The following is a 57,671-nucleotide window of genomic DNA, read 5'->3' as shown; positions in this document are numbered from 1 at the left end:
CCATGATGCTTCTGATAAGGAAGATGGAGACGAAAATAAGGATGAAGATAAAAATGCAAAGCCACTCCAGCTGGTCGTACGAAATCTTTTGAATGGAAAAAGTACAGCCTATGATAACGTTATCCGCTATGAATTCAGTAAAAATGGTACGCAGCTCGCTTTTGTGACCAAAAAACCTGATGAAAAAAACAGCAGGGATAAAAAAGAACAAAAAGATTCAACGGATGAAAAATCCGGGGATAAAAAAGATAACGATAAATCAAAGCCAAAGAAATATGCTTTTCAGACGGTACAGATAGTTGATCTGCAAAAAGGAACTGTGACTACAATTTCAGAAATGGAAGGTGATTTTTCACAGCTGTCTTTAGATGAAGAAGGAAATCAGCTGGCTTTTGTGGGAACCTCTTCTGCGCAGAATGATCTGGTGAAGCTCTATCAGCTGTATTACTTTAATTTTAAAGGAAACAAAAAGGAAATGGTAACCAATGAAAATGCTCATATGAAAAAGAATTGGGTGATTTCTGAAAACCGTATGCCTGTATTCAGCAAAAACGGGAAACAGCTGTATTTCGGTGTTGCCCCGAAACCCATAGCGAAAGATACCGCAATGATTGCGAACGATCATGCGGTTGTAGATATATGGAATTATAAGGATGATTATCTGCAGACGGTACAGCTGAAAGAGCTGAAAAATGACCTTAAAAAATCTTATGCCGCAGTAATGCAGACGGAGAATCCTGATTTCTTCACAAATATTGATGGTGTAGATCTGGATACTTTACGATTGGTAAATGAAGGAAATGCCGCCTATACACTGGGAATTACCAGTCTGAATAACCGTGTTGCCTCACAATGGGAAGGCTCAACAAAGAAAACCTATTTCGTGATCGATAACAAAACAGGAGACAGAACGGAAATTGTCCGGAATCTGGACGGGGCGGTTGCCGTATCTCCACTTGGAAAATTTATTGTAATTTTTGACAGCGAAAAAGGGAACTGGTTCAGTTATAATGTTAAAACAAAACAGACCCTGCCCCTCACCACCGGATTACCGGTTTCTTTTGTAGATGAAGAATTTGATATGCCGGATTTCCCGAGCTCTTACGGAATTGCTTCCTGGACGGATCATGATGAATCTGTAATTATCAGGGACCGTTACGATCTTTGGGAGTTCTTCCTTGACAGTTCAAAAAAGCCAAGAAATATCACCAATGGTTTTGGACGTAAAAATAAAATAACATTCGATACTTATAGTTTTGATAAAGATATTAAAAGCTTAAACAGGAAATCGCTTATCTATTTGTCGGCATTTGATAACTCATCCAAAGCCAATGGTATTTTTAAAACATCCGTTCATTCGAATGCTGATCCCGTAAAAATTCAAATGGAAGATGTCTGGGGATACAGGAGTATTCAGAAAGCAAAAAATGCGGAAGAATATATTCTCGTAAAAGAATCATATACTGATTCTCCGGATATTTTTTCCACCTCGGATTTCTTACAACAGCATAAGCTAAGTGATACGAATCCACAGCAGAATCTTTATAACTGGGGAACCGATGAGCTGGTACACTGGACAACTCCAAAAGGAAATACCTCCACAGGAATTTTATACAAACCGGAAGATTTCAACCCTGCTAAAAAATATCCTGTGATCGTTTATTTCTATGAAAAACTTTCTGATAATCTGAACCGCTATGTAGCACCGGCTCCCACACCTTCAAGATTAAATATCTCTTATTTTGTAAGCAACGGCTATCTGGTTTTTACTCCTGATATTTCATATACAGACGGTTTTCCGGGAGAATCTGCGATGGAATACATTAATTCCGGAGTTGAAAAGCTAAAGCAGAATTCATGGGTAGATGGCAGCAAAATCGGAATCCAGGGGCAAAGCTGGGGCGGTTACCAGGTCGCCTACCTGATTGCACATACCGATATGTATGCAGCAGCGTGGAGTGGTGCCCCCGTTGTAAATATGACTTCCGCATACGGGGGAATCCGCTGGACTTCAGGGATGAACAGACAGTTTCAGTATGAAAAATCACAAAGCAGATTAGGAAAGAATCTTTGGGAAGCACCGGAACTTTATATTAAAAATTCACCGCTTTTTACTATTGATAGAGTAAAAACTCCGGTAGTTATTATGAGCAACGATCAGGATGGAGCCGTTCCGTGGTATCAGGGAATTGAAATGTTTACCGCTTTACGCCGCCTCGGAAAACCGGTATGGCTTCTGAATTATAACGGTGACGATCATAATCTGATAAAGCGCCAGAACAGAAAAGATATCCAGATCCGCGAACAGCAGTTTTTTGATTATTATCTTAAAGGGGCCAAAGCTCCGGTATGGATGACGAAAGGTATCCCGGCCACCCAGAAAGGAAGAGACTGGGGATTTGAGCTGACTGATGATAAGCCTTGATTAATAAAAATATTCTTAATAAAAAACTTCGGCGGAGCCCAAAGGGCTCCGCCGAAGTTTTTATACGTATAAAAACAACTATTTTTTAGCTGTTATTTCTTCTTTCACTTTATTTTCCAGTTCCTCGGCAAGTTCAGGATTATCTCTTAAAACATCCTTCACTGCATCACGTCCCTGTCCTAATTTGGTCTCTTCATAGCTGAACCATGAACCGCTCTTCTTCACGATTCCCAGATCTACTGCGGTATCAAGAATTTCTCCTGCTTTGGAAACCCCCTCTCCGTACATAATGTCAAATTCAGCCTGTTTGAAAGGAGGAGCTACTTTGTTTTTCACGATCTTCACCTTCACACGGCTTCCGATAGCTTCGTCTCCCTGTTTGATCGGTGCACTTGCCTTTCTGATGTCAATTCTTACAGAAGCGTAGAATTTAAGGGCGTTACCTCCGGTTGTTGTTTCAGGATTTCCGAACATGACACCGATTTTTTCTCTCAGCTGGTTGATGAAGATAACGGTACATTTTGTTCTTGAAATAGTAGCTGTTAATTTTCTTAATGCCTGAGACATCAGCCTTGCGTGAAGACCCATCTTGGAATCTCCCATTTCACCTTCAATTTCCGCTTTTGGGGTAAGCGCAGCTACGGAGTCGATAACAACAATGTCAATCGCTCCTGAACGGATCAGGTTATCAGCAATTTCTAAAGCCTGTTCTCCGTTGTCCGGTTGGGAAATAATCAGGTTTTCAAGATCGATACCCAGTTTGGCAGCATAGGTTCTGTCGAACGCGTGCTCCGCATCAATAAATGCGGCAATACCTCCTGCTTTCTGAGCTTCGGCAATAGCGTGAAGGGTTAAAGTAGTCTTACCTGAAGATTCAGGACCGTAAATTTCAATAATTCTTCCTCTCGGATAACCGCCAACGCCTAAAGCGATGTCCAGCCCTAAAGATCCTGAAGGAATTACCTCTATGGTATTATCTACGGAATCATCCCCAAGTGTCATTACTGTTCCTTTTCCGTATGTTTTATCTAGCTTGTCAAGCACTAATGCGAGTGCTTTTTTCTTATCATCAATGTTACTCATCGTCTTTAAAATAATTTCTCAAAAATACATAATTTAAATATCAAATGCTAATATTATTTAGGTGGAAAAACAGTTTTTAAAGTTAAAAATTATAAAATGAATGAGTGGATATGATGAACAGCAGAACAGCTTCAGCATATTTTTTCTGAATTTTGAATTATTGTTATGTGTTTGATTTTTAAATGCTTCTAATGGAAATTTGAATTCTTTGTAATCGCCAGATAATCCTCCAGTACCTTCATCTGATCTTTATTTCCTTTGGCTATTCTGGCTTTCCGGCTTATAAGTCTGTCATAGATTGTATTCACGAATATCTTCGACCAGGGAAATAATTTCTTTCCCCAGACTTCAGGAATTTTTAGCCTTCTGCATACTTCATCATCCAGAAGGAACCATGTGCAGCAGATGTGAAGATATCTCAGATTTTTACGTTCGAATTGATATTTCAGTATGGGATTTTCCAGTGATTCATTTAGTAAGGAGTGAGCCAGGAGAACCGAATCCTTATCAGAAGGCGGCTGCACAGAAGTCCACAGATAAAAATATTCAGTGGCCTGCTTTTTATCATCGGGAAGAAGATGCTCCGGAATTCCCAAAAGGTAACCTACATATTTCCAGAGGTGAAAAATACCCTGCTCTTCCTGTACGGAGAAGGTATTTCCCAACTTCTTAAGGCTGTGTAAAAAGACAAGACTGAACCCTATATAAGTAGCCATCATATCCCAGGAATTGATCGGCTCTCCCCAGTTTTCCGTATCCCAGCCCTTGTAATGTTTCTTTATTGAAAGCCTGGCATACGAATGAATCAGACGTGTTTTAACCGCAAACTCATATCCTTTCGCATGAATTTCCAGGGCGTTATAACGTGTAACGTTTACCCAGAAATCCAGTGTTTCCGAAAGGCGTTTTACCGCTCCTTTTTTCAGGGCTTCTGTAACGATCAGCGGCTTATTCAGGTAAGCGTAATCATAGCCGCCTATTAAGCAGTAATCTCTCAGGGAGATCAGAGAATCCAGGTTGCTTCTCATGCAGAGCTCCGCACCTGCTTTCAGGAGATCATGATTCAGCCATTCCGGAACGCGCTGTGTTTGGCTGAATAGTTTTTTTACGCTTTCAGGAACATCATCCGTTTCAGAAACTCCTTTGCGGATGTAGTGTTCTATTTCTCCGGAAGCTTCGTGAAATTTTTTGGTAAAATAGACTTCTTTCACCACTTCATCACCCATTATATCGATATGATAAAAGCTGGGTGAAAAAGTATCGAAATCTTTAAAGCTTACTTCTGCTCCGGAAAATTCAATAAGCTGTCTTCCGTTGCCTCTTTCCCAGAAATCTTTGAAATGAGGAGCGTCTTTAAAACGGGGCTGTATTATCGTTGGTTCCATTACAGATAAAAATACAGGTTTTATACCAAAATTTCTCAGTGAGATTTGTCAGTTTCTGAGACCGTTTTTTTAACAGGCTAAATAAGTCCCTTCTGAAAAGCTTTTTTTACCAGTTCCTTACAGTTTCTGGAGTCTGTCTTTCTTAAAATATTTTTACGGTGAGTGCGAACCGTGTGTTCAGACAGGACAAGCATTTGGGCAATTTCGGGCCCGGAATACCCTTTGGCAATAAGCGAAAGAACCTCAGTTTCTCTCCGGGTAAGGTGCTCTGTGGAAGAAGAACATGAAGAATGATCCAGTCTGATCTGCTGGAAATCAGTTCTTGGCCCTACTCCGGAAATAAGAACCGTGTAGGGATTTTCTTTGGTGATATGGTGAATGTTGGTATGAATATTTATAGACTGTACCGGCTGTCTGGATTCGTCTTCCATCGTAATAATGGCCTGATGGTGAAACAGCTCGTAATTTCCTTCCGCTGTCTTCATGCGGAAGCAGTAGCTTGATTTCAGATACAGCTGGTGTTCAAAACCAATTTCCAGTATTTTTTCAATAACAGTTTGTTCCGCTTTTAAAACAAATCCGAGATCATCAGGATGGGTAAGATCAATAATATCTTTTAAATTTTCTGGGAAAGAGTCCAGTCCGTGAAGTTTCAGAATATTTTTATGATGATGGGAGAGGGTACTGTTGGTTAGGTTCAGAACATAATAATAGAATTCACCAATGGCAAACATTTCACCGATAATGCGTTCCACAGGAGGGATATTAAGGATCTCCCGGTCCTTCCTGACGCCGGGATAGGTGTTCCAGACCTCTACCAGGGGATGATTTTGCTCTGAATTTTTCATGGCCATTTGTTTTTCAGGCTAAAATAACTAAAATACCGACAAAATACCACAAAAGGGGGATTTTTTTAGTCTGATAAAATTGCAAACTTTGCATTGGACAATCATCAGGAAAACTCAAATTTATTCAGCTCCGTCTTATCCCAGCTTTTCTTTTTATTGAAACTCATCATTTCAATTACCGGATGAACGGAAGCCTGTCTCATCTGTTATCATGTAAGCTATTAATGGATAAATAAAACAGTTTACTCTTTTCTTTTTTAGTTGTTTGAAAATGATAAACTAATGGCCTCTCGTTGCTGGAGAGGCCTTTTATTCTTTTAATCCCTGTACTCAGATAAGCTTCTACAAATATCCCCATTCAAAGGACTTTTTAATGAGTTCTGAGCTATTCTTACAGCCGGCCTTTTTTAAAATATTCTTTCTGTGCGTACGTACTGTTTCTTCGGAAATACACAGAATACCGGAAACTTTTGCTGCGGAATATCCTTTAGCAATACAGGTAATAACTTCAACCTCCCTTTTGGTAAATACAACAGAAGGTTCGGATATCTTATCATTGCTGATCCATTGCATCTGATGAAAGTCTTTGCGCCCGTTGATGCCTGAAAGTAAAACAGTGTAGGAGTTCTGGCGGGTAATATGCTCAATATTTGTATGAATATTGATCGTCTGCAGAAGCTTGCCGTTTTCATCTTTATAGGTATGAAGCGCCTGATGATGAAACAGTTCGTAATTACCTTTGGCTGTTCTCATCCGGAAACAGTAGCTGGATTTCAGTTCCTGCTGGTAATCGAATCCGTTAATTTCCATCATTTTTTCTATACACATTCTTTCAGCATCCATTACAAATTCAAGGTCATCGGGATGGATCAGGTCTATGATTTCTTTAAGATGTGTGGGGTATTTGTGGAAACCATGCATAGACAGGATGTTTTCATGGTGACTGCACAAAGTGCTGTCGGCAAAGTTGATCACGTAATAATAAAACTGACCCGGAGCAAATATTTCTCCGATAATGCGTTCAATGGAGGGAGCCGGCAATATACCGGCATCATTATTCTGGAAAAAATCAGGATAACTGTTCCATACTTTTGCGAGGGGATGCTGCTTTTTGGGATGAGCCAGGTATTTTTTATCCATACTTAATGTTTTCATAAAAATATAAAAAAAACGATTTCAAAAAATCACCTTTTTGCGGTATTGTAAAAGACTTGCAGTTTAAGGAATTTTGTAGAAATAAAGCTATGACCGGCACAGGATTACTGGCTTTAGATTGACAGTATTATCTTGTAAAATAAAGAATATACAGATCGTAAACAATAAAACTGAGATTATGAAAAAATTACTCATCCTTTTCGCTGTATTCCTGGGATTGGGAATCGCGGATGCACAGGCCAGAAAAGCAAAAGATCCGGATGCAGGGTTCGGGAAATGGCTTTTTGTAAAAAGTGATAAACCTGTACAGGTACGCTATAAACAGGTAAAAGTAGAGAATAATATCGGCTACTTTCAGCTGCAGTTCCGCATCAACTTTGAAGACGAGATATATTGCGGTAAACCGCAGTGTCTGGGATACTTAATGAATTTCAGCTACCCGCAGGGAGACCTCAGTAAGCAAACTCATAAAAATTATAAACTGATGAACAGTTTTAAAGGAGCTTACACTTTACCTGATCTGATAAGTTTTCCTATGAGCTTTTCCGATGGATCGAAATTCATCTTTGAGGACGGACAGCTGTTTGCCGTAAACAGTCCCGGCGGATCACCGCAACAGGCTTACGTGACAACAGCCTGCGTAGATAATATTTTATCCAATTACACCCGGCATAATTGCCGTGATTTTGATGAAGCGTCAGCTATTGAGCTGAAATAATAGCCGGAAATACTTTAAACAGCTTAATATGAAAACCATATTTACTCTTTTTGTTTTATTCCTTGGATTAGGAATAGGGAAAGCCCAAACAGCAGACGCAAAAAAAACGATTAACGAAGCTATACAAAAACTGAATGGTAAAAAGTTTGGAGATTTAAGGGTTGAAAAAGCCTCTTATGAAAATGATATTTTGAAATATACGGTCAATGTAACTGTGTTTAGCTTTGGCGGCAATGATGAGGAATCTTATACTGAATATTATTCTAATATAGAATGGCCGGAAATCAAAGAAGCCGGTATAACAAAAAAAGATAGAAATATTGATTATATCCACTTTTCTATTAATTCTAGCGGGTATACAAAAAAAGTAGGATTTTATGTGTTGGATAAAGAAACAAAAAGTGTAATGAAAGCCATTGAAATATTAAAAAACAGTAAATAAAACTTGCGGCTCAATTAAGTAAGAGAAATTCATAAAGACTGTCCTGCATGTGTATCCTGTAAAAAATAAACTTTATTACTATGAAATCCCTGTTTGCGATTCTCATCATATTTTTCGGATTAGGAATTGTAAGTGCACAATCCGATACAAAAATTCTAAGTCAGCCTGTCAATGTTCTTACAAAACCTGGTGGCTGGTATAATATTCATTTTCCAACACCTATTCATTTTGAAGAGCATAATCAGTTTAAGGAAGGAATGAAGATGCTGGGATTTGATAAAAATCTGTGTTATGCCTATAAGGCAATGACTGATAATCATGATGATGACGATGATACAACAAATTATGAATATGAAGCCATAATTTTTAAAGCGGCAGGTATTGTCAATGGAGATCCGGAGAAGATAATAGGTGAAAAACTTCGCAGCTTTTGGGAAAAAAATGGAGATAAGATTGGCTGCCATGATGGGGTACATACCGTTTCTTTTTATAAATCGGGTCTGCGGAACTTCCGGAATCACTTTTTAGGAGAGGCATTGTATTTTAAGCTTCCCCGGTTTAATGATGTCGGTTTTGAAGATGGCGGCCGTACATTGCTGGATGCTGTGGCAGATGAATATCAGAAATATGATTATGATAAAGTCAATTTTTATCGTAAAGAGCTGGTTTCCCTATATGATAGGCTACGGTCTCAGGGAGCTAAACATCGGTTCGAGCTGGAAAAAGAGAAGATTGTTCCTACGGATAAAGAATTATATAAACAATTTATTCCGGCCTATTATGAAGCGGCTGAGAAGGGAGATGCCTGGGCAATGTTTTATATAGCCCATACTTATATCGTAGGGATGTATGTTCCGAAGGATTTGGCAAAAGCAAAAAAATGGCTGGACAAAGCCACTAAGAAAGCTTTAGATAAGAAAGATTACTGGGCATTAGGCTTTTTTGGCGTAACCTATGATGAAAAATTGAATGACCCGAAAACAACTTTTTCTATCTATAAAAAAATGGCTGATGGGGGAAATAATAGCGGAAGGGTCCGGACAGCCAATTTTCTATTTTCCGGTTATGGTACTGAACGGAATGTGGATGAAGCTTTTAAATATTATATGCTTGCCAAAAATGAATCAACTGCACAGGCGATGATAGGCAGAATATTAGTAGAAAGAGGTCATAAGGAAGAAGGAGCAAAATGGCTCAGATGGGTTTCCCAGACCGGAGGTATGCAGATGCCAATCGGTGACGGATATACGGTGACCGAGTTTTGCAAAAAACATAATATCAAAGAAAGTGAACCGCGGATAGAGCCCAAAGATCTGGGGTTGTAGTTATTTTTCATTCCGCTAATGTTACAGTACTCAGGAGAGTATTATTTGAAACAGTTGCGAAATAAAATACCGAAGGGAAAAAATAGACAGACCTCATTAAGCAAAACAATAACAACTAAGATTATGAAAAAATCACTTCTCCTTTTCGTTGTATTCCTGGGACTGGGAATCGCGAACGCACAGAATAAAGAATACAAAGAATATTACGATAACGGAAAGCTCAAAAAGGAAGGCTATAAAAATGCGGATGGCGGGAGAGAAGGAGAAAATAAAGAATATTATGATACGGGAGAACTGAAATATCTCATGAGTTATAAAAACGGCCGGCTTGACGGTGAATCCAAAATGTATTATAAATCCGGGAAGCTGATGGGAGTTGAAAACTATAAAAATGGTAAGCCCGCAGATGGTGAACTGAAAAAATATTATGAAAACGGGCAGCTGGCATCCTTTATTAATGTCGTGGATGGAAAACCCAAAGGAGAATATGTTCAGTATTTCGATAACGGGCAGGTGGCCGTTAAAGGAAATTTCGTTAACGGACAGGTTGAAAATGAAGTTAAATATTATTACGCAAGCGGTAAACCCAAAAAAACTGAAAACTATAAAAGCGGAAAATTAAACGGCTTATCAAAAGAGTTCTATGAAAATGGGAATACAGAATCCGAATTTCATTACATCAATGGAGAGAAAGACGGTGAAGGTAAGTGGAATTATGATTCAGGAAAGCCCCGCAAAATTATAAATTATAAGAATAAAGAGCTCAACGGAGAATATAAAGAATTTCATGAGAACGGGCAATTAGCTGTAACTAAAAATTTGGTGAATGACAAAGAGGAAGGTATGGTTAAAGAATATCATTCTAATGGAAAACCTAAAAGAACCTGCAATTATACCGGTGGGAATAGGGATGGTGAGTGTAAAGAATATTATGAAGACGGGCAGCTGAAAGTGAAGGCAACTTATAAAAAAGGAAAACTTGAAGATGGATCAGAATACTTTAAGGAAGACGGCTCACCAGATCCGGAGTTAAAAAAGCTTGGTGATTTTCTTGATAACAAAGCTTATGAGGATAACAAAGTTTATGAGCAGAACAAACAAGCAGAAAAGAAATAATACAGTCGGGTACTTAGGTTTTTGCTACTATATTTAATAAATAAAATAAACAAAAAAACCTTCCATCAGGAAGGTTTTATATTACTCATTGCTTATCGCTTATTACCGATTACAAAGAAGCAGCGTGTACAAGCATATCTACTAACTTGTTAGAGTATCCCATTTCATTGTCATACCATGAAACAAGTTTTACGAAGTTAGGAGAAAGCATGATACCGGCATCTTTATCGAAGATAGAAGTTCTCTTATCTCCTACGAAGTCCTGAGATACTACGGCATCTTCAGTGTATCCTAAAATTCCTTTCAATTCACCTTCAGAAGCTTCTTTGATGGCTGCACAGATCTCATCGTAAGAAGTAGCTTTTTCTAATCTTACAGTAAGGTCAACTACGGAAACGTCTACTGTTGGTACTCTGAAAGACATACCCGTTAATTTCCCGTTAAGAGAAGGGATTACCTTTCCTACCGCTTTAGCAGCACCGGTAGAAGAAGGGATAATGTTGTTTAGAGCAGCTCTGCCACCTCTCCAGTCTTTCATTGAAGGACCGTCAACAGTTTTCTGAGTAGCCGTTGTAGCGTGTACAGTAGTCATCAACCCTTCAACAATTCCGAATTTATCGTGAATCACTTTAGCTAAAGGAGCTAAACAGTTGGTGGTACAAGAAGCATTTGATAAGATCTTGATATCGTCAGTCAGTTCCTTGTGGTTTACTCCCATTACGAACATTGGCGTATCATCTTTGGAAGGAGCAGAAAGGATTACTTTTTTTGCACCTGCATTGATGTGAGCCTGAGCTGAATCTTTAGATAAGAAAAGACCGGTAGATTCTACGATATAATCGGCACCGATTTCGTTCCACTTCAGGTTGTTAGGATCTTTTTCTGCAGTTACTCTGATTTTTTTCCCGTTTACCACAAGATCATTTCCTTCTACGGAAACTTCACCTGGGAAAATCCCGTGTACAGAGTCGTATTTTAACATGTAAGCCATGTATTCTGCGTTGATAAGGTCATTGATTCCTACCACTTCAATATTGTCTCTTTCAGTCATTGCTCTGAAAACAAGACGTCCAATTCTACCAAAACCGTTGATACCTACTTTAATTGTTGACATAATAGTTTGTTTTTATTAGATTATAAAAAATAATTAGATTGCTAAAATTTCTGAGATCAACAGAAGATCCTTGTTGATTTCGTTATGTTTTTTAATGGCCTCTTCAATAGGAGTGTATACCAGATCGTTGGAACGCATTCCGGCCATTACATTTGTTTTTCCGTCCATTAATCCTACTACGGCACCGTATCCGAGTCTGCTGGCAAGAACCCTGTCTGCACAGCTTGGAGAACCGCCTCTCTGGATGTGTCCCAAAATGGTTACACGAATGTCATAGTCCGGGAACTCTTCTTTGGTCTGGTTGGCAAGATCGTAAATGCTTCCCAGTTTTTCACCTTCCGCTACCACTACGATACTTGACGCTTTTCCTGTTTTTTCAGCTTTTCTGAAGTTGGCGAAAAGATCGGCCATGCTGTCTTTTTTCTCAGGAATAAGAATATCCAGGGCACCCGTTGCCAGTCCGCTGTTGAGGGCTATAAATCCCGCATCACGCCCCATTACCTCAACAAAGAAAACCCTGTTGTGGGAGGTTGCGGTATCACGGATTTTATCGATAGCTTCCATCGCAGTATTCAGGGCAGTATCATATCCGATGGTATTGTCTGTTCCGAAAATATCGTTGTCAATAGTTCCCGGTACACCAATTACCCGGATTCCGAATTCTTCGCTGAAGATTTTTGCCCCCGTAAAGGTTCCGTCCCCGCCAATGCATACCAGCCCTTCTATGCCAAGCTTTACACAGTTGTCATAAGCTTTCTGGCGGCCTTCTTTTGTCCTGAACTCCATAGATCGGGCAGATTTAAGAATAGTTCCGCCCTGGTTGATGATATTTTTTACGGAACGTGGACCCATTTTCAGGAAATCATCATGAATGAGCCCGTTGTAGCCTTCTCTTACTCCATAGCATTCGATATTATAATAATTGGCGGTTCTTACTACCGCTCTTAATGCCGCATTCATACCCGGAGAGTCACCTCCTGAAGTAAGAACTGCAATTTTTTTTACAGCACTCTCTTTCATCAAGTAAAAAATTTCGAACACAAATTTACAAAAACAAGTTCAGATAATGGCAGTAACTTCATAAGAGTTTTGAATATAAATAATTAAAAGCTTCTGAAATTTGTAGGTTTAAAAAAATACCTCGCCGTTCTTGTTTCCGGAGCATTCACGTCAAGGTCGTACCACGGCGTTGTATACCGATTAAAAGGATTTGAAAGAACATGCACCGATTGTGCCGGAGTGAAGCCTTCACTTAATAAAAATAACCTTTCTCCGTCCCTGTTTTCGCAGACACCGGAAATAAAAACAATATGGCCGGGGCTGCCCGGGGTGATCAGAATATCTCCCGTTTTCAGATCAGAATTTTTTATGACCGGTTTCGTCTCTTTATTTAATGAAATGGTTCCCGCATAATTAAAAATCAGATCCATATAATTCCTGAAGCTCTGATAAGAACCATCAAATGCAGCTGTTTTTCTGAAACTGACCGAGTTTCCTTTAACCAAAGCCCTGGTTCCGTTCTTATAATCATTCCACGAAAGCAGATCTCCGCTGGTAAAATGAAACCTAATCTCGTCAAACCTTTTCCCCCGGTAAAGATATTCGGCTCTCATCCGCATGGCGGCATCGGCACACTGCTGAAGATCCTTATCTCCGGTATCAATATCAAAAACAGCTTCATGGAGATCCTGGGTAGTAACAGGAACTCCGTCATACCGCAGAATCTGGGTACCATAGGGTTTAAGCTTGAAATGCTCAATAAAATATCCGAATGAATCTGGTTTTTCCTCTACCCATACATAGCCTTCAGGCGGAGAAAACCTTTCCCGGATCGTATTTTTATCTTTATTGATCTTTAAAGCATTTTTTGCAGCCGGCTGTTCATTTTTATCAGGATCATCCGGAAGGCGGTCTGAAGATTTTTCCTGTATACAGGCAGCAAAAAGGAGAGAAACAGTGATTCCCGTAATAATTTTTTTCATGCGCTTTTCGATTCGGTACAAAGATCAATTTTTTTTGCTTATCTGCCAAGATAAGAATTTGAAAATCTGTATGATCCGATTGGTTTTTTGAAATCCTCTCAGGTTTCCGGCTATCATTTATGGTGAGACTGAAGAAATTTTTACGTCTCAGTATTTATGTAGGGAGAACTCCGTTCCAAGTTGAAAAAAGATCAGGAATTTTTTTGGACAGAAAAATAAATTATGCTTTAACTGTTACTTGAAATACAGGCTCTTGTGCGGCTGCCAGAGAAGAATTCCGGAGAAGGAACGGCTCCTGAAATTTTCTTATGCCTGATTTGTACAAAATATACATTTTTCGCATATTTGTATAAAATGTCGGTCATGCAAAAAGAAAAATTACGTCTTATCAGAAAACAGAAAGGCTACACACAGCAGCAGGTAGCTGATTTTATTGCAACAGATGTATCCAATTACAGCAGGAAAGAAAGCGGTGATGTAAGGATTATTCCTGATGAGTGGGAAAAACTTGCCCGTTTTCTTGAGGTGCCTATGGACGAAATTTACGAAGAAGAGGAGACAAAATTAGTCGTAAATAATGATCACCCTGTTTATAACGACAATTCAGGAACTTCTGCCGGCTCAATTAATAATCAAAATAATTATAGCAATATCCCCGGATCTATTATTGAAAACCTTCAGGGTTATATCGCCTTGCTGAAAGAGGAAAATGAAAGACTGAAGGAAGAACTGAAAAATACTCCGAAAGGTAGAAAATAATACGGTTTTTAAACGGTAAAAATATCATGTCACTTCAATAGGGAGTGACATTTTTTATTTAAGATATCATAAAATAAATTTATTTGCTGAAACCTGCTTAAAACCTTTGATGTTCCGGTATCTTAAAAACCTGGTAATAATTAAAATACCAGCGACTAGCCTTAGCGTACTCCAACAAAAATCTGCTCAATCTGCCAGATCAGCGGGAGAATAAAAAGAAATCTTTAGGTTGGAAAAACGCAATGACGCAAGGTTTTTTTCATTTTGTGACTGTTTTTTAGGGGGCAAAGGCGTTTCACTCAGCAAAGGCTTGATGGAAAGATACCTTGAAGATTGAAGTGTGCTTAAGATTGTATTAGCAGTGTGAAATTTTATCGGAGATAAAATCTTTGCGCCTTATATCATGAATCAGGTAAAAAAATAGCTTCCTTAGCGTTAAATCCAACAAAAATCTGCTCAATCTGCCAGATCAGCGGGAGAATAAAAAAAAATCTTTAGGTTGGAAAAACGTAATGGTGCAAGGTTTTTTCTCGAAACATAAAGTTGCTTTTTAAGACTCAAAGGCAGGCAACCCTGTCGCCAATGAAGCTGCATAATTATCCATACGCTTCAACGAATCAACGGAGTTGATTCCCGTCTTTGCCCCCTAAAATCAGCAGTATTTTATGTAAATCTTTGCGTTTAATTTTTTTTACATCACGAATAAACGAATGATTCTTATGATGAACAGTTATCCTTCAATTCAGAAAAAGAGAATAAAGAGTTTGCGGCGGCGAAGCCGCCGCAAACTCACTCCTATAATTGATTAATAGCTTTCAGAATTTCCTCTTTGTTATTGATCAATCCTTCCAGGTGATCACCTTTTGATTCTATGAAGATCTTATGGTCTCCCGGAACATTCCCGGAAACCAATTTTCCCTGCTCATAAGGAATGGTTTTATCATCTTTAGCATGAATAATCAGCACAGGCAGCTGCCCCAATCCTTTTACATCTTCTTTGGCTGAATAAGGGGAAACCATTGAATTCAGGATAAAATCTCTATACTGAGGTGTGAAATGGGCAGCAATATCGGTAAAGGAAGACATAGGGCAGTCCAGGATAAGTCCCGAGATTCTGGAAACATTATCTTTGGCAAGATGGGCGGCAATCTGTGTTCCCAGGGAGGCTCCGTAGATAAAGACTTTTGTGTTTTTTATGCCGGGCCTTTTCATGAGTGCATCAAAAAATTTCTGTCCGTCTTCTGCCACGTTCTTATGGGATGGTTTTCCGGTAGATAATCCATATCCTCTGAAATCGATCATTACAAGCTGATATCCTGCGTCTATTAAAGGTTTGGTCATGAACTGGTATGTTGTTACATTTCCTGCAGCGCCGTGAAAATAGAATATGGTCTTTTTGACTGTTTTTGTCTTTGGCCTGGCAATGAAAGCTGTGATTGTATCGTTGTCTACCGGGAAATTTACCTGTTCAGGGTTACCAAATTCAAAAGGCTTCATGGTTTTGTGTGGCTGATAAAAGTTATCATCAGACTGGGCTTTTGCGAAAACAGTTAAAAAGACGAATAATAATGAGAGAGCTACAATTGGTTTCATAATAGTTTTTGTTTTATTAATGAACCAAAGGTATCCCGATTACCGGCTGTAAGAAAAAATAGATAACTGAACAGTAAATAATCCTGCCTGAATTGTATTTTTTTGTTTCTAAATAATAGTGAAGATGAAGCCGCGGGTAGGAGACTATAAAAAATTAAACGTTTCTTCCTTCAAATCCTATGTTCTGTCTTTAGCCGGAATTATTTTAAGCCATCGAAATAAATAGGATTTTTTAGAATATTAAGATGGATTTTGCTTTAAAACGCTCTGATTTTTCCTGAATTAAAATTAATGCTTCATGTAAAATACTGACTTAAAGTTCTTCCATCGGATTCCAGAAGAGTTTCTTAAAGTTTTTTATCCTGAAATTGTCTACGGTAATGCCTTCAGCTTCCAGTTTTGGCTGAAACTCAGGAACAGATAATATGCCTGAACTTGAAATAACGCGGTGGGCCGGTACATCTTCCGGGCAGCCTCCCATTGCTTTTCCCACATGGCGCGAATGATTGGGATAGCCTACGGCTTTTGCGATGGCTCCGTAGCTCGTTACTCTCCCTTTGGGAACTAATCGGGTGATTTCCCAAACCTGGTTTTTGAAAATTTCATCCATATTTATGAACTGATAAGAATCAAATGTAAGAAATATGTTGGGTTTTATGACTAAAAACTTCACATGATTGTCATATTAAAATAAAGTTATCTGCAGAAATGCAGGCAATTTTATTTTAACCTGAAATTACGGTTGCATAATTTTTGAATACAATATCTCAACCCCTAAAATCGGATATGATGAAAAAGGTATTTTTTAGATTGATAAACAGGATTAATAAAGCGGTTCTGCCCAAATTGAGTGATAAAGATCCTGACAGGTTAACGAAAATTCAGAAGGGAATTCTGGCGTACCGGTATTTTGTGCTGGTTAATTCGCTGGAATAAAATTTTTATCTGATCCTGGCAATTAAATTTCTGCAGCCATTATAAAGCGGTTTTTCAATCAGCAAATAGATGATGATTGAACATATCCATAACAGTACAAAATTTCGGTCGGGAAGGTAAACGTAGGATCTTAATTTCATGTTGAAATAACTTAAATGTACCAGATAAAAAACAAATGAAGCATTTCCCAGGAGAATAAAGAACTTCGTTGAAAGTATTCCGGAAAGCCATGTTTTTTCCGTCATCAGTCCCCACAGAAATACTGCAATGGCAACAGGTAAAAAAAACTCGTGAATCAGTCTTCCCTCCCAACGCTCTACACCGTGCACAAAATTATTTCTTGCAAAAAAAGCAATTGCTATTGTTAAAATTACCATTGAAATTCCTCCGGAAAATGTTGGCTTTTTCAGCTTTTTTAAGAATGAAATCCCTTTTTCCGTTTTCATTAAATAAGCCAGCAACATCCCGAAAAAGAATTCAAGACTCCTTCCGAAAAAAGTGCTGCCTATAAGAAATTTAAACGGATACAAAAAGCCTTCAGGATTACCGTTATACCAATGCAGAGCATAACCTGTTCCCCAGCCTGACAGCAAAAAGCCCAGTAAAAATAAAATACAGTACTTCCAGTTTTTCTTTAACGAAAAAAATAAAAACGGAGCCAGAATGTAAAAGAAAAATTCAACGGTGAGCGACCAGGCCTGTACAATCCCGGAAACCGAATATTTTTCAAATAAAGAATAAAAAAGAGAGTATTGCAGAAAATAAGTATCTACATTTTTAGAATAGGGGGTATCCAGAAAATAAGCGGTCAGCAAAATCCAGTACAGCGGAAAAATCCTTGCTATACGGAGCAGAATGTATTTTAAATAAGATTTTTTTGATGTTAAAGGAGAATCTTCATACCGGTAAGCCAATAGAAAACCACTCAATACAAAAAAAACGGTAACCCCGGTATGCCATTCACTGATGAAACGCATGAACTCAAAAGATAAATCATTGCGCCAGTATTTACGGTTATGATACACAAAAACCATAATAGCTGCAATGGCACGCATTCCAGTAAGAGCATCGAATTTATTTTTGCTGAGCGTATTATCCAAAATCAAAAAAAATAAAAGGCTCATCATGTAAGCCTTTTATTTGAATTTTATAATATTTCTGTTAAGAATTTTCTAAGATGTAAGAGAACATCAGTGGTGCGCAGATCGTAGCATCACTTTCAACGATGAATTTCGGTGTCGTAATATCCAGTTTTCCCCATGTAATTTTCTCGTTCGGAACTGCTCCGGAATAAGAACCGTAAGACGTTGTAGAATCCGAAATCTGACAGAAATAAGACCAGAAAGGAATGTCATGCATTTCCATATCCTGATACAGCATCGGCACAACACAGATCGGGAAATCTCCCGCAATACCTCCCCCAATCTGGAAGAATCCAACTCCTTTTCCACCTGAGTTCTTAGTGTACCAGTCTGCCAGGTATGTCATATATTCGATCCCCGATTTCATTGTTGTAGCCTTCAGCTCACCTTTGATGCAGTAAGAAGCGAAGATATTACCCATTGTAGAATCTTCCCATCCCGGTACTACGATCGGCAGGTTGGCCTCAGCAGCAGCAATCATCCATGAGTTTTCTCTCGGAATCTCATAATACTGCTCCAATACTCCTGAAAGGATCATTTTATACATGAATTCGTGTGGAAAATATCTTTCTCCTTTAGCTTCAGCATCTTTCCAGATCTCCACGATATGCTTCTGAAGTCTTCTGAAAGCTTCTTCTTCAGGAATACACGTATCGGTAACCCTGTTCAGACCTCTTTCCAGAAGATCCCATTCATCCTGAGCAGTCAGATCTCTGTAATGAGGAACTCTTTCGTAATGGGAATGCGCCACCAGATTCATTAAATCTTCTTCAAGGTTGGCACCTGTACAGGAAATGAAATCTACTTTACCCTGACGGATCATTTCAGCAAGGATCTTTCCCAGTTCGGCAGTAGACATTGCCCCTGCCAGAGTGATCATCATTTTTCCGCCATCTTTAAGATGGGCAACATATCCTTTAGAAGCATCCACCAATGCAGCTGCGTTGAAGTGCAGGTAATACTTTTCTATGAATTCAGTTATCGGTTTGCTCATTTTTTTAAATTTTTGCAAAGATAAAATTTAAAAATGGAATGAAGGCCAGGCGCTTTAAGAAAGTCTGACTGAACAGTCTTTTTTTATCATTTGTTAAAAAAAACAGCTTTTTATCATTGCAGTTCATCCACAGATAAAAAACGCTCATAAATTAAAAAGAAATCAGATGAAGAAAAATATCTGTGCCATCTGGATAATCCGTGGGAAACCATGAAATCAAGCTTTATCGGGTTAAAACCAATGTATTCATATAACACAAGGCCTGCTTCATATGAAAGGAAAAACTAAATCTTTTCTTCCCCGGGAATCAGCATCTTTCCCCAGTCATTCAGCTGCCACAGGATTTCAACGAGCTTTTCACCCAGCTCTGTAAGCGTGTATTCCACTCTGGGAGGAAGTTCATTAAAGGATTCTTTCATCAAGACTCCATCAGCAACCATTTCACTAAGCTGTTGGTTCAGTACCCTCCGGTCCACTTTGGCAATACCACGCAGAAACTCACTCGGGCGTCTCTTTCCTTCATTAATCTGCCAGACGATCGGAATCTTCCATTTTCCACTGATCGTATTGACTGCCACCTCTAGCGGACAGATTTTATTTTCCTCCACTTTCTCCTTTGTTTTCATAATATTGACTTTTTTATCCCTATGGGCGGAAAATATGCGGTATTGCCGGTATCATTCTGCTTTTGGACTTTTGTAAAAATAATAAATTTAAAAAGATGGACAGCCTTGCAGAACAGATTGAAAAATTAAACCATACCTTATCCTCTCAGCTTCCTGATGAAGTATTTGAAGCATTTGGAAAATCCATTGAAGAATTAAAAACAAAAAAGATAGAAGAAGGCAGCCTTAAAACAGGACAGAAAATGCCGGAATTTATGCTTCCCAATGTTCACGGGAAGTGGGTGTCTTCCAGAGAACTTCTTCCAAAAGGAAAAATGATACTGGCATTTTACAGAGGAAGCTGGTGCCCTTACTGTAATCTGGAGCTGAAGTTTCTGCAGGATCATCTTTCCGAGATAAAAAATAAAAATGCATTTCTGGTAGCCATATCTCCGCAAAGCCCTGATCATTCCCTGACTATGATTGAAAAAAATAATCTGGAATTTGAAGTTCTTACCGATACCGATAATAGATTGGCCGAAAAACTGGGAATAGCTTTTCAACTGCAGGATTTTGTACTGCCGTATTATAAAGCTCTGGGGATTAACCTGGAAGATTATAATAAAAATAAGAGGAACACATTGCCGGTTCCTGCTGTTTTTGTTATTGATGAGAACGGATATATTATTTTCCGGTTTTTAGATGTAAATTACATGAACAGAATTAATATTGAAGAACTCATCAACGTATTATGACCGAAAAACGAAAAGGAGCCCGCTCCATAAAAGATATTCCGCCTGCCATTCTGGAACAGTTGAACCGGGGAGAAACCGAAACCGTAAATCTTACGGAATGGCTGGCCGTAGATCAGAAGAAATTACTGGAAAATCTGCTGATACAGAATAAACGTTCTGATTACCTGGATCCGGTTCTGAAACAGATTGATGAACTGAAAAAACAGACCGTCAATACCATAAATGAAGCAATAGGAACAGGGATTCTTAATGAAACGTTGAAAAATAATGATAAAGAATTCGTGACTGTTATTTCCGGTCATACTTCTGATCTGGTAAGATGCTGGGCCGCTTATATGACAGGAAGAAATGATGCTCTGAGTCTGAAAGAAAAACTGAACAGAATACAGGATTTTGCGGCAGACAGACATTTTGGAGTCCGGGAGATCTGCTGGATGGCTGTAAGACCTTCTATTACCGCAGAGCTTGAAGAAAGTTTATCTGTTCTTGCGGGCTGGACTGCTCATAAAGATCCCAATATCAGGCGTTTTGCCAGTGAGTCCACCAGGCCCCGCGGTGTGTGGTGTACCCATATTGAAGCATTGAAGCAGAGCCCTACGCCGGGACTTCAGATTTTAGAACCGCTGAGGTCGGATCCTTCCCGCTATGTACAGGACAGTGTAGGAAACTGGCTGAACGATGCAGGTAAATCCCAGCCGGAATTTGTGGTGGAAGTCTGTGATGAATGGCTGCGGGAAAGCCCGACGAAAGAAACCGCATATATTGTGAAAAAGGCAATGAGAACAATAGAGAAAAAGAAAATGTAAAATCCGGCGGATGAGTCTCAAAAATTATATGCTTAGTTTAAAAAGATTCTTTTTTCCCTTAAAGCCTGAAGAAATCTGCTCTATCTGCAGCAGCTGCGAGAGATTTAATAAAAAATTCGTGGATTCGTGGATTCGTGGCAATAAAATATTTTCAACCATAAAAAATCGTAACAATTTTCAAATCTTCAGATTATCTCTTCTCCGTCAGATATTTCCAATACCTTTTCGGGACATGCTGGATATGAAGCTTTAAATTTTTCCTTTCCACAATATTGGTTTTGGTAAAATACCGCTGCCACAGCACCTGGTAATTTTTCTCATCATCATGGAAGTTCTGCTGATACTGATTTAAATGTAACTGTTCCTCAGGGTAAAAGAACTCTGACGTTTCAAGGTCATAAAGAAGACCATAGTTTCTCCGCAGATCGAAGATCATCCACTTCTGATCCTGATAACGGTCTGTGAAATGTTTTCTGATTAATGGCAGTACATTAAAATCAGGATCTGTTTTGGCAAAGAACACTCCGTCCTGCATTTTTTCAAACCGGACAAAGGCAGTCATCCTGTGACTTTCCCGGCCTACGGATTTACTGATCTTTGAGATTTTCAGCATATCCGGATCTCCATAATTCTGAAGAATATTTTCTCCGGGATGCTGCACCGATTGCTTAACGGCAGACAGGATCAGGTTTTCCAGTTCAGGATCTTCGGACAGATAGACTTTTAACAGCTCGTGAATCCCCTGTCTTCCGGTTTGTTTTTCCAGTCTGTTCAGTACCCGTTCTGCTTTTTCCCGCTGAGTGATCACTTCATGGATTTCCGCAAACATATTTTCCTGCCGGAAATTTTCCCGGCTGATGATTTCCACATCCTGGTATCGGTATTCAAAAACTTCAAATACAGCAGTGAAAAGTCCGTCGAAACTTCCGTCGTAGAGTAGGGTTGTCATTTATTTAGTAAATGTTGATGATGAAAAATAATAGGGTTTAAACTAAAACAAACTCAGCTGCTGTGAAAACTGGTTGTGAAATTTGGAAGCACTTCCTCCAATAAGAAGTTTCCTGAAATTTTTATCTGTTAAATATTTTAAATAGGTATTCCCTGCATTAAAGTCAATAAAATATCTGGCCCGGTTGACCGCTGCTCCCAGTTTTTTCAGATGCTCCATCGTTAAAATCTGGAAACGTCTTGCACTAACGATTTTCTGCGCGGTTTTTACTCCAATTCCCGGGATCCTTAAAATCATCTGGTAATCGGCAGTCTGGAGATTGACGGGAAACTGATCCAGATGCCGGAGAGCCCAGCTCAATTTAGGGTCTATTTCCAGATCAAGGAAAGGAACACCCGGATCTAAAATTTCTTCAGCTTTGAAACCGTAGAATCTCATCAGCCAGTCTGACTGGTACAGCCTGTTTTCACGAAGCATAGGGACTTCTGTTGTTAAAGATGGAAGCCTCTTATCTTCCAGAACAGGAACATAACCGGAATAATAAACCCTTTTCAGGTTGAAATTTCTGTAAAAATGATCTGCTACTTTTATAATCTGCAGGTCGTTTTCATTCGTCGCTCCTACAATCATCTGGGTAGACTGTCCGGCCGGAGCGAACTTCGGAACCTTTCTGAAAATCTTCTTTTCATCCTTGTACTGGTCAATACCTTTCTGAATATAGCGCATCGGGCTGATCATATCCTGCCGGTTCTTTTCAGGCGCCAGTAATTTTAATCCGCTTTCTGTGGGAATTTCAAGATTTACCGAAAGGCGGTCTGCATACAGGGCGGCTTCCTGCATCAGTTCGTCACTCGCTCCCGGAATAGATTTCAAATGAATATATCCGTTGAAGTTTTCTTCCAGACGCAGTTTTTTGGCTACCCTTACCAGGCGTTCCATAGTGGTGTCTGCATTTTTGAAAATTCCGGAACTCAGAAATAGTCCTTCAATATAATTTCTGCGGTAAAAGTTGATCGTAAGGTCAACGACTTCTTCCACGGTGAAGGCCGCTCTTTTGATATCATTGGAACTTCGGGATACACAGTAGGCACAATCGTAGATACAGTGATTCGTAAGAAGAATTTTAAGCAGCGAAACACATCGTCCGTCTTCAGTATAGGTATGACAGATCCCGCTTACGGAACTGTCGCCTAAAGCACCTTTTTTGTTTTTTCTCGTTCCTCCGCTGGATGAGCAGGAAACGTCGTATTTCGCGGCATCGGCAAGGATTTCAAGCTTTTCTTTAAGGCGTTCAAAATTCATATTGCTGAAGATGTGTTATAATTTGTATCTGAATTGTGTTCAAAATTAGTTCCAAAATTGATAAATATCAATCTTTTTTCATAGAAGTTATCCACAGAACACTGTCTCAAAATCACTATATTTACGCTTCATTAAAATTAGATTATGAATCATCAACCAATTGAAGGTTTTTCCAAGCTGACCAAGCAGGGGAAGATCGACTGGCTCGTTAATGAATATCTTGAAGGAAACGAGGAATATCAAAATATACTGAAACAATACTGGAACGATAATGCAGAGCTTCAGAAACTTCACGAGGAGTTTTCTGAAAATACGATTTCCAATTTTTATATGCCTTACGGAATTGCTCCGAACTTTCTCATCGATGGCAAGCTGCTGGCTCTGCCAATGGCGGTGGAAGAAAGTTCAGTAGTGGCAGCCGCTTCCAAAGCTGCAAAATTCTGGATCGACAAAGGCGGTTTTAAAACAACCATCATCAACAACGAAAAATTAGGGCATACTCATTTCGTATTCAATGTAGAACCTCATAAGCTGCTTCATTTTTTTAATTTCAGCTTAAAGAAAAAATTATTTGAAACCACAGAAGATATTACCGCAAATATGAGAAAACGCGGCGGTGGTATTTTAGATATTAAACTGGTAGATAAAACCGCAGAAATGCCGAATTATTATCAGCTTAAAGCCAGCTTTGATACAGTTGATTCTATGGGAGCCAACTTTATCAATTCTTGTCTGGAGCAGTTTGGAAAAACCCTGAGACAGGAAGTGGCGGTAAGCGAAGACTTCACCAAAGAAGAAAAAGATTCTCTTCAGATCGTGATGAATATTCTTTCCAATTTCACACCCGACTGCCTGGTAAGAGCTGAGGTTTCATGTAAAATAGAAGATTTAAAAGATGACAGCGGAATTTCTCCGGAAGAATTTGCTTCAAAATTTAAGCAGGCTGTTACCATTGCCGAAATAGAACCTTTCCGTGCAACCACCCATAATAAAGGAGTAATGAATGGGGTAGATGCGGTAGTGATTGCCACAGGAAACGACTTCAGAGCCACAGAAGCCTGCGCTCATGCCTACGCCGCAAGAGACGGACAGTACAGGTCATTGACCCATTGTACAACAGATAACGGGATTTTCAGATTCTGGATTGATCTTCCGATTTCTGTAGGAGTGGTAGGCGGACTGACGAATCTCCACCCATTGGTAAAATTCTCTTTGGCACTTCTGGGAAAACCCTCCGCACAGGAGCTGATGAGTATTCTGGCAGTTTCAGGGCTGGCACAGAACTTCGGAGCGCTCCGCTCTTTAGTAACCACCGGAATTCAGAAAGGACATATGAAAATGCATCTGCTGAATATATTGAACCAACTGGGGGCTACGGAAGAAGAAAAACAGCATTTTGTAACTTATTTTAAAGATAAAACGGTAAGCCACCACGAAGTGATCAATGAGTTTAACCGAATGAGGGCACAATAATGGGGCAGCTCATTATACCCATACTATTAATTATACTCGGAACTGTTCTGAGAAAAATGTCGTGGGAAAGCCTCATCGATCCTAAAAAGGTTTCCAATGTACTGATTATATTGGGAATTTCCAGTCTGGTAAAAGGAATTTTTTTATACTATGTAAAAGCAGAATAATGAAAGGTAAAATATTGTTATTGATGCTGACCTCTGTTTTAAGTTTTTCACAGCAGAAGAATGTAAAAATATCCAATCTTCAGCCCGCCTCGGAAAACCGCTATTTTCCTGTTGTTGCCTATGCTGAAAAGCCTGTTGTAGCCAATAAAATTAATACACTTTTGCAGGTGGATCAGCTGGAATATGTTCCCGGAGCAGGAGGGAATCCTTTTAATATGGTTTCTGGAGGGGAAAATGCCAGCTATATTCATTTTTACAGCTGGGAAAAAATGGATAGCCCGAAAAATATCCTGAGCATCGCCATGGATGGTGAAAGTTCAGGGGCTTACCCGGAAAGTTTTTTTCTCTGGAAAAATTTTGATCTGCGGACAGGGAATCTTATCAATGCCAGGGATCTATTTAAGCCGGAGGCTGTAAAAACAATAGAAAACCTGATTCAGAAAAGAGTAAAAAAGGAAATTAACGACTTTGTTACTCAGTTAAAAGCCGAGCCTAAACAGACTGATGAAATTCTGAGCCAGATTGGCCTGTATGAAGAATGTTATACAGACTATACATTGGCAGGTATCGGATATTATTTTAAAACAGATAAGATCAAATTTATTACAGAAAGGTGCTCCAATCATGCCATGAGAGCATTGGATGAACTGGCGGAGCACGTGGTGGAGTTTTCTTACAAAGAACTGGATAAATACCTGAGCCCTTATGCCAAAAACTTACTGAACGGGTCTGACCTGGTGGAAAAAACAGGTCTGCAGAACAAACTGTATAAAGGAAAAATTGACGGCAAATACCCGATAACCGTTTTGATTAAAGAAGTTTATGGTGATAAGGAAGACAGTTCCGTTGCAGCAGTGTACTGGTATGATAAAAATAAAAAACTGATCGAATGGAACGGGAAGCTGAAAGGTAGCCACCTCTCCCTCACAGAAAGCGATTATTACAGTGAAGAAGCAAGACAGTGGATGCTGAAGGGCTTTGTAGAGGCAGACATAATAGGGAATAAAATCTCCGGAACCTGGCAGGATTATAAAACGAAAAAATATTTAACCCTCGAATTAGAAGAATTATAAAATGAAAACAGTTACTTTAGTTTTTGGAGCAGTCTATGGAATGCTTTCTGTGATACTTGGAGCATTCGGAGCTCATGCCTTAAAGAAAATATTATCCGTGGAAAGGCTGGAAAGTTTTGAAACCGGAGTGAGATACCAGATGTATGCGGCGTTCTTTTTGCTGATCATCGGATACATCCTGAAATTTGAAACCTCTTCCGAAAAATGGACTTCCATTCTGATGATTGCAGGCACTTTCCTGTTTTCAGTAAGTATCTATTTCCTGAGTTTACAGGATTATTTGGGAGCAAACCTGAAATTTTTGGGACCTGTAACTCCGCTTGGCGGGCTCCTTATGATCTTAAGCTGGGGAATGCTTATTCTTTATTTTGCCAAAAATAAAATCTAAAAATGAAAATCAATAGAAGAAGGCGGCTACTACGTACATTCAATCTTCTGGATCAGCCTATAAGATTCAATCCTTTTGTATTCAGCCGTACTTTTTTTATGTGGGCTTTTACCGGTTTGATAGGCGGTATTATTGCCGGAGGTTACTGGATCATTCTGGAACATTTTACCGGATTTTTAGCTGAATTCCAGGGATGGATGGTCATTCCTGTCATGGCAGTCTGCGGACTTCTTGCCGGGCTGGTCATTCATTTTATCGGAGATCCGGGAGAAATCCATCTGATCGTTAATAACATCAGATTCAACAAAGGAAAGCTGGATCCGAAGAATAACCCTTCTATGATTCTTTCTTCTCTTTTTTGCGTAGCATCAGGAGGAAGTCTCGGACCGGAAGCCCCTCTGGTACAGGTTACCGGCTCTACCGGAACATGGTTGGGGAAAATTTTCAGATTAAAAGGGGAAGAGCTGCGCTCATTGAGTATCGCCGGAATGGCTTCAGGATTTACGGCCCTGTTCGGAGCTCCGCTTGGAGGAAGCCTTTTCTCTCTTGAAATCCTGCACCATAAGCATGCGGTGGAATATTACAAAGCCATTATTCCTGCTCTGGTAGCCAGCTGCTTCAGCTATCTGATGTTTGCCCTGATCATTCATCTGGGAATCGGGGCAACCTGGGATCTGAAGGCTTATCACTATACCGGAGTATATGATTTTTTGTATGCTTCTTTATTTGGAATGGTAGCCACAGCCTTTGGATGGATCTTTATTTTTGTAGTAAAGTTTTTCAAAAAAGTTTTTGGGTACAGAAAATTTCCGATTTATATCAAAACACTGACAGGAGGAATTATTTTAGGAATTATTGCCTATTATTTTCCGCTTACAAGATATTTCGGGCATAACGAGATCAATCAGCTGATCAACGGAAATTTTGCCCTGAATTTTCTGATCGTTATTCTGGTTTTTAAAATATTGGCAATTGCTATAACGGTAACCTCAGGATGGAGAGGTGGTTTTATTATTCCGCTGTTCTTTGTAGGAACAACATTAGGATTAATTATTCATAACCTGTTTCCGAATGTAAATACCACTCTGGCAATTGTGAGCTGTATGGCTGCCATCAATGCATGTGTGACCAGAACACCGATGAGCACCACCATTATTCTGGGAACCCTTACCGGATTTACCTATTTTGTACCCATCCTGTTTGCAAGTCTTACCGGATATTTCCTGGCTCCGAAAATTCCTTTTATCGGCTCCCAGTCAGAAAAACTGTCGGAAGAATAATAGTTTTCAGCCGATATGTTAAAAATCAAGTCCGATGTACTTTAATTTTTGAATGAAGAATCTTGAACTTCCGTCTCTTTTTAGTAAATTTGTCAACCTTTAAATTTTAAAATAAAATAATAAAAATAATATGAATCTTCACGAGTATCAATCAAAAGAGATTTTATCAAAGTACGGAGTAGCTATCCAACGTGGTTTCGTTGCAAACAACGTAGAAGAAGCCGTAGCTGCTGCTGAAAAACTAACTGCTGAAACAGGCGCTCAGGGATGGGTAGTAAAAGCACAGATCCACGCAGGGGGTCGTGGTAAAGGTGGTGGTGTAAAGTTCTCTCCTAACATGGATAAACTTAAGGAAAACGCTCAGAACATCATCGGAATGCAGCTGGTAACTCCACAAACTTCTGCTGAGGGTAAAAAAGTAAATTCTGTTTTGGTTGCAGAGGATGTATATTATCCAGGTGAAACGGAAACTAAAGAATTTTACGTTTCTATTCTTTTAGACAGAGCTGAAGGTAAAAATACAGTAGTATATTCTACGGAAGGAGGTATGGATATTGAGCATGTTGCTGAAGTAACTCCTCACCTGATCCACAAAGAAATCATTGATCCTGCTTTAGGGCTTCAGGGATTCCAGGCCAGAAAAATTGCTTTCAACCTTGGCCTTGAAGGAAATGCTTTCAAAGAATTTACTAAATTCATTACTTCTCTATACAATGCTTATACAGGTATCGATGCTTCTCTTTTCGAGATCAACCCTGTATTGAAAACTTCCGATAACAAAATTATCGCGGTTGATGCTAAAGTAACTCTTGACGACAACTCATTGTTCCGTCACAAAGATTTAGCTGAACTTAGAGATACAAGAGAAGAAGATCCAATGGATGTAGAAGCTGGTGAAGCCGGTCTTAACTTCGTAAAACTTGATGGTAACGTTGCCTGTATGGTAAACGGTGCCGGTCTTGCAATGGCTACAATGGATATCATCAAATTATCAGGTGGTAACCCGGCTAACTTCCTTGACGTAGGGGGTACTGCTGATGCTCAGAGAGTACAGACTGCTTTCGGAATCATCCTTAGAGATCCAAACGTAAAAGCAATCCTTATCAACATCTTCGGAGGTATCGTAAGATGCGACAGAGTTGCTCAGGGAGTTGTAGATGCTTACAGAGCAATGGGTAGCCTTCCGGTTCCGTTGATCGTAAGATTACAGGGAACTAATGCAGTAGAAGCTAAGCAGCTGATCGACGAGTCAGGACTTCCTGTACATTCTGCGATTACGTTAGAAGAAGCAGCCAACAAAGTAAAAGAAGTTTTAGCATAATCTAAAATTTTCAGATAAATAAAACCGTTTCACTTGTGGAACGGTTTTTTTGTTGGATAATGAAATACAGAAAATGAAGGGTAATAAAAATCAGAACTGATGACTTTGGCTGATTTTCCAAAAAAACTTTTAGTGTGGCCACAGAATTTATTCAACAGAGGTGGACTTTAATCTCCTGAATAATAAATAATAATCCATCGGCTTTAGCCAAAACCCATACAGTAAATTTTCAAAATCTGCATAATCTGACTAATCAGCGGGATAAAAATATCCATAAAGATCTTTGAAATCAATGAAATCTGTGGGAAATTATTTTTACCACAAAAGGTACAACAGGTTTTGACACTTTAGAAATTTTTAAGTATAAATACGAAGTTCACATAAGATAAAATAGTAGATTTTTATGTATTTCAACGATGCGAAATTTTATCGGAGATAAAATCACCGCGCCTTTTTTATGGAATTGATCAAATTATTTTTGCGACCCTGCATATTCCAGCAAAAATCTGCATGATCTGCAAGAGATTTTAAAAATAAAAAATTATTTATCGTGGCTTTCCTGCTGATTATTTTCTCCGGTAGTAATACTGATGCTTGTAGGGGTTACCAGCTGGATTTTATCCACATCAAATCGTTCTTTAATATTAAGATAGGCTTTACTTCTTACCTGGGCCAGGTTGGCACCTACCTTTATCCAGAATTTTACCTGAAGATTGAATGAACCCTGCTTCAGATCGGTGAAAATAACTTCTGCCGTATCGAGTTTATCTACATCATCAAGATTTTTTACCACATCCAGAATACCTTTCTGGGCTTTGCTGATATCTTCATCGGCAGGAATTTCAAAATTTAAAATAATTCTCCGTTGTGGGGAAGCCGTAATATTGTAGAAAGGAGCATTGAAGACCACCTGATTGGGAATATAAGCCTTCTTCCCGTCATCCGTAAGAATTTTTGTCGTTAAAAAACCAATTTCCTGAACCGTTCCGGAATGAGCCCCGATGGTAATATAATCCCCGACTTTGAAAGCTTTGTCTATGCCGATAAGGGCTCCTGAAAAAATGCTGGAAACAAGATCCTTCAGTGCTACCCCGGCAATTACCCCGGCTACCCCTAAACTTCCGATAAATTTCCACAGAAATCCGCTGAAACCCATAATTTCCAGAGAGATAAAGGTTCCCATCAGCATGATCAGAAACCGGAATACGCTGATAAGTGTGACCAGAGAACTTTCTTTCTGGCTTTTAGGGAAAAATTTATGGAATAACTTTACTGCAATCTGGCTTAAATATTTACTGGTAATAAGAAAGAAGGTAAATACCAGAATTCCGACAATCAGTTTCGGGGTAAGTTCGGCAAATGTTATATACCAGTTTTCCAGTACTTTGTAAACCATTTCTATATAACTGAGCCCTGTTTTCTCCATAAATGAATTATTTTTAATTAAATATATAAATTTTCAGCAAAAGTTTTGCCAGTTTCAAAAAGTCTACTAAATTTGTAGACTAATAAAGCGTAATAATATGTCAATTAAACTAGGAGATACAGCCCCGGACTTTCAGGCAGAGACCTCATCAGGTGATATTAATTTTTATGAATTCTTAGGAAACTCATGGGGAATTCTTTTTTCTCATCCTGCCGATTATACACCCGTTTGCACTACGGAATTAGGATATACATCGAAACTGAAATCCGAATTTGAGAAGCGGGATACAAAAGTAATTGCTTTAAGTGTAGACGGAGTAGAGGACCATCAGAACTGGATCAGAGATATTAATGAAACCCAGAACACCGAAGTGCAGTTCCCCATTATTGCAGATAAAGACAGAAAGATTTCAGAACTTTATGATTTTATTCATCCTAATGCTTCCGCAACAGCTACGGTACGCTCCCTGCTGATTATTGATCCGGAAAAAAAGGTAAGGCTGATTATTACCTATCCCGCTTCCACAGGAAGAAACTTTAATGAAATTATCAGAGTGCTGGATTCTCTTCAGTTGGTTGATTCCCATAAAATAGCAACTCCCGTGAACTGGGAAAATGGCGATGATGTTATTATTCCTCCGGCAATTTCCACAGAAGATGCCCGGAAACTGTTCCCGAAAGGAGTCACTGAAATAAAACCGTATCTGAGATATACGCCCCAACCGAATACATGATTTATTTGATTTTTTATAGTTTAGTTTTAATTTGCACGAAAAGCGGCCCGGAAAATATTTTCGGGCCGCTTTCAATGGATCAGTTGATGTAATTATTTTACATCTCTTGCGATATCTTTAGCTTTTGAAGTAGGCAGATAAATACTGAACCCTACGTTGAAAGTAATATTTGAATTTAAACCTTCGCTACCGAAACCGGCCTGACCCTGATATTTAACAAGACCTTCCAATCCGATATTCGGAGTAATGAAGTAAGAGTACCCGGGACCTACACCGAAATCAAGACCTGTTGTGGAATTACCGTTTTCAACAGATGATCCTCCGATACCTACGTTACCTTCAAAAAACCAACGTCCGTGGTTTAATAAATTGTCCACTCCTTTTTCACCCGGAGACAGATAATAACGTCCCAATCCACCTACTGCATAATCAAATCGGGTTGGGCTTCCGTTTGTAACTTTGCTTATTCCTAAATTAACATATCCTCCGACAGCAACATTATCCTGTATAAAATAAGCGCCTTTTGGCTGAAGAGCAACGCTGTACCCGCCACCTGTATTTAATCCGAAGTTACTTGTTAAAAGGCTGCTTCCTACCAACCAGTTGCCTTTTTGAATCTGAGCGTTAGCAGTTGTTGCCAAACCTGCTGCCAATATCCCTGCAAAAATTAGTTTTTTCATAATTTATTATTTTAATAATTAAATGTTATCATTTGTAGAATACAAGAAAAACAAGAAATGTGCCAAGTTTCTTAATTTTAGATAATTTTTCTGAATAAGTGTTAATTTCAGGGTAGTGAAAAATAAAATTATTTAGTTAAAATTTTGAAGATTTTATAATTTACAGATACAGGAGAATAATGGAAATCACCAGTCCGGCAATGGTAAATTTGATGCCTCTTTTGAAAGCTTTGGTTTTGGGATTAAACATCCAGAAGCTGGAAATGACAAAGAAAAATAAAGAGATTCCAAAGAAAGTATTCAGGGGCGATAGCGGTTCCTTAGACTGGGATTTATGAAGTTTTACCATCTTGTCCAGAACAAAGGGAAGTTCTTTTTTAGCATATTTTGCCTTTCCGGTAGAAGCATCATACGTTCCCTGTTTAAAATAAAGAATATTGCCTTCTGTCTTTTCTACTTCAAGGCCTTTGATCTTCAGTTCTTTTCCCAGTTCTTTTTCTGAAAGGTTGGTGGCTACCGTTTTATCATACTTTTTTTCTTTTTTCAGAAAATCAGTATCCCTGTAAACGAGCAATACACCGCTTACCGCATAAATTGCCATAATCCCGGCCAGGAAATAACCCAGATACCGGTGGGTGATTCTCATAAAAGTTCTCGTGTCTTTAATTTTGTCCATATCGTATTGTTTGTTTTTTAAATTCAAAAAGCGGAAGCTGCAAAAATGCAGTTTCCACTCGATTGATGAAATTACTGTCAGTATTTAATTCCTAAAGCTTGTATGTCAGCGTAAAATAGAAGTTTCTCGGTGTGATAGGATTCACCGAATAGTTTTCGTGAACATTATAGTTTACGACATCAAATAAATTACCCACTTTCCCCTGGATAGAGAATTTTTTCCATTCATAACCTGCGGAAAGAGTGACTGTCATATAATCTTTCAGCTCAAACATTCTGGTAACATTGTTTCTGCTGATATTGGTGGATTTTGAATCATTCCATCCGGCAAGTCTGTCCCCGATATAATAAATTCCGGCTCCTATTTTCAAACCTTTCACATAATTGGTGAATTTATAGAAAACAGATAGATTGGCCGTAGTAGCCGGAGTTCTTACGAGTCTCTGGTTTTCAACATAACCTTTTTCCGGAGTGCTGGTATAAACCGTGTTGTTGTATGAGAACCCACCGATGATGGAAAGGTTTTCATTCGGGTTTCCGGTAATATCCAGTTCCACCCCGCGGCTTCTGGTTTTTCCGGCAAACTCTTTCAGGTTACTGTCCGGAGTCTGAGGACTTCCGGCTGCATCAAGATAGAAATAGTTTTGATAAGTATTGTTGTTGTTGATCTGGTATACTGTTAAATTGACCGCCAAAGCATTCTTCCAGAAGTTTTTCTTGGCTCCGATCTCATACTGATCAATCGTGGTGGGTCTTATCGCCTGCTTAGACAGAAGCCTTACTCTGTTCACTACATCATTGGCAGTGCCCGATGTATCAAGGTTGTCAATTTCGTTGGACATATATCCCGCATTGGCAGCAAATGAATTGGTATAGGTTGCAAATACCGATAAGTTATCATCCGGCATATACACCAAACCGATTTTTGGAGATACCGCCTGATCTGAAGTGGCTGAATTGGGAGTTTCGGTTTTTAAGCCTGTTCTGAACTTGGTATTAAGAGTAGGCATATTCTCAATATAAGACCATCGTAAACCGGCAATCACTTTAAACTGCCTGGTCAGGCTGATGAAATCCTGAACATATACTCCGATTCTTCTGGTATTGATGCGGGTTTTATCTGATTTTTCAGCATCAGGAACAGCTCCGCCCACCCAGGTCGCAGGATTATCAAGATATAGGAGGCTTCCACTGTTTCCGTTAGTCCCGTAAATATAACTGGAACCATAGGTAAGACCGTTGGAAGGGTTATAATAAGTGTAGGCATCAGCTGTGCCATAATCGGCATCAGCCCCCATCAGAATCTTATGACTGATCTTTCCGGTGTTGAACTCTCCATTGAGGTTAGCCTGCAGTGAAGTATAGTTCTGTTCGTTGTACGTTCTGTTAAGAGGTCTCTTCCACGCAAGTCTGCCGTCGGAAGCATATTCCCACTGCACTCTTTCCGTAGAAAAATAGTCTTTCGTATAATTCTGATAAGAAGCTACCGTGTTCAGAGACCATCTTTCATTAAACTGATGATTAAAGGTAACATTCGTAGAAACCTGTTCCACATTCTGGTATTGCCAGTCTGTTCCTAAAAATACATTTCTTGGAAGCTGGGTAACCAGTGAATAACTTTTATCTCTGTTGGTAATAGTTCCCAGACCAAAATCCGGAGTAAAATTATTCTTTAAATAATCAGCTTCTACAATTAATTGAGATTTCGGGCTGATATTGAACAGGAATGACGGGTTGAAATAATATTTTTCAGATTCTACCACATCTCTGAAACTTTCAGCATATTCGTAAGCTCCATTGATCCTGAAGGCTATGTTTTTAGACAGCGGACCGTAAATATCCACCGTAGGCTTATAAGAATTCCAGCTTCCCGCATTCAGGCCGATGCTTCCTCCGAAATTAAACTTAGGTTTCTTGGTAATCATATTGATAATCCCTCCGGCAGCTGTATTCCCGTAAAGCATGGCATTAGCCCCCTTCAGAACTTCCACTCTCTCCAAGCCGCTTACCTCAGGAAAAATACCGCTGTTGATTCTTGTTCCGTTCTTAAACATATTATCATTCCCCAGCATATAACCCCTTCCTCCAAAACTGTCCTGAGAGTTTCCTCTTGAAGAAGTAACATACATTCCGTTGACATTCTGAAGAACGTCGCTCAACTGTTTGGCCTGCTGCTGCTCAATGATCTCGTGAGTAACGATAGCAATGGCCTGAGGATTTTCCATTACCGTAAGGTTAGACTTTGTAGATAGCGTTCTTGCTTGGTTCGGATTCCCTGTTTTATGAAGATTAATATCCTCAATAGTCTGAGTCCTGATGGTGTCTGCCTCAGCATTTTTTAGTTGTGCACCCAATGAAACAGCGGTGAACAGAAGGCCTAAAGAAAGTAGTTGTCTTTTCATTTTATTTTTATGTAGAACAGTTTTAAATAAGCGGCAAAAGTAATTATTTGTTTAGAATAATTAAAAACAATTTAATGATTTTTATCATGTGATGCAGAATTAATAAAAATCTCTATTGTTTTGATAGACTGATCATTTGAAGGATATTGAATATCTTTGTAAAAAATTATACATATGCAATTGGTAAAAGCTGGACTCTGTGCTTTCGGAATGAGCGGAAAAGTATTTCATGCCCCTTTTTTAAAGGAACATCCCGGATTTTTTATTTCAGGTGTTGTAGAAAGGAGTAAAGAAGATTCTAAAGAAAAATATCCGCAGGCAATAATTTATCGTTCTGTGGAAGAAATGCTTCTGAATCCGGAAATAGAACTGGTTATTATCAATACACCCGTCCAGACCCATTATGAATATGCAAAAAAAGCACTGGCAGCCGGGAAAAATATCATCGTAGAAAAACCATTCACCGTAAATGTTGATGAGGCGGAAGAGCTTGTAAGCCTTGCAGATGAAAAAGGTCTGTTTTTAAGTGTATACCAGAACAGAAGATTCGACCGTGATTTTCTTCAGGTACAGCATATTTTGAACAGCGGAAAACTGGGTTCCGTTAAAGAAGCTGAAATCCGTTTCGACAGGTTCCGTACCACTCCGGGCGGGAAACAGCATAAAGAAAATCCAGACCAGGCAGGTTCTGGCTCACTGCATGATCTTGGTGCCCACCTGGTGGATCAGGCTGTACAGTATTTCGGGTATCCGGAGAAGCTGTTTGCAGATGTCTTTTCCATGAAAGGACCCGAATTTGCCAATGATTATTTTGAAATTCTGCTGTTCTATAAAAATGAACTGAGAGTAAGGCTGAAATCTTCGGTCTTCACTAAAGAAGCACATTATGCTTATGCTATACACGGTGGAAAAGGAAGTTTTCTTCAGGAGAGAACCGATAATCAGGAAAATGAACTGGCAGCGGGAGCAGTTCCTGTATACGGAGAAGAATGGACCATCGCATTAAAAGAAGAAGATGGAATTCTGAACTGCCTGAATGAAAACGGTGAAACCGAAAGGATATTAACTCTGAGCGAACCCGGAAATTATATGGATTACTATCAGCAGATTTATGAGCATATAGTGTTCGGATATCCACTGCCGTCCCCGGGAAAAGAAGTGGTACAGAATATGAAAATCATTGATGCCGCTCTGAAGAGTGCAGAAGAAGGCAGAATAGTTAAGCTATAAATAGAGGGAAAGATTGAAATGTCGGAGGATTTTACAGAAACAGTCCTCCGACATTTCAATTTATAAGATCTCCTGAAGTTCCAGCCATCTCATTTCATGATCCCCAAGCTTTCCGGAAACGGTTTCCAGTTCGTCAGATAGCCTGGCTACTTTTTCATAATCCGTTTCATTATTAAGCAGATCCAGAATTTTGGCACGCTGTTCTTCAAGCTCAGGCATTTCCTTTTCAATCGTTTCAAGCTCTCTCTGCTCCTTGAAAGTAAGTTTTCTTTTCTTGGTATTGGTAACATCAGCAACAGGTGCCGCTTCTTTAACAGGTTCCGGTTTTGGAGCTGCATTCTTTTCCAAAGCTTCTTCACGGCTTCTGGCTTCCCTGTACTCTGAAAAATTCCCGACAAAATCCCTGATCTTTCCGTTTCCTTCAAAAGCAAGAATATGATCTACGATTCTGTCCATGAAATAACGGTCGTGGGATACAATGATCAGCGATCCCTGGAATTGCTGCAGGAAATTTTCCAACACGGTGAGTGTAGGAAGATCAAGATCGTTCGTAGGTTCATCAAAAATCAGAAAATTAGGATTCTGATAAAGGATATACATCAGGTGCAGTCTTCTTTTTTCACCACCGGAGAGCTTGGAAATAGGAGAGTACTGCGTCTGGTCATCAAACAGGAACAGTCTTAAAAACTGAGATGCGGAAAGGCTTTTTCCGTTGGCCAGAGGGTAGAATTCCGCAATTTCCTTAATGAAATCAATGACACGTTCATCCTCTTTATAAGTAAGTCCTTTTTGAGAAAAATATCCAAATGAGATTGTCTCACCGGTTTCTATTTCTCCTTTGTCGGCCTTTTCATATCCCTGGATAATATTCAGTAAGGTAGATTTTCCGGCTCCGTTTTTTCCTACAATCCCTATTTTTTCTCCACGCTGGAACTGGTAGCTGAAATCTTTCAGCAGCAGCTTTTCACCGAAGCTCTTATCAATATGTTTAAGCTCAAGGACTTTTTTCCCCAGGCGTTTCATTTCAAAATCCAGCTCAAGGGCCTGTTTTCTGGTATCGGTCTTGGCTACTTTTTCAGTTTCGTAAAAAGAATCGATTCTGCTTTTAGATTTTGTAGTTCTGGCTTTGGGCTGTCTGCGCATCCATTCCAGTTCCTTCCGGTAAAGGTTGTTGGCCTTGTCGATCGTGGCATTCATATTTTCCTCACGGATCATTTTATTTTCCAGATACACTGCGTAGGAACCGTTGTGAAGGTAAAGGTTCTGATCTTCCATTTCCCAGATCATATCACAGACACTGTCCAGAAAGTAACGGTCGTGCGTTACAAGAAGAAGGGTGATTTTAGCTTTGTTCAGATAATTTTCAAGCCACTCCACCATTTCCACATCCAGGTGATTGGTAGGTTCGTCCATGATCAGCAGGGTATGTCTGTGCTCGGCTCTGGTTTCTGTAAGAAGCTTAGCCAGGGCAACACGCTTGATCTGTCCTCCGGATAAAGTTCCCATTTTTGCTTCCAGATCTGTGATCTTCAGCTGGGAAAGAATCTGTTTCATTTCGTTTTCCAGATCCCAGGCTTTGTGAACTTCCATATCAGCCAAAGCCTTTTCAATAAAAGCACTGTCGGTAGAATGAAGGGATTTGTGATAATTTTTAAGAGCCATAATCGGCTCCGAATCCAGAGTCATCATAAATTCTTCGATGGTCAGGTCCGGATTATAATCAATCTCCTGGTCGAATAAAACCACCTGAATATCTTTATTGATGATTACATTTCCGCTGTCTGCAATTTCTTTCCCCATCAGAATTTTAAGAAGGGTAGATTTTCCGCTTCCGTTTTTGGCAACAATAGCGATCTTGTCTCCCTCATTGATGTGGAAAGAGATGTTTTCAAACAAAACTTTGATGCCGTAAGATTTGGTCAGGTTTTCTGCAGAAACGTAATTCATTGGAATGTAATGGTTTGATTTTAAATTTCAGTTGAGCCGCAAAAATACGAAAATGTAGCTAGAAAACTTTTACATAAAGCAAAGTAAAATCTCCGGACTCAGCCTGTTTTAAAATTTATTTAACGGAGCTGTAACGCCTTTCTGCGAAATCATTTACTAAATTTGATATACGTAACATGGCCGGTTTCAGAAGCCCGCGCCAATTAATATAATAGAATTTTAAATAAAATGAAAAGAGTAATTGTTGACATGGATGGGGTGATGGCAGATGTTTATCATCAGCTTGTAAAATTTGAAAAAAGAGATTCAGGAAATGAAATTGAAATTCGCGGGCTGGCCGGCCTGCCTGAAGCTGAAGCGTTTCCAAACGGTACAAAACACGTCAATGAAATTGGCTTTTTCAGGACACTTCCTTTGATGGAAGGAAGCCGTGAAGCTTTGGAGTATTTAAATGATAAATATGAACTGTATATTGTTTCTGCCGGAATGGAATTCCCCAACAGTTTGAGAGAGAAATTCGACTGGCTGGCAGAACATTTTCCATTTATCTCCTGGGAACAGATTGTTTTATGCGGAAGTAAAAAACTGGTTTCGGGGGATGTAATGATAGATGATTATCCTAAAAATCTTGACCATTTTTCCGGTGAAAAATTTATTTTTACCCAGCCTCATAATGAACTCATAGAAAATGAAAACTACCGGAGAGTGGGTTCCTGGAAAGAGATCATGAATATTTTATAGCAGTCCGGTTGATCTGTTTTTTAGAATAATGAGGGTAAACAGACTGTTTTTTAGAAAAAAATTAACTAAAAGATCTTTAAATTTAATAAGGTGTTATGAGTATTGCATCCCGGAAATAAGGAATTTTGCACCAAACTTTTAAACATGAAAAAATTAAACTCTTTATTTCTCCTTTTGGTTGCTTATGCTCTCCATGCGCAGGTGATCTCCGGAAGTATCATCTCTAAAAATGAGAATCAGCCGGTTCCTTATGTAAAGATCGGGGTAGAAAAGGAAAGTATAGGAACCGTTTCTGATCGGAAAGGCAACTTTTCCATTGATCTTTCCGGGATGGATCCGCTGCACAAAATACGAATAGAGGTTCCGGGCTACGAAACCTATGTAGAAACCGTACAGGATTTTAAAAAATATAACCCAAAAAAAATTCTGCTGAACGAAAAGGTTAAAACGATTAAGGAAGTTACCATTAAACCCAAAAAGCTGGTCGATAAAAACTGGGGCGTAAACACCAAGACCAAAAGTGTTTTATACTTCGTGAATCCGGCAGGAAACAAGGGTGATTTTCTCGGAGAAACAGCTTTGGAATTTAACGCAAAGAAAAGATCAAAAATAAAAAACATCAATCTGAATATTGCCCGGTACGTTTCCACAGAGCCAGTGGTGATGCGATACAGTATTTACAGCGAAAAAAACGGTTTTCCGGATAAAAATATTCTGGATGAGGAGATTACGGTGCTGCTTACTGAAGATATGATAAAAGACGGAACCTTTACACTGGATGTAAATGAGCATAATATCTGGGTGCAGGGAAAGTTTTTTGTGGGAATTCAGTTTTTAAAAGAATTTAACGGGAGTATTAAAATAAGTGCAGCCCTGTTCAGAACAGGGTTTATGAGGTCGTTTTATGGCGACTGGAAAAAAATGACGCTTGCTGCTCCCGCCATTAATATTGATGTGAAAATGGATAAAAGCGGAAAAGATACACAAGATGATGACGGCGGCTATACAGATGATGGTATTGAACAAGGATGGCTTGCCGATAATTCAAAAAATATACAGGAAGCAGATCAGTCCATATACGGAAAGAATGAATCCGCTGGAAAATACCTGAAACTGAAGGATACCGATCTTTATTATGAAGTATACGGAGAAGGTGAACCTTTGATTCTTCTTCATGGAAACTCCGGAAGTATAAAGGATTATTATCAGCAGATCCCGGTTCTGTCCAAACAGTATAAAGTAATTGCAGTAGATACAAGAGGGCAGGGGAAAAGCAAAGATATTTCCAAAAAAGATTTTACCTATAAATTGTTTGCAGATGATGTAAAAGCATTGGCAGACGATCTGAAGCTCGATAAAATTAATATCGTAGGCTGGAGCGACGGGGGAAATACAGGACTGGAGTTTGCATTGAAACATCCTGACCGTCTTAATAAACTGGTAACCATCGGCGCCAATGCATTTCCGGGAGGTGTGGAAGGTAAACTTATTGAACGGTTCACCAGTCAGATGACACAGCTTAATCAGTTAGGTCCGGCGGAAACACTTAATGAACGCAGGCTTTTAAAAATCATGATTACAGAACCCAACATCAGTAAAAATGATTTGAATAAAATTAAAAGTCCGGTGCTGGTTATTGCGGGAGACAGAGATGTAATTAAAGCGGATCATACCGAATTTATGTCCAGACAAATTCCGAACGCAGAGAAAAAGATCTATAAAGATACTACCCATATGGTGCCTTATGAAAGACCGGACGAGCTGAATGCGGATATTCTGAATTTTCTCGGAAAAAGTAGATAAAGACTTGAAGTCTTTGAGCGGTCTTTGAACCTTTAAAAGTCTCTTTCATTTAATAGGGTAACATATTGATGAAAGAGACTTTATTGGTTATATACTTCTGTAACTTCCTGCTTCCTTTGTTTAATCCAGTGTGAGTTTCTTCAAAGACCATGAGCTGCCGTTGTAAATATCCAGGTCTACTTTGGAGTTGATCCCGTGAACGATCCCGTTTTCGGTAAACTGCCAGAAATCCCAGCTGCCTTCGGGAGTAGGAGACGGCACGTCATTGTAATTGGCCAGCCAGAGCGGATAATCATCAAACTCGCCTTTCAGGAAATCTTTGTAATAATGATAATAGGTGTAGATAATAGGTTTTTCACCATATGTTTCTTCTATAATCCTGCACCATACTTTCAGGTCCTCAACCAGCTTTTTATTGGTTTTGCGTTTGGGAATTTTTTCTATATCCAGAATAGGCGGCAGATCCCCGCTTTCCAGCTTTACATTATCCAGAAAATTATTGGCCTGGATTATGGGATCTTCATCAGCCCTGTAAAAGTGATAGGCACCCCGGATCAGATGATGTTTTTTGGCCTGTTCCCAGAAATCTCCGAAATGTTTATCAGCATTACGGTTTCCCATAGTCGCACGCATCACTACAAACTCCAGAGGAATTGTTTTGTTTCCGATACTCAGGCTGTCCCATCTGATATCTTCCCTGTTCTGATAATGGGAAATATCAAAACCGTACGTTTTATCCAGATTGGCAGTCAGGATTTTCTGGATTCTTAACGTTTCCCTTTCGCTGTTGTGAAGTTTCTTATGACTGAATTTATTAAAGTACAGAGCATAATAATAACTGACAGATTGTTTCAGGTAAAATCCGGTTCCTATTAAAGCAATGACCAGAATACCCAAAATAACTTTTCTGCGGAAAAAATAGCTCTTCCGCCTGTGTTCGTGTACCTTTTTGGCAGTTTTTTTGGTATACTTCTTTGGTGTCATAAAGTTTTGCAAAACTAACTTTTTTCACCTCTAAATGCTAAATAAAATCAGTAAATTTGTGTATTATGGAAACACGCGAAAAAATCATCATTATAGGAGGAGGATTTGCGGGGCTGCAGCTTGCAAAAACGTTGAATAACAAAAATAAAAAAGTAATGGTTCTGGACCGGGTGAATCATCATATGTTTCAGCCGCTTTTTTATCAGGTTGCTTCCGGGAGGATAGAGCCTTCCAATATTTCTTTTCCGTTCAGGAAGATTTTTCAGCGTTCCAGAAATACACAGTTCAGAATGACAGAGGTAAAAGAGATTGACCCTGTGCACCATAAAGTGATCACCGATGAAGCAGAATTTACCTACGATAAGCTGATCATTGCAACAGGCTGTAAAACCAATTTTTTTGGAAACAAAGAACTGGAGGGAAAGGCTTTCGGAATGAAAAATACCCAGGAAGCCATTGGGATCAGGAATCATGTTCTGATGACCTTCGAAAAGCTGATCCTGGAGAAAAGCCGAAGTGATGACGGAAACTGGAATATTGTGATTGTCGGAAGCGGCCCAACCGGTGTAGAGCTGGCAGGAGCGTTTGCCGAAATGAAAAAAGAGATCCTTCCGAGAGATTATCCTTACATGAATTTTGAACAGCTGAAAATTATCCTGGTAAGTTCTACCGAGAAACCCCTTGCCGTGATGAGCGCCGAAGCCCAGGAAAAATCTGAGAAGTATCTTAAAGATCTCGGAGTAACTTTCATGAGCGGTGAAGTCGTAACGGATTATGACGGTGATAAAGTGCATTTAAAAAGCGGGAAATCAATTCCTTCCAATAATGTGATCTGGGCAGCAGGCGTTACAGGAAATGTAGTGGCCGGTTTCCCGGAAGATAAGCTTATACGCAACAGGTATATTGTAGACCGCCACAATAAGATAAAAGGATATGATGATATTTATGCCATCGGAGACATTGCTTACATGGAAACCCCAAAATATCCGCAGGGACATCCGCAGGTTGCCAATGTGGCCATTAACCAGGCAAGAAATTTAGGTAAGAATATTTTAAAGAAAAATCAGGCTGACTGGAAAGAATATGAGTATGACGACAAAGGTTCCCTGGCTACGATAGGAAAACACAGAGCTGTTGTAGATCTTCCTTTTATAAAATTTCAGGGTTTTCTGGCGTGGTATTTCTGGATGTTTCTCCATTTAATGCTAATTTTGAGCGTCAGAAACAAGCTGGCCATATTCTTCAACTGGATGTGGAGCTATTTCAACAAAGATTCTTCTCTAAGATTAATTATTATACCTACTAAGAAAAACGGAACATTACAATGAGAATTGATATAATAAGCGTACTTCCTGAACTGATGGAAAGTCCGTTTAAGACTTCTATTTTAAGAAGAGCAATGGATAAAGGCCTGGCAGAAGTACACTTTCACCACCTCAGAGACTGGGCTGTCAATAAACACAGACAGATCGATGATGAGCCTTACGGCGGAGGAGCGGGAATGGTAATGATGGTAGAGCCATTGGATAAATGCATTTCCGAGCTTAAGTCCCAAAGAACCTATGATGAGGTGATCTACCTTACCCCGGACGGAGTAACCCTGAACCAGAAGATTGCCAATACCCTTTCCATAAAAAATAACCTGATCTTTCTCTGTGGCCATTATAAAGGCATCGACCAGAGAGTGAGGGATCTTCATATTACCAAAGAAATTTCAATCGGAGATTATGTACTTACCGGAGGAGAGCTGGCAGCATGTGTACTGGCTGATTCAGTGATCAGACTTCTTCCCGGAGTTTTAAATGATGAACAGAGTGCCCTGACAGACAGTTTTCAGGATGATCTTCTTTCACCTCCCATTTATACAAGACCTGAAGTATATAAAGGACTTGAGGTGCCTAAAGTTCTTTTAAGCGGAAATTTTTCAAAGATCGAAGAATGGCGTCATGATGAAGCGGTAAGAATTACTCAGCAAAAGAGACCTGATTTACTTTAAAAAAGATCGTTAAATTCAGCAATTCAGTTCTTTTTTTTCACATTTTCAAAATCTTATATATGGAATGGAATAATAATTGATGTATTCTAAGGATTGTAGAATATTATTAATAAAAATATTAATTATTCGTCATTTTATTCTCGTTATTTTGAGATGTGAATATTATTTTATTTTTGATGTATTTGTCTGAAATAAAATAGTATTAATAGTTTGCTTTTATTAATGTTTTTTTAATTTATTTTTTCAATTAAAATATGCTGTTTTATGCATTATATTAATATGAAAAATATTATAAATAAATTAATGGAATTTGAAAAAAAATAATAAATTTACATCTGAAAAGGATGTGACAATTTTAAAGACAGCAATTGATGCAGATGGAGGTGTTTTCTTTTTATAATGTCGAAAATTTGTTTTTGCCTGATCCCAAACCCGTTCATAAACTGGATCCTACCAGATCAGGATTAAGAAATTGGGATGAGAAAAGATACAGGAATAAGCTTTTTAAAATTTCACATGTCTTTCAACTGATGAAGGAGAAGAATGGTGTCCTGCCATTTATTATCGGTTTATCTGAAGTTTCCGGAAGGAAAGTTTTGGAAGACCTGGTGGAAATGGAACCTTTTAATTCTGAATATGGAATTGTACATTATAATTCTATGGATGAAAGAAAGGTAGACGTAGCCATGCTGTATGATAAAAAAAAAGTAGAAGTAATAGATTCAGAAACCATTACCTTCTTCTTTGAAATATTAAACAAAAACACACAGAATTACGACACAACCCGAGACGTACTTTTTTCAAAAGTAAAGTATAAAGGAACTGTTATTAATGTTTTTATCTCCCATCTTCCCTCTAAGCGAGAAAAAGACATCAATAAACCCAAAAGAGCCTTTATTCTGAACGAGGTCCGGCAACGGATCATGGAACTGGTACACAAAGAAAAAGAGCATGTAGTGTTGTGCGGTGATTTTAACGAAAACCCGGATGATGAAAATCTAGTGAAAATTCTCTATGACAACGATCATGAACAGGTATTGATAAACCCTTTTCAGGAGTTGTTCTCTACAAGAAATTATTCTACTTTTCATTACAAATCCGGACTGTTGTACGATCAGATCATAATATCGAAATCTCTTTTTGATAATGATGTTCTGGCTTTTCAGGATGCTCAGGTATTCAATTCTGAAAAAATCAGCAGCCGGACCAGAAATTTTGAAGGACGCCCCTTCCGAACCTATGCCGGTACACGGTATCTGGGTGGATACAGCGATCACTTCCCGGTTTTTGTCAGGTTCAGGAATTAAACAAAAACATAAATAATAAAAAAGTAGAAAATGAAAAATTCAAGCAACACAAGTTATCATTTAGATTCTATTGACAAAGAAATTATCTACATGCTGATGGACAATGCCAAGACATCCTTGGCACACATCTCCAAAAATGTAGGGATTTCTACAACTGCGGTCCACCAGAGAATCAAAAAACTTGAACACGCAGGCGTTATCGAAAACTCGATTTCGTTTCTGAATCCTAAGAAAATAGGATACAAGGTCATTTCATACATTGGAGTATTTCTTGACCAGCCCAGTCATTATTCGGAAGTGGTAAAGTCGCTTCAGGATGTCAACGAAGTGGTGGAAGCTCATTACACCACAGGGAACTATACCATCTTCCTGAAAGTTCTCTGTAAAGATAATGACCACCTGATGCAGATCCTCAGCAAACTTCAGAAACTAAAAGGTGTGACAAGAACAGAAACTTTCATATCTTTGGAGCAAGGTATTTACAGACAATTGAAAGTATAACGATATGAACATTGCACAATATTTGGATTCCACCTATTTGAAAACACCCGCTCAGTCCGGCAAATCAGATGAAGAAACATTACTTATAAACAGAGATCTTGCGCAAGTAGCGATTGATAACGGGATTTTTGCCGTAATGATCCGCCCGGATTATGTAGCGGAAATAAAAAAATATATTCAGGAACAAAATTCAGATGTTGTGGTGGGAACGGTAATCGGTTTCCACGAAGGAACATATTCTGTTGACGAAAAATTAGCTGAAGCTTCAAAAGCAATTGCAGACGGAGCAGATGAACTGGATTTTGTAATCAATTACAGCGCTTACCTTAAAGGTGATCTGGCACTGGTGAAAGATGAATTTGTAAGAGGTACACAACTTTGTCTGGAACATCATAAAACTGTAAAGTGGATTATTGAAATAGCCGCTTTAACAGATGAGCAGATTGCTGACCTTACCCGGAATATTGCTGGGTGGGCAGAAGAAAATTTCTCAGAAAGAGATCTCTCCCATATTTTTGTAAAATCCTCAACAGGATTTTATGAAACAACAGACGGAAAGCCTAACGGAGCCACATTTGAAGGGATTAAAATTATGCTCGATAATGCCGGAAAACTTCCTGTAAAAGCAGCCGGTGGGGTAAGAACCCCGGAAGATGCTGAAAAAATGATCAGTATGGGAGTGAAAAGAATCGGAACCTCTTCTGCACAGGCGCTGATTAAAAATCAGACTTCATCAGAAGGATATTAAAAGAATCTTTAGAAAAAAATAAACCATCAGAAAGCTGATGGTTTATTTTTTATATCTGTGGCTGATATTCTTCGTAAAACTGCTGGGTTTCCTTAATTAAAGCATCCATTTCTGCCAGGGTAAACACCTCAAGGAATTTTTTTCTGAATTCTTTGAAGTGGGGAACTCCGCGGAAATAATTACTGTAATGCTGTCTCATTTCTACAAGTCCCAGTCTTTCACCTTTCCATTCAGCGCTCCATTCGGCATGCTGTCGAACTGCTAAAAGCCGGTCTGAAATAGTTGGCTCAGCAAGATGTTCACCTGTTTTAAAGAAGTGTTTGATCTCGTTGAATATCCACGGATATCCGATAGCAGCCCTTCCGATCATAATTCCGTCGCAGGCATACTTCTGCTTATATTCCAGGGCTTTTTCAGGAGAATCAATATCACCGTTACCGAAGATCGGAATTTCAATATTGGGATTCTGCTTTATTCTGGAAATATGTTCCCAGTCTGCTTCACCTTTGTACATCTGTGCACGCGTTCTGGCATGTATGGTCAAAGCTTTGATACCGGTTTCCTGCAGACGTTCTGCTACCTCATCAATATTGATGCTGGTGCTGTCCCATCCCAGACGGGTTTTTACGGTTACGGGAAGATGGGTGGAACTTACTACGGCTTTGGTGAGGCGTACCATAAGGTCAATATCCTTCAAAACCCCTGCTCCTGCTCCTTTACATACTACTTTTTTTACGGGGCATCCGAAGTTGATGTCTACCAGATCCGGATTTACCGTTTCCACTATCCTTGCAGACATGGCCATAGCTTCCTCATCTCCACCGAAAATCTGGATTCCGACAGGTCTCTCATAATCAAAAATATCCAGCTTTTTTCTGCTCTTGATGGCATCACGTATTAATCCTTCTGAAGAAATAAACTCCGAATACATCAAGTCTGCACCATGCATTTTGCATAATCTTCTAAACGGCGGATCGCTTACATCCTCCATCGGTGCAAGTAAAAGCGGAAATTCCGGCAGTTCTATATTGCCAATTTTTATCATGGTGCAAATTTACAAAATTCTGAACATCTGGAAATATGATAATATCTATCAGTATAAATGATGAGTCTGAATGGCTGGAACCATCAATGTCTGAGTACCGTAAGAAGTAATTCCTGACGATATGAACCGTCTTAGAAACTGGCTTTCACCTGCATGCTTCCAATGTGAATGGTACGCTCTCCCGAATTTCTACCCTCATAATTTACATTGAGCTGGAGGAACGAATTGATGGCCTGCTGAATAAAGACGCTCCATACCTGGTTTTTACCTGGTTTCAGACCGTCCAGCATCTGGTTTCCTACAATACTGAAATTATTTCCGGTGAAATTATTGTTGATAAAAGAAAAATTTGCTCTGATAGACGTTTTTTTGCGTTCCCATTGAATGGTTCCCGTAACATCGAAAGCTTTCAGGAGCTCTTCACCATCCACTCTCTTTTTCTGGCGGAAAGCAGAAGAAAGTTCAGCCTGAATGGCATCGGTGAATTTATAGGTTGCTTTAGGTTTGGTTTCAAAATTACTCAGACGGTAATCCCTTGTAGCAAAAAGCTGTGAAGAATTCTTGATATCATGAACAGAGTTTTCCCAGTCTACACGGAATTCTTTATTAAACCAATACCCTATATTCAGGAAATGTGAAGTCTGTTCTCTTTCTTCATTACTGAAATTCGCATTGATGAGATTGTCGTTGGTAATAAAACGGTAATTTCCGTTCCATCCTGATTTTTCAGTCGGATTAAACTGAACGGAAGTTAAAATATTCTGATTTTTAAGGATCTGATCACTGTTTTTTTCAAATGGATTCAGAACCAGAACCTTATCTTTTTTATAGAATGAATTCTGAGAATTTAATGAAATATTGAAATTCCATCGCTTTAAAAAAGCATTTTCCGAATTGAATATGATAGACGGATTGACAAATAGCGCCAGCTGTATTTTATTCTTATTGGAGGCAATATAACGTACGGAGTTTGTATACACCCTGATGTATTGTGCCAGATCAGAATATTCCGCAATTTCAAACTCATCAAGCTGCTGAATACCGTCACCGTTGTAGTCGGTCCATTTATAAATTCCCTGTCCGTCTGTTACCTTCAGATACTGAAATTCTCTTTGGGCTTCCTGTCCGTTTCCAAGCTCATAGAATGCCTGGAGACGCATCCCGTTTCTGAAAAGCTGTTGGTTGTAAAGAATATTTCCAACCACAAAATCATTATTCCGGGTCATATCGGCATCATCGGTCTGATAGAAAAATTTCCTGTAATGAACCAGAACATTCAATGTTGTTTTTTCTGTTTTAATCAACTGGCTTTCGGCCATGATTCCCAGGATATTATTCATATTTTCCAGCCTGTTGTTACGTACTGAGTCGTTATCTCTCATGTAGACTTTAGCAAGAAGCTTAGTTCTTGTACTATCGCCGATTTTCTTTTGTACAAAAAGCTCTTTCCAGCTGAAACTGGTAAGGTCCATAAGCTGGGTGTCATTATACTTTTTCTCATTATGCTCCATGCTTCCTCCAATAGTCCAGCTGCCTTTTTTGCCTGTATACTCCGTGGATACGCCGCCTCTTATAAATTTGGTGTCCTGAAGGGTGGCATTCGTATTAAGATAAGACAGATTTCCTTTGGTAAAGAATTTATTTTTGATCCATCCGAAATCAAGATCATTTTTAATCCCTTTATAAGAATCCTGTTCATTCAGGTAATTGATGCGGTAATTGAGAGTAGATTTATTGTTCCATTTATTTAAAAAGCTGAAGATAAACCGGTTCTGTGTTCTTTGGTTGAATTCCTGTGCAAGGTTGAAATCTCTTGAGAATTCCACATCATTAATACGGTCTAAGATATGAAACTGCCTGTCGATATACTGATATTCGAAACTTGGAGTACCTTTCCATGTATTTTTGGTAAAACTTTTGTTTCCGAAAACACGGTAAGCATACCCGATATTCTGATCGGAATCTTTTGATGAAAACAGGTTCACATCATAATTGCTGAGTGAAAAGTCAACCCCTATTTTTCCCTCGTTCAAAAGGTATTCCGAGTTCAGGGAAAATACCTGAGATTTCTGAGGGGCAGGCAGTTTTCTTACTGCTCTGTAATCTCCCAGATTAGGACCCACATACTCAAAAACACGACCGTTATTCGTGGTTTGGGTGATTTTATAATCTCCGAGATTAGCTCCGAAATAAGTAAAAGAAACCTGATAAAGCGTTTCATCCTGATTGGTTGAGAATTCGTAATAATTTCCGTTGGGGTTTAAACGGTACAGAATTTTGTTAACGTCGTATTCTGTAACTACTCCGGAAGGGGCATACATCAGGTTAGGATCGTTTCCTGCGTCAGCCAGGATCTGCTCATCCTCTTTAGACAGGTTTAAAGAAAGCGGAGCATTTTTATTGTCATTTTCCATGAACCAGTTCAGGCCAACCTTGAACTTTTCTCTCTGGTGTTCAAGTTTTCCGGTAAATAAATATCTGGAATAATTCCTGTTGGTATAGTTATAGGAAATCGTTATAAAGTTCTGTTGGAAAATAGGTCTGAAACTGGTAAACGTTACCTCACCCGTATTGTAATTGATGATGTAGTCCTGGTTTTCCCCGCGTTTCATCAAGATACCATCAATGAAAACCTGTTCGGAGCCTGAGATCAGTGTAATAAACTGTTCCCCGTTTTTTCCGGTAAGACGGTAAGGCCCCTGGTTGCCTTCAACCCCCTGGAAACGGACCCTGTGGAATTCACTTCGGGCAACTCCCATAGAAACATCCACCAATGTCTTGTTTTCTTTACCAATTTCTGTCTGAAACTGAAGTCCCATACTTCGCCTCTGGTATTTGGCAAAATAATTTTTGGACTCAACAAGATCTAAATGCCCGGCTCTCATGATCGATTTTTCCTTGATATTAAGCTGCATATAGATTTTGTCAAACTCCTCCAGAGTCTGTGTATATCCGTCAGCCTGTATAGGAAGATTATGATCCGAAATACTGGCTAAAATAGTGACATCCTTTGAAAGCCTTCCGGAAATCTGAAGATCCATGGAGCTTTGTACAGACTGTCCCTGGTTATTACCAAAAGTGATTCCCCGGATAATGGAACCTTTGGAATTGAGCTCTCCTAAAAATCTTTTTTTATCATTTTTGGCTAGTACTGCCTCGTCTACAATTATTTTGTTATTGGTCTTTATAAAGTCCAAAGTGTCCTTTGCAAAAATATCGCGTTCGAATCTTGCGGCAAGGATGCTGTCTTTTTTTACTGAATCCTGAGGAATGTTTGGGTTTTTCCATGAGAATACCTGTGCATTACCCGAAAATATGCCCAGGAAAAATAAAACAAATGGAAGAAAAAAATTCCGCAAATCCTTCAAAATAATTCGTAAAAATAATTAAAAAATGTTAACGGTAATCAGTTTGGTATTATTAACAGAAATTTAATGTAATTATTGTTGTATCCGTAAAAATGAGTCTAATTTTACAGGGTAAATTATTAAATATTAAATTTTACAATCATGAAGAAATTTTATTCGATAGTTGCTGCGGGATTATTTTCAGCAACTGTATGTGCACAAACTACTATTTATTCTGAAAGTATGGGATCCGGTACAGGGACATCCGACATTTCCACAAACACTTTCCAAAACGGAAGCCCTGTTACTTATGACGGTACAGGAGATGTAAGATCTACGAACCCTTCAACTACCGGGGCTTATGCACAGGCATCAGGAGGAGCTAATGTAATGATCAATGCCAGCAATGAAACCTTTCTGATCTCCGGGATCAATACCACAGTTTATCAGAATATCCAGCTTTATTTTGGCCAGAGAAAAGGAACAACAGCAGCTAATAACGAACTGAAAGTAGAAGTAAGTGCAGACGGAAACAGCTGGACCTCCCTTTCTTATTCCAGGGCTACGGGAAGTAATACAGCCAATTGGTTATACATTAATCCTTCAGGAACGATCCCGGCAACATCAAATCTGAGAATCAGGTTTACAGGAACCAACAGTACGGAATGGAGAATAGATGATGTAAAGCTAACCGGCACAAGCGGGTCCTTAGCAACAGCAGATACCAAAAAAACAAAAAATGTATTTGTGAAAAATACTTCCGTAGATCAGGAAATTTATTTCGGAGAAAAAGCGGAAGTTAAAATTTTCAATATGAGCGGGCAGCTGGTAAAAGCAGCTTCTGTATCAGAAAACGGATCTTTAAATGTAGAAAATCTTCAGAGCGGCATTTATATGGTAACAGGAAATATTAATGGAAAAGGGGTTACTGAGAAAATTGTTAAAAAGTAATTTTAATTAATTGTTAAATATATACCATCATTTTTATAAAGTGATGGTTTTTTTGTACTTTTACACCAAATATTAAAACTTTATATAATGAAAAAAATCTTTACTGTTTTAGGAGTTGCGGCAAGCGTTGTTGCATTCTCCCAAAATTTAGTTCAAAACCCAGGTTTTGAAAGTGGAATTAGTAACTGGACAGCAGGTACGGTAAACACATACACATTACCTACCGTGGAAACAGATGCTCCTTATCAGGGTGCAAACTATGCTAAATATACAGCAACAGCAACTACCGGATTTTATCAGAATATTCCGATCAGTGCTAATACTCAATACACCGTAAGCTTCTGGTATAAATCATCAGGATCAGGAAACGGAGCCAGAATCTGGTCTTGCTTTTTAGATGCTGCAAACGCACCTATCTATTTAACCAGTGATGCTACAACAGATCCTTTGAGAAACAATAACGGTTTCCTGGCTAAAGTAAGCGCATGGACACTGAAAACCTTAACCTTTACTTCTCCTGCTGCTGCAACTCAGTTCCAATTACAGGTACGTGCCTATAACAATTCAGTAGCCAGCTTTGATGAGTTTTCTTTAGTACCTGCAGGGTCTCTTGCGGTAGGTGAAGTAGCTCCTTCCAAGTACAGAATCATCAAAAATACTTTCGTGAAAAACGACGGGATTACTTTCGGAGCAGATGTAAAAGACGTAAAAATTTACAACATGTTCGGACAGGTGGTGAAAACTGCTTCTGTTAAAAACAACGAAGTGTTAAACGTTGCTGAACTGGCAAAAGGAAACTATTTCGTAACAGGAACTGTAAATAACGAACCGGTATCTCAGAAAATCTTAAAAGACTAATCTAATAGCTCTTTTAACCATATAGTTCCGGCCGTTTCGAAGAAACGGCCGGAATTTTTTATAGCGGTTGTTGATCATGCGAACTTCTTCATGATAAACCTAAATGACTTTCATAACCTCCATCTTCCGGCTTTCTGTCTAAATTAATACCAGCCCCTTCTGGCGGCATTGATAATTGATCCCAGATTCAAAACCAGGGTATATCTGATCCTCTTTCCGTAATCTTTAAAAGATGGCTCAAAACCTAGTGAAGACTGTATAGGGAAATAAACTTCCAGGAAATCCGGAATTACCCGCACTTTAATTCCGCTGTCCCAGATAAACTGTGCAGGGCGGTTCTTGTTTTTATACATTCCGGCATCGGCATACACATGGAATATTTTCCATATACTGGAATCTACATTGAAAGAAGTGATCCACTGGTTAACCGATCCGGGAATAAAGGATTTGAATCCTCCGTCAGCCAGGATAAACTGCTGTGAAAGAATACCGCTATTGGCACTTTCTCCCAAAAGATTATAGGAAAAAGAGTAGTTGGAGACTCTGGATATACCATAATTGAACGTACTGTTTCGGGTATCATTTCTTACAAAATATCCGGCAAATAGTCTTAAACTGAGCTTTTGTTTGGGAGCAAACTCCCATCTGTAAAAGCCTTCTGCCGTTATTTTATTGAAATCTTCCATACCCTGGGTACTTAAACTTAAACTTTTCTCATGAATCATCTGGCTGTCGCTGTATCCGTATCCGAAACTCCACAGGTTATACTTTCCATAGTCTCTGTTGGCAACCATTTTTGGGCTGAGATCTCTTTCAAAATAATTGTATGAAACCCCTATACTCCGGCTTACCGTACTTCTTGGGTCTTTTCTGAAGCTGATCGTGGAAAATAATGATCCTTTTCTGTAAGCTAATCCGTAATCATAATGGAAATAAGCCCCGGAAACTCCGAAAGTAAGGCTTCTGATGATGCTCTCAGCCGGAAGAAAAGAGTAGGAGACCGCTCCGGAACCCGTCAGTTTTCCAGTCCCTGAACTGTACATCGGAGTGATGGAGTATAAAAACTTCTGGTCAAAAAAAGACTGATTCTTCAGGTTGATCCCAAACAGAAATTTGTCATAAGCATTGTTGAAACGTATTCTTGGGCTCACATATACTTCATTGTATTCAGGATTCGGAATATCTTTGATCAGTTTGAATTTTATTTTTTTAGTATTGGAAAAAAGTCCTTTGGCATACAGGAAGTTATCCCGGTATTTAGATTCAGGGAAGATATAGCCGCTGTTTAGGGTCACCTTATGAATGTCATCTGATGCAGGAAGGCTTATATTTTTAATTCTTTCATTTTCATCCGTTTCAATCCAATAGGCTTTCTTTTCGCCTTCACTGGTCTGGGTTTCCAGTTTTACAGGAATAGGAGCATCAGTGTTTTTCCCGATTCTGATATTGAAAAGGTCTCCTTCTTTTCTTACACTTTTTAATCTGAAGTCAATCCTGTTTTTCTTTTTTAAAAATCCGGTAAGGTAGGAGGAGGTTTTATCTGCTTCGGTAAGTTCATTCAGAAAACCTTCGGGACTGATCTTTTTCCCGGTATTCTGCTGAATATAATCTTTCAATATCGTATTGAACCGGTCATAGCCCATTTTATCTGCCGTATAGCTGAAAAGACTTCCCGTTTCGAAACTGCTGACCGCCATATCGTTGAAATTACTCAGTGCTGAAAATTCCTCATCAATCTTCTGATCGAGATTCTGGGACATAATATACTGATAAGCCAGCCCATACCGGTCCAGAAGCTTTACATTGGAGGCATGGAAAAGTTTTAAAGGCTTCACTCCAAAGATTTTAGTCTCAGGAAGCGTGCCCAGCAATTTTGTGTCCTGATAAAATTTCTGGAGATACTGGATTTCAAGGTATGATTTCAGACCGTTTTTGAACCAGTGATCTTTTTCTTTGTCAGTAATGATCTTTTCATCAAGGATTTTTTTTGCGATGATCCCGAAATAATCAAGATCCGTCTTTTCCGCATCGGTAAACAGCTGAAATCTGAAGTTCCAGAAGGTAATATCATTATTTCCGAAAAAATCTTCCTTAGCTCTGAATTTATCGGAAATAAAAATACTCTGTGGGAGAAAACCGGTTTTCTCTTTAATGAATTTTAAATGCAGCGGCAGATAAAACTCAAGATTCTGTTTTTCTTCAGGCTTTAAAATATATCCGAATTTAATTTCAGTATCATTGCCATCCACATTGATTCTCATGGTGGGAAGACTGTTCTCTGAAACGATAAATTCAGGATCGGATTCAAGATAGCCTTTGAATGAATTCATCTGGATCTGTGGGAGATTACCTTCAACGAAACTATTCGGTGGAAGATCAAAATTCACAGTCCAGAAAGTATTGAAGCTTACAGATTCTTCAATATCATGGTAATTTTTTTTGGAAATATTGTCCGGATCAAAATGATCCGGAACAATAAAGAAATATTTTAATGCCGCGTACTTACCGTCTGTACCATATCCCGTAAACTTCTTATCGGGAAGCAGCATCCGGTAATGCAAATGTAATGTAACGCTTTCGCCGGGCTTCAGTGCTTTTTTCAGCGGAAGAAAAAGACTTTCATCCGAAATAGAGTTTACCGGCACCGGCAGATTTTCAGAATTTTTAATGCTGAGATCCAAAAGCCTGCCCAATTGTTCAGGCTTGGCAAAATGAAGATCACTGTTCCGGTCTTCCAGTTTTCTGTAAACTAAGGCAGTTCTTCGCTTGTTATAAGCGGAAATCCAGTTCAGAAGTTTTACCGTATGAAGGTCTTTTTCTGAATTGTTGTGATAAACGATTTCCTGATTTACTTCCAGCGTTTTTCTGTCGGCGGAAAGTCGGGCCTCAATATAAATGCTGTCTTTCTGTGCAGAAACCTGTACAATTCCACAAAACAAAATAAGGCAAATGCTGATCTTTTTCAATATCCTTTGATAAAGCTCAAATATAAACTTATTTTGAATATATTTTACAGGATTTTAGCCCTGAATCTCTTTTTTTTGTAAAGAACTGATATAAGCATTCCAGCCTTCATTTTTATAAGTGACAGCCGCCGCCGCCGGATCATCAGACTTATAAATTCCTCTTCCTACAATAATGAAATCGGTATGAAGCATCTTGAATACGTGTTCAGGAGTATTGTACTGCTGGCCTTTTCCGTCTCCTGAATCGGCAAGATTTACTCCTGGTGTAAACAGCAGAAGCTCTTCAGGAACCGGGTTTTGTGATACACCTCCAATTACATTGGGGTGGGACAGAGCCACTTTAAGGGCTTCTTCACGATAAGCAGCAGTAGTCAGAGTTCCTTTGGAAGACATTCCTACAATCGCTACTACACCTACATTACTGAAGCAGTCCAGAGATTCAAACCCTCCGATTACCTGTGAAGTTACAAAATCTGCCCAGTCTGTAATTCTGAAAACCCCGCTTGTGAACTGAAGCTCCTGGGTATTTCCAATATCGGCAAACTTACGGTCTTCCATCAGGAGAAACCGGTGTTTGGAGGCCAGTGCTTTTAAAGGAAGTATGGTTTTTTCGTAATCGAAATCCGAAATAATATCAATATGGGTTTTTAAAGCGACCACATGAGGACCTACTTTTTCAGCCAGATCCAGAAGTTCCTGAGTGGTGGTGACATCAGCTGAAGCAATCAGATTGGATTGTTTCGCCAAAGCTGTTTCTAATAATTTTTTTGAAACAGAATGCTGGGTCTGCTGTAATTTCTGTTCGTAAGAAGGTCTGGTTTTTTCTTCAAACTGAATATGGTTTCCCTGAAGAAAATCCTGGATTCTTGCCACTTCTTCATCAGATAGCTCTCCGTTTTCCTGAAGAATACTGCATACCTCGGAGATATTGAAAAGTGTATGTACTCTGTATCCTTTGCTTTCCAATAATTGTTTTCCGCCTTGCTCTCTGTCCAGAACCACAACAATATCTGCTACTTTAAGGTCTTCCTGTTCCACTTCGGCAATGGTCTCTACAAGAGATTTTCCGGAAGTGATCACATCTTCTACCAAAAGGCAGTTCTGGCCTTTCTGATAAATTCCTTCAATCAGTTTTTTAGTTCCGTAGCTCTTCGCTTCTTTTCTTTTAATGATTAATGGAATATAGCTTTCCAGCGACATGGCGGTTGCCATTGGAAGAGCAGCATAAGGAACTCCGCAGATCAGGTCGAAATTATCCAGAGGAAGCATTTCCAGTAAATAATTAGCCAGATTTTTTAAAATTTTAGGGTCTGAAGCCAGAGGTCTGAGATCTACATAAAACGGACTTTCGATACCGCTTTTCAGGGTAAACCTTCCGAACTTAATGATGCCCAGCTTGTAGCACTCTAAGAAGAATTCTTTTTTACTTTCCATTATTTTTTATTAGATACTGCAAATTTAAGGATTTGAAATAAGGCTTAAAAATTTCTCGCCGATTTGTCAACAAAAAACCATCCCCGCATCTTCAGGAATGGTTCATATTTTCTTTGTTAATGAGACTATTTTACAATTTCTGCATCAATAACTTTTGTGCCGTTCAGCCTCTGTTCGGCTTCCCAAAGCAGGAATTTGTCCACTTCCCTGATCAGTTTAGGAATCGTAAGCGATAAAACGGCCAGGTCGTCCATAACGCCCAATACCGGAATAGCAAACTCAGGAAGAAGATCAATAGGAGAGATTACATACAAAATTCCCAGTAAAGGCAGGATGATATCAATAGATTTCATGGGATAGGCTCCCTTTCTCCACATTTTTACCATTCTGAAAATATCAGGGATTTTTTTTACGAAACCTTTGTGGCTGATGGCTTCTTTTGCAAGATTCAATTTTGAATACTTCATTTTGTGTTTAGTTTTTAAATAAATTTTTTCAACAATGTAAATTTCGCAAATTTTGTACCAAGTAATTATAAAATTTAGTTAAAAAAAATTACCTGATAATATTATCGATGAACTGATGCACGGTTTCCGTATTCCAGTCTCTGTACGCATCTTCCTTAATGATGATTCTTCCTGTTTTATCCAATAGGAACGTAGTAGGGAAAGCTTTGGGAAGAATCTTTTCAGAAATGGGGCTTTGTGCAATGTATACAGGAACACTGTAATTATTTTCTGCAAGGAATTTTTTTACGGCTT

General features: G+C 39.0%; 50 protein-coding genes (2 of these 50 cut by a window edge). 24 read left to right on the top strand and 26 right to left on the bottom strand.

Annotated elements, in window-relative coordinates; genetic code table 11:
• On the top strand, positions 1-2,425 hold the 3' portion of the coding sequence (locus AC106S_RS17005; RefSeq protein WP_482440876.1) for an alpha/beta hydrolase family protein. The gene continues 470 nt to the left of window position 1, outside the view; only the last 2,425 of its 2,895 coding nucleotides appear in the window; the start codon falls outside the window, past its left edge; the stop codon is at positions 2,423-2,425.
• A 78-nt stretch (positions 2,426-2,503) separates the two neighbouring features.
• On the opposite strand, the gene recA is transcribed toward AC106S_RS17005, so the two are convergent.
• The 4 genes from recA to AC106S_RS16985 form a co-directional block, all read right to left on the bottom strand.
• Positions 2,504-3,508, bottom strand: a complete 1,005-nt coding sequence (recA, locus tag AC106S_RS17000; RefSeq protein WP_062697662.1) for a recombinase RecA — start codon at positions 3,506-3,508, stop codon at positions 2,504-2,506.
• A gap of 188 nt (positions 3,509-3,696) precedes the next feature.
• Positions 3,697-4,893, bottom strand: coding sequence for an oxygenase MpaB family protein (locus AC106S_RS16995; RefSeq protein WP_482440874.1), 1,197 nt, complete (start codon positions 4,891-4,893; stop codon positions 3,697-3,699).
• Between the two features lie 77 nt (positions 4,894-4,970).
• On the bottom strand, positions 4,971-5,741 hold the full coding sequence (locus AC106S_RS16990; protein ID WP_482440872.1) for a response regulator transcription factor: 771 nt from the start codon (positions 5,739-5,741) through the stop codon (positions 4,971-4,973).
• 342 nt (positions 5,742-6,083) lie between these two features.
• Positions 6,084-6,881 (bottom strand): LuxR C-terminal-related transcriptional regulator, encoded by a 798-nt coding sequence (locus AC106S_RS16985; RefSeq protein ID WP_482440870.1) that lies wholly within the window; start codon positions 6,879-6,881, stop codon positions 6,084-6,086.
• A 193-nt stretch (positions 6,882-7,074) separates the two neighbouring features.
• On the opposite strand from AC106S_RS16985, the gene AC106S_RS16980 reads away from it, so the two are divergent.
• The 4 genes from AC106S_RS16980 to AC106S_RS16965 all read left to right on the top strand — a co-directional run bounded on the left by AC106S_RS16980 (position 7,075) and on the right by AC106S_RS16965 (position 10,497).
• Positions 7,075-7,614: a hypothetical protein gene (locus tag AC106S_RS16980; RefSeq protein ID WP_482440869.1), complete on the top strand. Its 540-nt coding sequence runs from the start codon at positions 7,075-7,077 to the stop codon at positions 7,612-7,614.
• A 28-nt stretch (positions 7,615-7,642) separates the two neighbouring features.
• Positions 7,643-8,056, top strand: coding sequence for a hypothetical protein (locus tag AC106S_RS16975; protein ID WP_482440867.1), 414 nt, complete (start codon positions 7,643-7,645; stop codon positions 8,054-8,056).
• A gap of 80 nt (positions 8,057-8,136) precedes the next feature.
• Positions 8,137-9,381, top strand: coding sequence for a tetratricopeptide repeat protein (locus AC106S_RS16970; protein WP_482440865.1), 1,245 nt, complete (start codon positions 8,137-8,139; stop codon positions 9,379-9,381).
• A gap of 123 nt (positions 9,382-9,504) precedes the next feature.
• Positions 9,505-10,497: a toxin-antitoxin system YwqK family antitoxin gene (locus AC106S_RS16965; protein WP_482440863.1), complete on the top strand. Its 993-nt coding sequence runs from the start codon at positions 9,505-9,507 to the stop codon at positions 10,495-10,497.
• Positions 10,498-10,606: 109 nt separating this feature from the next.
• Here AC106S_RS16965 and gap read toward each other — a convergent pair whose 3' ends face one another.
• The 3 genes from gap to AC106S_RS16950 all read right to left on the bottom strand — a co-directional run bounded on the left by gap (position 10,607) and on the right by AC106S_RS16950 (position 13,593).
• On the bottom strand, positions 10,607-11,611 hold the full coding sequence (gene gap, locus AC106S_RS16960; protein ID WP_062697648.1) for a type I glyceraldehyde-3-phosphate dehydrogenase: 1,005 nt from the start codon (positions 11,609-11,611) through the stop codon (positions 10,607-10,609).
• A 33-nt stretch (positions 11,612-11,644) separates the two neighbouring features.
• Positions 11,645-12,631 (bottom strand): 6-phosphofructokinase, encoded by a 987-nt coding sequence (pfkA, locus tag AC106S_RS16955; RefSeq protein ID WP_482440861.1) that lies wholly within the window; start codon positions 12,629-12,631, stop codon positions 11,645-11,647.
• A gap of 83 nt (positions 12,632-12,714) precedes the next feature.
• Positions 12,715-13,593: a DUF4846 domain-containing protein gene (locus AC106S_RS16950; RefSeq protein WP_482440859.1), complete on the bottom strand. Its 879-nt coding sequence runs from the start codon at positions 13,591-13,593 to the stop codon at positions 12,715-12,717.
• Between the two features lie 363 nt (positions 13,594-13,956).
• Here AC106S_RS16950 and AC106S_RS16945 point away from each other — a divergent pair, with 363 nt between their 5' ends.
• Positions 13,957-14,352, top strand: a complete 396-nt coding sequence (locus AC106S_RS16945; RefSeq protein ID WP_482440858.1) for a helix-turn-helix domain-containing protein — start codon at positions 13,957-13,959, stop codon at positions 14,350-14,352.
• 795 nt (positions 14,353-15,147) lie between these two features.
• Here the strand turns inward: AC106S_RS16945 and AC106S_RS16940 are convergent.
• The 5 genes from AC106S_RS16940 to AC106S_RS16920 form a co-directional block, all read right to left on the bottom strand.
• Positions 15,148-15,945, bottom strand: a complete 798-nt coding sequence (locus AC106S_RS16940) for an alpha/beta hydrolase (protein ID WP_482440856.1) — start codon at positions 15,943-15,945, stop codon at positions 15,148-15,150.
• A 313-nt stretch (positions 15,946-16,258) separates the two neighbouring features.
• On the bottom strand, positions 16,259-16,555 hold the full coding sequence (locus AC106S_RS16935) for an MGMT family protein (RefSeq protein WP_482440855.1): 297 nt from the start codon (positions 16,553-16,555) through the stop codon (positions 16,259-16,261).
• Positions 16,556-16,886: 331 nt separating this feature from the next.
• Positions 16,887-18,008 (bottom strand): acyltransferase family protein, encoded by a 1,122-nt coding sequence (locus AC106S_RS16930; protein WP_482440853.1) that lies wholly within the window; start codon positions 18,006-18,008, stop codon positions 16,887-16,889.
• A 34-nt stretch (positions 18,009-18,042) separates the two neighbouring features.
• Positions 18,043-19,017 (bottom strand): deoxyhypusine synthase family protein, encoded by a 975-nt coding sequence (locus tag AC106S_RS16925; RefSeq protein WP_040997240.1) that lies wholly within the window; start codon positions 19,015-19,017, stop codon positions 18,043-18,045.
• 284 nt (positions 19,018-19,301) lie between these two features.
• Positions 19,302-19,643, bottom strand: coding sequence for a winged helix-turn-helix transcriptional regulator (locus AC106S_RS16920; RefSeq protein WP_482440851.1), 342 nt, complete (start codon positions 19,641-19,643; stop codon positions 19,302-19,304).
• A gap of 95 nt (positions 19,644-19,738) precedes the next feature.
• On the opposite strand from AC106S_RS16920, the gene AC106S_RS16915 reads away from it, so the two are divergent.
• The gene (locus tag AC106S_RS16915; RefSeq protein WP_482440850.1) at positions 19,739-20,377 is read left to right on the top strand and encodes a peroxiredoxin-like family protein; all 639 of its coding nucleotides are present in this window, start codon (positions 19,739-19,741) and stop codon (positions 20,375-20,377) included.
• Positions 20,374-21,183 (top strand): DNA alkylation repair protein, encoded by an 810-nt coding sequence (locus AC106S_RS16910; RefSeq protein WP_482440848.1) that lies wholly within the window; start codon positions 20,374-20,376, stop codon positions 21,181-21,183. Before AC106S_RS16915 ends, AC106S_RS16910 begins: the two co-directional genes overlap by 4 nt.
• 190 nt (positions 21,184-21,373) lie before the next feature.
• Here the strand turns inward: AC106S_RS16910 and AC106S_RS16905 are convergent, their stop codons facing one another.
• The gene (locus AC106S_RS16905; protein WP_482440847.1) at positions 21,374-22,132 is read right to left on the bottom strand and encodes a TIGR03915 family putative DNA repair protein; all 759 of its coding nucleotides are present in this window, start codon (positions 22,130-22,132) and stop codon (positions 21,374-21,376) included.
• A 42-nt stretch (positions 22,133-22,174) separates the two neighbouring features.
• Entirely contained in the window at positions 22,175-23,434 is a 1,260-nt protein-coding gene (locus AC106S_RS16900) for a putative DNA modification/repair radical SAM protein (protein ID WP_482440846.1), read from the bottom strand.
• A gap of 144 nt (positions 23,435-23,578) precedes the next feature.
• Here AC106S_RS16900 and AC106S_RS16895 point away from each other — a divergent pair, with 144 nt between their 5' ends.
• From AC106S_RS16895 to sucC, 5 genes are all read left to right on the top strand, one after another.
• Positions 23,579-24,907 (top strand): hydroxymethylglutaryl-CoA reductase, degradative, encoded by a 1,329-nt coding sequence (locus tag AC106S_RS16895; RefSeq protein ID WP_482440843.1) that lies wholly within the window; start codon positions 23,579-23,581, stop codon positions 24,905-24,907.
• 166 nt (positions 24,908-25,073) lie between these two features.
• Positions 25,074-26,147, top strand: a complete 1,074-nt coding sequence (locus AC106S_RS16890; protein WP_482440842.1) for a hypothetical protein — start codon at positions 25,074-25,076, stop codon at positions 26,145-26,147.
• 1 nt (position 26,148) lies between these two features.
• Positions 26,149-26,535 carry a DUF423 domain-containing protein gene (locus tag AC106S_RS16885; RefSeq protein ID WP_482440840.1) on the top strand — a complete coding sequence of 129 codons (387 nt, stop codon included), beginning with the start codon at positions 26,149-26,151 and terminating at the stop codon, positions 26,533-26,535.
• 2 nt (positions 26,536-26,537) lie between these two features.
• Positions 26,538-27,815 (top strand): chloride channel protein, encoded by a 1,278-nt coding sequence (locus AC106S_RS16880; RefSeq protein ID WP_482440838.1) that lies wholly within the window; start codon positions 26,538-26,540, stop codon positions 27,813-27,815.
• A gap of 130 nt (positions 27,816-27,945) precedes the next feature.
• Entirely contained in the window at positions 27,946-29,136 is a 1,191-nt protein-coding gene (sucC, locus tag AC106S_RS16875) for an ADP-forming succinate--CoA ligase subunit beta (RefSeq protein WP_482440836.1), read from the top strand.
• A 541-nt stretch (positions 29,137-29,677) separates the two neighbouring features.
• Here the strand turns inward: sucC and AC106S_RS16870 are convergent.
• The gene (locus AC106S_RS16870; RefSeq protein ID WP_482440835.1) at positions 29,678-30,562 is read right to left on the bottom strand and encodes a mechanosensitive ion channel family protein; all 885 of its coding nucleotides are present in this window, start codon (positions 30,560-30,562) and stop codon (positions 29,678-29,680) included.
• A 97-nt stretch (positions 30,563-30,659) separates the two neighbouring features.
• Here AC106S_RS16870 and AC106S_RS16865 point away from each other — a divergent pair, with 97 nt between their 5' ends.
• Positions 30,660-31,295, top strand: a complete 636-nt coding sequence (locus tag AC106S_RS16865) for a peroxiredoxin (protein ID WP_482440833.1) — start codon at positions 30,660-30,662, stop codon at positions 31,293-31,295.
• 92 nt (positions 31,296-31,387) lie between these two features.
• On the opposite strand, the gene AC106S_RS16860 is transcribed toward AC106S_RS16865, so the two are convergent.
• The 3 genes from AC106S_RS16860 to AC106S_RS16850 all read right to left on the bottom strand — a co-directional run bounded on the left by AC106S_RS16860 (position 31,388) and on the right by AC106S_RS16850 (position 35,052).
• On the bottom strand, positions 31,388-31,975 hold the full coding sequence (locus tag AC106S_RS16860; protein WP_482440831.1) for a hypothetical protein: 588 nt from the start codon (positions 31,973-31,975) through the stop codon (positions 31,388-31,390).
• Positions 31,976-32,135: 160 nt separating this feature from the next.
• On the bottom strand, positions 32,136-32,651 hold the full coding sequence (locus AC106S_RS16855) for a hypothetical protein (protein ID WP_482440829.1): 516 nt from the start codon (positions 32,649-32,651) through the stop codon (positions 32,136-32,138).
• A 91-nt stretch (positions 32,652-32,742) separates the two neighbouring features.
• A complete protein-coding gene (locus AC106S_RS16850) occupies positions 32,743-35,052 on the bottom strand; it encodes a TonB-dependent siderophore receptor (protein WP_482440827.1) in 2,310 nt (769 codons plus the stop codon).
• A gap of 174 nt (positions 35,053-35,226) precedes the next feature.
• Between AC106S_RS16850 and AC106S_RS16845 the strand changes: the two genes are divergently transcribed.
• Complete coding sequence (locus tag AC106S_RS16845; protein WP_482440825.1) at positions 35,227-36,282, top strand: Gfo/Idh/MocA family oxidoreductase; 1,056 nt, start codon at positions 35,227-35,229, stop codon at positions 36,280-36,282.
• 60 nt (positions 36,283-36,342) lie between these two features.
• Here the strand turns inward: AC106S_RS16845 and AC106S_RS16840 are convergent, their stop codons facing one another.
• Positions 36,343-38,229: an ABC-F family ATP-binding cassette domain-containing protein gene (locus AC106S_RS16840; protein ID WP_482440823.1), complete on the bottom strand. Its 1,887-nt coding sequence runs from the start codon at positions 38,227-38,229 to the stop codon at positions 36,343-36,345.
• A gap of 228 nt (positions 38,230-38,457) precedes the next feature.
• Between AC106S_RS16840 and AC106S_RS16835 the strand changes: the two genes are divergently transcribed.
• Complete coding sequence (locus AC106S_RS16835) at positions 38,458-38,970, top strand: 5' nucleotidase, NT5C type (RefSeq protein WP_482440821.1); 513 nt, start codon at positions 38,458-38,460, stop codon at positions 38,968-38,970.
• Between the two features lie 144 nt (positions 38,971-39,114).
• Entirely contained in the window at positions 39,115-40,773 is a 1,659-nt protein-coding gene (locus AC106S_RS16830; RefSeq protein WP_482440820.1) for an alpha/beta fold hydrolase, read from the top strand.
• 120 nt (positions 40,774-40,893) lie between these two features.
• Here the strand turns inward: AC106S_RS16830 and AC106S_RS16825 are convergent, their stop codons facing one another.
• A complete protein-coding gene (locus AC106S_RS16825) occupies positions 40,894-41,757 on the bottom strand; it encodes a glycoside hydrolase family 25 protein (protein ID WP_482440819.1) in 864 nt (287 codons plus the stop codon).
• A 65-nt stretch (positions 41,758-41,822) separates the two neighbouring features.
• Between AC106S_RS16825 and AC106S_RS16820 the strand changes: the two genes are divergently transcribed.
• From AC106S_RS16820 to deoC, 5 genes are all read left to right on the top strand, one after another.
• A complete protein-coding gene (locus tag AC106S_RS16820; RefSeq protein WP_482440817.1) occupies positions 41,823-43,085 on the top strand; it encodes an NAD(P)/FAD-dependent oxidoreductase in 1,263 nt (420 codons plus the stop codon).
• The gene (gene trmD / locus AC106S_RS16815) at positions 43,082-43,753 is read left to right on the top strand and encodes a tRNA (guanosine(37)-N1)-methyltransferase TrmD (RefSeq protein WP_482440816.1); all 672 of its coding nucleotides are present in this window, start codon (positions 43,082-43,084) and stop codon (positions 43,751-43,753) included. The genes AC106S_RS16820 and trmD overlap by 4 nt, the downstream gene beginning before the upstream one ends.
• A 371-nt stretch (positions 43,754-44,124) precedes the next feature.
• Positions 44,125-45,060 carry an endonuclease/exonuclease/phosphatase family protein gene (locus AC106S_RS16810; protein WP_482440815.1) on the top strand — a complete coding sequence of 312 codons (936 nt, stop codon included), beginning with the start codon at positions 44,125-44,127 and terminating at the stop codon, positions 45,058-45,060.
• A gap of 30 nt (positions 45,061-45,090) precedes the next feature.
• Positions 45,091-45,561 carry an Lrp/AsnC family transcriptional regulator gene (locus tag AC106S_RS16805; RefSeq protein WP_309429410.1) on the top strand — a complete coding sequence of 157 codons (471 nt, stop codon included), beginning with the start codon at positions 45,091-45,093 and terminating at the stop codon, positions 45,559-45,561.
• 4 nt (positions 45,562-45,565) lie between these two features.
• A complete protein-coding gene (gene deoC, locus AC106S_RS16800) occupies positions 45,566-46,309 on the top strand; it encodes a deoxyribose-phosphate aldolase (protein ID WP_482440808.1) in 744 nt (247 codons plus the stop codon).
• 49 nt (positions 46,310-46,358) lie between these two features.
• Here deoC and dusB read toward each other — a convergent pair whose 3' ends face one another.
• Positions 46,359-47,354, bottom strand: coding sequence for a tRNA dihydrouridine synthase DusB (gene dusB, locus AC106S_RS16795; protein WP_482440806.1), 996 nt, complete (start codon positions 47,352-47,354; stop codon positions 46,359-46,361).
• A gap of 131 nt (positions 47,355-47,485) precedes the next feature.
• On the bottom strand, positions 47,486-50,713 hold the full coding sequence (locus AC106S_RS16790; protein ID WP_482440804.1) for a hypothetical protein: 3,228 nt from the start codon (positions 50,711-50,713) through the stop codon (positions 47,486-47,488).
• A gap of 150 nt (positions 50,714-50,863) precedes the next feature.
• Here AC106S_RS16790 and AC106S_RS16785 point away from each other — a divergent pair, with 150 nt between their 5' ends.
• Both AC106S_RS16785 and AC106S_RS16780 read left to right on the top strand, forming a co-directional pair.
• Positions 50,864-51,652: a T9SS type A sorting domain-containing protein gene (locus tag AC106S_RS16785; protein WP_482440803.1), complete on the top strand. Its 789-nt coding sequence runs from the start codon at positions 50,864-50,866 to the stop codon at positions 51,650-51,652.
• Positions 51,653-51,739: 87 nt separating this feature from the next.
• Positions 51,740-52,510 (top strand): T9SS type A sorting domain-containing protein, encoded by a 771-nt coding sequence (locus tag AC106S_RS16780; RefSeq protein WP_482440801.1) that lies wholly within the window; start codon positions 51,740-51,742, stop codon positions 52,508-52,510.
• Between the two features lie 143 nt (positions 52,511-52,653).
• Here the strand turns inward: AC106S_RS16780 and AC106S_RS16775 are convergent, their stop codons facing one another.
• The 4 genes from AC106S_RS16775 to AC106S_RS16760 all read right to left on the bottom strand — a co-directional run.
• A complete protein-coding gene (locus tag AC106S_RS16775; protein WP_482440800.1) occupies positions 52,654-55,476 on the bottom strand; it encodes an aminopeptidase in 2,823 nt (940 codons plus the stop codon).
• A 54-nt stretch (positions 55,477-55,530) separates the two neighbouring features.
• Positions 55,531-56,910 carry an orotidine-5'-phosphate decarboxylase gene (gene pyrF, locus AC106S_RS16770; RefSeq protein ID WP_482440798.1) on the bottom strand — a complete coding sequence of 460 codons (1,380 nt, stop codon included), beginning with the start codon at positions 56,908-56,910 and terminating at the stop codon, positions 55,531-55,533.
• 125 nt (positions 56,911-57,035) lie between these two features.
• Positions 57,036-57,377: a YkvA family protein gene (locus AC106S_RS16765; RefSeq protein ID WP_482440796.1), complete on the bottom strand. Its 342-nt coding sequence runs from the start codon at positions 57,375-57,377 to the stop codon at positions 57,036-57,038.
• An 88-nt stretch (positions 57,378-57,465) separates the two neighbouring features.
• A protein-coding gene (locus AC106S_RS16760) for a TlpA family protein disulfide reductase (protein WP_482440795.1) crosses the window boundary here: on the bottom strand, positions 57,466-57,671 show its final stretch. It continues 334 nt past the right edge of the window; only the last 206 of its 540 coding nucleotides appear in the window; the start codon falls outside the window, past its right edge — the gene reads right to left on this strand; the stop codon is at positions 57,466-57,468.

The organism is Chryseobacterium sp. FR054 (genome assembly GCF_056844565.1).
This window is presented reverse-complemented; position numbering and strand designations above follow the sequence as displayed.

Excerpts from the sequence above, each read along its gene's own strand:
- recA (WP_062697662.1), bottom strand. The coding sequence starts at position 3,508 with ATGAGTAACATTGATGATAAGAAAAAAGCACTCGCATTAGTGCTTGAC.
- AC106S_RS16995 (WP_482440874.1), bottom strand. The coding sequence starts at position 4,893 with ATGGAACCAACGATAATACAGCCCCGTTTTAAAGACGCTCCTCATTTC.
- AC106S_RS16990 (WP_482440872.1), bottom strand. The coding sequence starts at position 5,741 with ATGAAAAATTCAGAGCAAAATCATCCCCTGGTAGAGGTCTGGAACACC.
- AC106S_RS16985 (WP_482440870.1), bottom strand. The coding sequence starts at position 6,881 with ATGGATAAAAAATACCTGGCTCATCCCAAAAAGCAGCATCCCCTCGCA.
- AC106S_RS16980 (WP_482440869.1), top strand. The coding sequence starts at position 7,075 with ATGAAAAAATTACTCATCCTTTTCGCTGTATTCCTGGGATTGGGAATC.
- AC106S_RS16975 (WP_482440867.1), top strand. The coding sequence starts at position 7,643 with ATGAAAACCATATTTACTCTTTTTGTTTTATTCCTTGGATTAGGAATA.
- AC106S_RS16970 (WP_482440865.1), top strand. The coding sequence starts at position 8,137 with ATGAAATCCCTGTTTGCGATTCTCATCATATTTTTCGGATTAGGAATT.
- AC106S_RS16965 (WP_482440863.1), top strand. The coding sequence starts at position 9,505 with ATGAAAAAATCACTTCTCCTTTTCGTTGTATTCCTGGGACTGGGAATC.
- gap (WP_062697648.1), bottom strand. The coding sequence starts at position 11,611 with ATGTCAACAATTAAAGTAGGTATCAACGGTTTTGGTAGAATTGGACGT.
- pfkA (WP_482440861.1), bottom strand. The coding sequence starts at position 12,631 with ATGAAAGAGAGTGCTGTAAAAAAAATTGCAGTTCTTACTTCAGGAGGT.
- AC106S_RS16950 (WP_482440859.1), bottom strand. The coding sequence starts at position 13,593 with ATGAAAAAAATTATTACGGGAATCACTGTTTCTCTCCTTTTTGCTGCC.
- AC106S_RS16945 (WP_482440858.1), top strand. The coding sequence starts at position 13,957 with ATGCAAAAAGAAAAATTACGTCTTATCAGAAAACAGAAAGGCTACACA.
- AC106S_RS16940 (WP_482440856.1), bottom strand. The coding sequence starts at position 15,945 with ATGAAACCAATTGTAGCTCTCTCATTATTATTCGTCTTTTTAACTGTT.
- AC106S_RS16935 (WP_482440855.1), bottom strand. The coding sequence starts at position 16,555 with ATGGATGAAATTTTCAAAAACCAGGTTTGGGAAATCACCCGATTAGTT.
- AC106S_RS16930 (WP_482440853.1), bottom strand. The coding sequence starts at position 18,008 with ATGATGAGCCTTTTATTTTTTTTGATTTTGGATAATACGCTCAGCAAA.
- AC106S_RS16925 (WP_040997240.1), bottom strand. The coding sequence starts at position 19,017 with ATGAGCAAACCGATAACTGAATTCATAGAAAAGTATTACCTGCACTTC.
- AC106S_RS16920 (WP_482440851.1), bottom strand. The coding sequence starts at position 19,643 with ATGAAAACAAAGGAGAAAGTGGAGGAAAATAAAATCTGTCCGCTAGAG.
- AC106S_RS16915 (WP_482440850.1), top strand. The coding sequence starts at position 19,739 with ATGGACAGCCTTGCAGAACAGATTGAAAAATTAAACCATACCTTATCC.
- AC106S_RS16910 (WP_482440848.1), top strand. The coding sequence starts at position 20,374 with ATGACCGAAAAACGAAAAGGAGCCCGCTCCATAAAAGATATTCCGCCT.
- AC106S_RS16905 (WP_482440847.1), bottom strand. The coding sequence starts at position 22,132 with ATGACAACCCTACTCTACGACGGAAGTTTCGACGGACTTTTCACTGCT.
- AC106S_RS16900 (WP_482440846.1), bottom strand. The coding sequence starts at position 23,434 with ATGAATTTTGAACGCCTTAAAGAAAAGCTTGAAATCCTTGCCGATGCC.
- AC106S_RS16895 (WP_482440843.1), top strand. The coding sequence starts at position 23,579 with ATGAATCATCAACCAATTGAAGGTTTTTCCAAGCTGACCAAGCAGGGG.
- AC106S_RS16890 (WP_482440842.1), top strand. The coding sequence starts at position 25,074 with ATGAAAGGTAAAATATTGTTATTGATGCTGACCTCTGTTTTAAGTTTT.
- AC106S_RS16885 (WP_482440840.1), top strand. The coding sequence starts at position 26,149 with ATGAAAACAGTTACTTTAGTTTTTGGAGCAGTCTATGGAATGCTTTCT.
- AC106S_RS16880 (WP_482440838.1), top strand. The coding sequence starts at position 26,538 with ATGAAAATCAATAGAAGAAGGCGGCTACTACGTACATTCAATCTTCTG.
- sucC (WP_482440836.1), top strand. The coding sequence starts at position 27,946 with ATGAATCTTCACGAGTATCAATCAAAAGAGATTTTATCAAAGTACGGA.
- AC106S_RS16870 (WP_482440835.1), bottom strand. The coding sequence starts at position 30,562 with ATGGAGAAAACAGGGCTCAGTTATATAGAAATGGTTTACAAAGTACTG.
- AC106S_RS16865 (WP_482440833.1), top strand. The coding sequence starts at position 30,660 with ATGTCAATTAAACTAGGAGATACAGCCCCGGACTTTCAGGCAGAGACC.
- AC106S_RS16860 (WP_482440831.1), bottom strand. The coding sequence starts at position 31,975 with ATGAAAAAACTAATTTTTGCAGGGATATTGGCAGCAGGTTTGGCAACA.
- AC106S_RS16855 (WP_482440829.1), bottom strand. The coding sequence starts at position 32,651 with ATGGACAAAATTAAAGACACGAGAACTTTTATGAGAATCACCCACCGG.
- AC106S_RS16850 (WP_482440827.1), bottom strand. The coding sequence starts at position 35,052 with ATGAAAAGACAACTACTTTCTTTAGGCCTTCTGTTCACCGCTGTTTCA.
- AC106S_RS16845 (WP_482440825.1), top strand. The coding sequence starts at position 35,227 with ATGCAATTGGTAAAAGCTGGACTCTGTGCTTTCGGAATGAGCGGAAAA.
- AC106S_RS16840 (WP_482440823.1), bottom strand. The coding sequence starts at position 38,229 with ATGAATTACGTTTCTGCAGAAAACCTGACCAAATCTTACGGCATCAAA.
- AC106S_RS16835 (WP_482440821.1), top strand. The coding sequence starts at position 38,458 with ATGAAAAGAGTAATTGTTGACATGGATGGGGTGATGGCAGATGTTTAT.
- AC106S_RS16830 (WP_482440820.1), top strand. The coding sequence starts at position 39,115 with ATGAAAAAATTAAACTCTTTATTTCTCCTTTTGGTTGCTTATGCTCTC.
- AC106S_RS16825 (WP_482440819.1), bottom strand. The coding sequence starts at position 41,757 with ATGACACCAAAGAAGTATACCAAAAAAACTGCCAAAAAGGTACACGAA.
- AC106S_RS16820 (WP_482440817.1), top strand. The coding sequence starts at position 41,823 with ATGGAAACACGCGAAAAAATCATCATTATAGGAGGAGGATTTGCGGGG.
- trmD (WP_482440816.1), top strand. The coding sequence starts at position 43,082 with ATGAGAATTGATATAATAAGCGTACTTCCTGAACTGATGGAAAGTCCG.
- AC106S_RS16810 (WP_482440815.1), top strand. The coding sequence starts at position 44,125 with ATGCAGATGGAGGTGTTTTCTTTTTATAATGTCGAAAATTTGTTTTTG.
- AC106S_RS16805 (WP_309429410.1), top strand. The coding sequence starts at position 45,091 with ATGAAAAATTCAAGCAACACAAGTTATCATTTAGATTCTATTGACAAA.
- deoC (WP_482440808.1), top strand. The coding sequence starts at position 45,566 with ATGAACATTGCACAATATTTGGATTCCACCTATTTGAAAACACCCGCT.
- dusB (WP_482440806.1), bottom strand. The coding sequence starts at position 47,354 with ATGATAAAAATTGGCAATATAGAACTGCCGGAATTTCCGCTTTTACTT.
- AC106S_RS16785 (WP_482440803.1), top strand. The coding sequence starts at position 50,864 with ATGAAGAAATTTTATTCGATAGTTGCTGCGGGATTATTTTCAGCAACT.
- AC106S_RS16780 (WP_482440801.1), top strand. The coding sequence starts at position 51,740 with ATGAAAAAAATCTTTACTGTTTTAGGAGTTGCGGCAAGCGTTGTTGCA.
- pyrF (WP_482440798.1), bottom strand. The coding sequence starts at position 56,910 with ATGGAAAGTAAAAAAGAATTCTTCTTAGAGTGCTACAAGCTGGGCATC.
- AC106S_RS16765 (WP_482440796.1), bottom strand. The coding sequence starts at position 57,377 with ATGAAGTATTCAAAATTGAATCTTGCAAAAGAAGCCATCAGCCACAAA.